50 protein-coding genes, 1 tRNA gene and 1 riboswitch (2 of these 52 only partly in view) are annotated in these 57,671 nt (G+C 64.1%); of the genes, 22 read left to right on the forward strand and 29 right to left on the reverse strand.

Features of this window, described 5'->3' with window-relative positions:
- The 8 genes from leuA to rsmI all read right to left on the reverse strand — a co-directional run.
- A protein-coding gene (leuA, locus tag VSX77_RS13645) for a 2-isopropylmalate synthase (protein ID WP_338425153.1) crosses the window boundary here: on the reverse strand, window positions 1-1,269 show its 5' portion. The gene continues 396 nt to the left of window position 1, outside the view; 1,269 of the gene's 1,665 nt are visible here — the first part of the coding sequence; the start codon lies at window positions 1,267-1,269; the stop codon falls past the left edge of the window.
- 301 nt (window positions 1,270-1,570) lie between these two features.
- Window positions 1,571-2,059 (reverse strand): rhodanese-like domain-containing protein, encoded by a 489-nt coding sequence (locus tag VSX77_RS13650; RefSeq protein WP_338425154.1) that lies wholly within the window; start codon window positions 2,057-2,059, stop codon window positions 1,571-1,573.
- 124 nt (window positions 2,060-2,183) lie between these two features.
- Entirely contained in the window at window positions 2,184-2,825 is a 642-nt protein-coding gene (locus VSX77_RS13655; RefSeq protein WP_338425155.1) for a YceI family protein, read from the reverse strand.
- A gap of 102 nt (window positions 2,826-2,927) precedes the next feature.
- Window positions 2,928-3,338, reverse strand: coding sequence for a hypothetical protein (locus VSX77_RS13660; RefSeq protein WP_338425156.1), 411 nt, complete (start codon window positions 3,336-3,338; stop codon window positions 2,928-2,930).
- Window positions 3,339-3,619: 281 nt separating this feature from the next.
- Window positions 3,620-4,228, reverse strand: coding sequence for a DedA family protein (locus VSX77_RS13665; RefSeq protein WP_338425157.1), 609 nt, complete (start codon window positions 4,226-4,228; stop codon window positions 3,620-3,622).
- Between the two features lie 146 nt (window positions 4,229-4,374).
- Window positions 4,375-5,328, reverse strand: a complete 954-nt coding sequence (gene gshB / locus VSX77_RS13670; protein ID WP_338425158.1) for a glutathione synthase — start codon at window positions 5,326-5,328, stop codon at window positions 4,375-4,377.
- Between the two features lie 174 nt (window positions 5,329-5,502).
- Window positions 5,503-5,853, reverse strand: a complete 351-nt coding sequence (locus VSX77_RS13675; RefSeq protein ID WP_338425159.1) for a YraN family protein — start codon at window positions 5,851-5,853, stop codon at window positions 5,503-5,505.
- Window positions 5,850-6,710 (reverse strand): 16S rRNA (cytidine(1402)-2'-O)-methyltransferase, encoded by an 861-nt coding sequence (gene rsmI / locus VSX77_RS13680; RefSeq protein WP_338425160.1) that lies wholly within the window; start codon window positions 6,708-6,710, stop codon window positions 5,850-5,852. Before rsmI ends, VSX77_RS13675 begins: the two co-directional genes overlap by 4 nt.
- Before the next feature lie 10 nt (window positions 6,711-6,720).
- Between rsmI and VSX77_RS13685 the strand changes: the two genes are divergently transcribed.
- Window positions 6,721-7,908 carry a penicillin-binding protein activator gene (locus VSX77_RS13685; RefSeq protein ID WP_422397231.1) on the forward strand — a complete coding sequence of 396 codons (1,188 nt, stop codon included), beginning with the start codon at window positions 6,721-6,723 and terminating at the stop codon, window positions 7,906-7,908.
- A 171-nt stretch (window positions 7,909-8,079) separates the two neighbouring features.
- Complete coding sequence (infC, locus tag VSX77_RS13690; RefSeq protein ID WP_338425161.1) at window positions 8,080-8,616, forward strand: translation initiation factor IF-3; 537 nt, start codon at window positions 8,080-8,082, stop codon at window positions 8,614-8,616.
- Window positions 8,617-8,731: 115 nt separating this feature from the next.
- On the opposite strand, the gene VSX77_RS13695 is transcribed toward infC, so the two are convergent.
- A complete protein-coding gene (locus VSX77_RS13695; protein WP_338425162.1) occupies window positions 8,732-9,430 on the reverse strand; it encodes an NRDE family protein in 699 nt (232 codons plus the stop codon).
- Between the two features lie 129 nt (window positions 9,431-9,559).
- Here VSX77_RS13695 and VSX77_RS13700 point away from each other — a divergent pair, with 129 nt between their 5' ends.
- The gene (locus VSX77_RS13700; RefSeq protein WP_338425163.1) at window positions 9,560-10,000 is read left to right on the forward strand and encodes a hypothetical protein; all 441 of its coding nucleotides are present in this window, start codon (window positions 9,560-9,562) and stop codon (window positions 9,998-10,000) included.
- A 184-nt stretch (window positions 10,001-10,184) separates the two neighbouring features.
- On the opposite strand, the gene VSX77_RS13705 is transcribed toward VSX77_RS13700, so the two are convergent.
- The 5 genes from VSX77_RS13705 to uvrB all read right to left on the reverse strand — a co-directional run bounded on the left by VSX77_RS13705 (window position 10,185) and on the right by uvrB (window position 15,272).
- Window positions 10,185-11,690 (reverse strand): S10 family peptidase, encoded by a 1,506-nt coding sequence (locus VSX77_RS13705; protein ID WP_338425164.1) that lies wholly within the window; start codon window positions 11,688-11,690, stop codon window positions 10,185-10,187.
- 96 nt (window positions 11,691-11,786) lie between these two features.
- On the reverse strand, window positions 11,787-12,113 hold the full coding sequence (locus tag VSX77_RS13710) for a HigA family addiction module antitoxin (RefSeq protein WP_338425165.1): 327 nt from the start codon (window positions 12,111-12,113) through the stop codon (window positions 11,787-11,789).
- A complete protein-coding gene (locus tag VSX77_RS13715; RefSeq protein WP_338425166.1) occupies window positions 12,079-12,360 on the reverse strand; it encodes a type II toxin-antitoxin system RelE/ParE family toxin in 282 nt (93 codons plus the stop codon). Before VSX77_RS13715 ends, VSX77_RS13710 begins: the two co-directional genes overlap by 35 nt.
- Window positions 12,357-12,809, reverse strand: a complete 453-nt coding sequence (locus tag VSX77_RS13720; RefSeq protein WP_338425167.1) for a hypothetical protein — start codon at window positions 12,807-12,809, stop codon at window positions 12,357-12,359. The genes VSX77_RS13715 and VSX77_RS13720 overlap by 4 nt, the downstream gene beginning before the upstream one ends.
- A gap of 276 nt (window positions 12,810-13,085) precedes the next feature.
- Window positions 13,086-15,272 (reverse strand): excinuclease ABC subunit UvrB, encoded by a 2,187-nt coding sequence (gene uvrB / locus VSX77_RS13725; protein ID WP_338425168.1) that lies wholly within the window; start codon window positions 15,270-15,272, stop codon window positions 13,086-13,088.
- A gap of 83 nt (window positions 15,273-15,355) precedes the next feature.
- Between uvrB and VSX77_RS13730 the strand changes: the two genes are divergently transcribed.
- From VSX77_RS13730 to VSX77_RS13775, 10 genes are all read left to right on the forward strand, one after another.
- On the forward strand, window positions 15,356-15,868 hold the full coding sequence (locus tag VSX77_RS13730; RefSeq protein ID WP_338425169.1) for a DUF3617 domain-containing protein: 513 nt from the start codon (window positions 15,356-15,358) through the stop codon (window positions 15,866-15,868).
- Window positions 15,869-16,390: 522 nt separating this feature from the next.
- On the forward strand, window positions 16,391-18,172 hold the full coding sequence (locus VSX77_RS13735) for a tetratricopeptide repeat protein (protein ID WP_338425170.1): 1,782 nt from the start codon (window positions 16,391-16,393) through the stop codon (window positions 18,170-18,172).
- Between the two features lie 195 nt (window positions 18,173-18,367).
- Window positions 18,368-18,604: an acyl carrier protein gene (locus VSX77_RS13740; RefSeq protein ID WP_003039428.1), complete on the forward strand. Its 237-nt coding sequence runs from the start codon at window positions 18,368-18,370 to the stop codon at window positions 18,602-18,604.
- A gap of 262 nt (window positions 18,605-18,866) precedes the next feature.
- Complete coding sequence (gene fabF, locus VSX77_RS13745; protein ID WP_338425171.1) at window positions 18,867-20,126, forward strand: beta-ketoacyl-ACP synthase II; 1,260 nt, start codon at window positions 18,867-18,869, stop codon at window positions 20,124-20,126.
- Window positions 20,127-20,576: 450 nt separating this feature from the next.
- On the forward strand, window positions 20,577-21,488 hold the full coding sequence (gene mltG, locus VSX77_RS13750) for an endolytic transglycosylase MltG (protein WP_338427276.1): 912 nt from the start codon (window positions 20,577-20,579) through the stop codon (window positions 21,486-21,488).
- A gap of 108 nt (window positions 21,489-21,596) precedes the next feature.
- Window positions 21,597-22,352, forward strand: a complete 756-nt coding sequence (locus VSX77_RS13755; protein WP_338425172.1) for an alpha/beta fold hydrolase — start codon at window positions 21,597-21,599, stop codon at window positions 22,350-22,352.
- A gap of 212 nt (window positions 22,353-22,564) precedes the next feature.
- Window positions 22,565-23,050, forward strand: a complete 486-nt coding sequence (locus VSX77_RS13760; protein ID WP_338427277.1) for a 2'-5' RNA ligase family protein — start codon at window positions 22,565-22,567, stop codon at window positions 23,048-23,050.
- Between the two features lie 61 nt (window positions 23,051-23,111).
- Window positions 23,112-23,188: transfer RNA gene (locus tag VSX77_RS13765), tRNA-Met, on the forward strand.
- 191 nt (window positions 23,189-23,379) lie between these two features.
- Complete coding sequence (locus VSX77_RS13770) at window positions 23,380-24,624, forward strand: tyrosine-type recombinase/integrase (protein ID WP_338425173.1); 1,245 nt, start codon at window positions 23,380-23,382, stop codon at window positions 24,622-24,624.
- A gap of 680 nt (window positions 24,625-25,304) precedes the next feature.
- A complete protein-coding gene (locus tag VSX77_RS13775; RefSeq protein ID WP_338425174.1) occupies window positions 25,305-25,922 on the forward strand; it encodes a response regulator transcription factor in 618 nt (205 codons plus the stop codon).
- Here VSX77_RS13775 and VSX77_RS13780 read toward each other — a convergent pair.
- Window positions 25,908-28,157: an ATP-binding protein gene (locus tag VSX77_RS13780; protein WP_338425175.1), complete on the reverse strand. Its 2,250-nt coding sequence runs from the start codon at window positions 28,155-28,157 to the stop codon at window positions 25,908-25,910. The two genes, VSX77_RS13775 and VSX77_RS13780, sit on opposite strands and share 15 nt — an antisense overlap.
- 353 nt (window positions 28,158-28,510) lie before the next feature.
- On the opposite strand from VSX77_RS13780, the gene VSX77_RS13785 reads away from it, so the two are divergent.
- Window positions 28,511-33,718, forward strand: a complete 5,208-nt coding sequence (locus VSX77_RS13785; RefSeq protein ID WP_338425176.1) for an autotransporter domain-containing protein — start codon at window positions 28,511-28,513, stop codon at window positions 33,716-33,718.
- Between the two features lie 452 nt (window positions 33,719-34,170).
- Here VSX77_RS13785 and VSX77_RS13790 read toward each other — a convergent pair whose 3' ends face one another.
- From VSX77_RS13790 to VSX77_RS13800, 3 genes are all read right to left on the reverse strand, one after another.
- A complete protein-coding gene (locus tag VSX77_RS13790; RefSeq protein ID WP_338424738.1) occupies window positions 34,171-35,361 on the reverse strand; it encodes an IS91 family transposase in 1,191 nt (396 codons plus the stop codon).
- A gap of 5 nt (window positions 35,362-35,366) precedes the next feature.
- A complete protein-coding gene (locus tag VSX77_RS13795; RefSeq protein WP_338424739.1) occupies window positions 35,367-36,275 on the reverse strand; it encodes a tyrosine-type recombinase/integrase in 909 nt (302 codons plus the stop codon).
- A 190-nt stretch (window positions 36,276-36,465) separates the two neighbouring features.
- Window positions 36,466-37,062 carry a type 1 glutamine amidotransferase domain-containing protein gene (locus VSX77_RS13800; protein WP_338425177.1) on the reverse strand — a complete coding sequence of 199 codons (597 nt, stop codon included), beginning with the start codon at window positions 37,060-37,062 and terminating at the stop codon, window positions 36,466-36,468.
- Between the two features lie 367 nt (window positions 37,063-37,429).
- On the opposite strand from VSX77_RS13800, the gene VSX77_RS13805 reads away from it, so the two are divergent.
- Window positions 37,430-38,332: a LysR family transcriptional regulator gene (locus tag VSX77_RS13805; protein ID WP_338425178.1), complete on the forward strand. Its 903-nt coding sequence runs from the start codon at window positions 37,430-37,432 to the stop codon at window positions 38,330-38,332.
- Window positions 38,333-38,523: 191 nt separating this feature from the next.
- Here the strand turns inward: VSX77_RS13805 and VSX77_RS13810 are convergent, their stop codons facing one another.
- The 4 genes from VSX77_RS13810 to VSX77_RS13825 all read right to left on the reverse strand — a co-directional run bounded on the left by VSX77_RS13810 (window position 38,524) and on the right by VSX77_RS13825 (window position 43,107).
- Window positions 38,524-38,718, reverse strand: coding sequence for a helix-turn-helix domain-containing protein (locus VSX77_RS13810; RefSeq protein WP_338425179.1), 195 nt, complete (start codon window positions 38,716-38,718; stop codon window positions 38,524-38,526).
- Between the two features lie 114 nt (window positions 38,719-38,832).
- On the reverse strand, window positions 38,833-40,053 hold the full coding sequence (locus VSX77_RS13815) for a GGDEF domain-containing protein (protein ID WP_338425180.1): 1,221 nt from the start codon (window positions 40,051-40,053) through the stop codon (window positions 38,833-38,835).
- Between the two features lie 339 nt (window positions 40,054-40,392).
- Window positions 40,393-40,863, reverse strand: a complete 471-nt coding sequence (locus VSX77_RS13820; protein ID WP_338425181.1) for a DUF3237 domain-containing protein — start codon at window positions 40,861-40,863, stop codon at window positions 40,393-40,395.
- 63 nt (window positions 40,864-40,926) lie between these two features.
- Window positions 40,927-43,107, reverse strand: a complete 2,181-nt coding sequence (locus VSX77_RS13825) for a TonB-dependent receptor (RefSeq protein WP_338425182.1) — start codon at window positions 43,105-43,107, stop codon at window positions 40,927-40,929.
- Window positions 43,108-43,251: 144 nt separating this feature from the next.
- Between VSX77_RS13825 and VSX77_RS13830 the strand changes: the two genes are divergently transcribed.
- The gene (locus VSX77_RS13830; protein WP_338425183.1) at window positions 43,252-44,625 is read left to right on the forward strand and encodes a spinster family MFS transporter; all 1,374 of its coding nucleotides are present in this window, start codon (window positions 43,252-43,254) and stop codon (window positions 44,623-44,625) included.
- 118 nt (window positions 44,626-44,743) lie between these two features.
- On the opposite strand, the gene VSX77_RS13835 is transcribed toward VSX77_RS13830, so the two are convergent.
- Window positions 44,744-44,875 carry a hypothetical protein gene (locus VSX77_RS13835; RefSeq protein ID WP_338425184.1) on the reverse strand — a complete coding sequence of 44 codons (132 nt, stop codon included), beginning with the start codon at window positions 44,873-44,875 and terminating at the stop codon, window positions 44,744-44,746.
- Window positions 44,872-45,675, reverse strand: coding sequence for an exodeoxyribonuclease III (gene xth, locus VSX77_RS13840; RefSeq protein WP_338425185.1), 804 nt, complete (start codon window positions 45,673-45,675; stop codon window positions 44,872-44,874). Before xth ends, VSX77_RS13835 begins: the two co-directional genes overlap by 4 nt.
- Window positions 45,676-45,890: 215 nt before the next feature.
- Here xth and VSX77_RS13845 point away from each other — a divergent pair, with 215 nt between their 5' ends.
- From VSX77_RS13845 to VSX77_RS13865, 5 genes are all read left to right on the forward strand, one after another.
- Window positions 45,891-46,154 (forward strand): DksA/TraR family C4-type zinc finger protein, encoded by a 264-nt coding sequence (locus tag VSX77_RS13845; protein ID WP_338425186.1) that lies wholly within the window; start codon window positions 45,891-45,893, stop codon window positions 46,152-46,154.
- Between the two features lie 128 nt (window positions 46,155-46,282).
- Window positions 46,283-46,738 carry a PA2169 family four-helix-bundle protein gene (locus tag VSX77_RS13850; protein WP_338425187.1) on the forward strand — a complete coding sequence of 152 codons (456 nt, stop codon included), beginning with the start codon at window positions 46,283-46,285 and terminating at the stop codon, window positions 46,736-46,738.
- A gap of 692 nt (window positions 46,739-47,430) precedes the next feature.
- The gene (locus tag VSX77_RS13855) at window positions 47,431-48,354 is read left to right on the forward strand and encodes an endo alpha-1,4 polygalactosaminidase (RefSeq protein ID WP_338425188.1); all 924 of its coding nucleotides are present in this window, start codon (window positions 47,431-47,433) and stop codon (window positions 48,352-48,354) included.
- Window positions 48,355-48,892: 538 nt separating this feature from the next.
- Complete coding sequence (locus VSX77_RS13860; RefSeq protein ID WP_338425189.1) at window positions 48,893-50,041, forward strand: acyl-CoA dehydrogenase family protein; 1,149 nt, start codon at window positions 48,893-48,895, stop codon at window positions 50,039-50,041.
- Window positions 50,041-51,030 carry an acyl-CoA dehydrogenase family protein gene (locus VSX77_RS13865; protein WP_338425190.1) on the forward strand — a complete coding sequence of 330 codons (990 nt, stop codon included), beginning with the start codon at window positions 50,041-50,043 and terminating at the stop codon, window positions 51,028-51,030. Before VSX77_RS13860 ends, VSX77_RS13865 begins: the two co-directional genes overlap by 1 nt.
- Here VSX77_RS13865 and VSX77_RS13870 read toward each other — a convergent pair.
- The 5 genes from VSX77_RS13870 to VSX77_RS13890 form a co-directional block, all read right to left on the reverse strand.
- Entirely contained in the window at window positions 51,019-51,801 is a 783-nt protein-coding gene (locus tag VSX77_RS13870) for an ABC transporter ATP-binding protein (RefSeq protein ID WP_338425191.1), read from the reverse strand. The two genes, VSX77_RS13865 and VSX77_RS13870, sit on opposite strands and share 12 nt — an antisense overlap.
- Complete coding sequence (locus VSX77_RS13875; RefSeq protein ID WP_338425192.1) at window positions 51,795-52,796, reverse strand: FecCD family ABC transporter permease; 1,002 nt, start codon at window positions 52,794-52,796, stop codon at window positions 51,795-51,797. The genes VSX77_RS13870 and VSX77_RS13875 overlap by 7 nt, the downstream gene beginning before the upstream one ends.
- A complete protein-coding gene (locus VSX77_RS13880; RefSeq protein WP_338425193.1) occupies window positions 52,793-53,653 on the reverse strand; it encodes an ABC transporter substrate-binding protein in 861 nt (286 codons plus the stop codon). Before VSX77_RS13880 ends, VSX77_RS13875 begins: the two co-directional genes overlap by 4 nt.
- Before the next feature lie 71 nt (window positions 53,654-53,724).
- On the reverse strand, window positions 53,725-55,578 hold the full coding sequence (locus VSX77_RS13885) for a TonB-dependent receptor plug domain-containing protein (protein WP_338425194.1): 1,854 nt from the start codon (window positions 55,576-55,578) through the stop codon (window positions 53,725-53,727).
- A gap of 175 nt (window positions 55,579-55,753) precedes the next feature.
- Window positions 55,754-55,973, reverse strand: a riboswitch (cobalamin riboswitch).
- Window positions 55,974-56,093: 120 nt separating this feature from the next.
- A complete protein-coding gene (locus tag VSX77_RS13890; protein WP_338425195.1) occupies window positions 56,094-57,323 on the reverse strand; it encodes an MFS transporter in 1,230 nt (409 codons plus the stop codon).
- A 197-nt stretch (window positions 57,324-57,520) separates the two neighbouring features.
- On the opposite strand from VSX77_RS13890, the gene guaB reads away from it, so the two are divergent.
- Window positions 57,521-57,671, forward strand: partial view of an IMP dehydrogenase gene (guaB, locus tag VSX77_RS13895; RefSeq protein WP_338425196.1) — the start only. It continues 1,307 nt past the right edge of the window; 151 of the gene's 1,458 nt are visible here — the first part of the coding sequence; it begins with the start codon at window positions 57,521-57,523; its stop codon lies beyond the right edge, outside the window.

Here is a 57,671-nt window from a genome sequence, read left to right on the forward strand (position 1 = left end):
GCGGCTTGTCTGGTCGGCGAGCGCCTGGACGATGTGGCTGAAGCTTGCCTGCATCTTCTTGGGGAGTTTCAGCCCCTTGTCCTGTTCGAGTACCCAGGCGACGCCGCCCTTGCCCGACTGGCTGTTGACGCGGATCACCGCTTCGTAGCTGCGCCCCAAGTCGGCGGGGTCGATGGGGAGGTAGGGGACTTCCCAGCGCTCGTCATTCTGGCGTTCGCGCGCGGCGAAGCCCTTCTTGATCGCGTCCTGATGGCTGCCCGAAAAGGCGGTGTAGACGAGTTCTCCGCCATAGGGGTGGCGCGGGTGGACGGGGAGCTGGTTGCAATATTCGACCGTCGCGATGACCTCGTCGATGTTCGAGAAGTCGAGGCCGGGGTCGACGCCCTGCGTGTACATGTTGAGCGCGATGGTGACGAGGCAGGTGTTGCCCGTGCGCTCGCCATTGCCGAACAGGCAGCCCTCGACGCGGTCGGCGCCCGCGAGCAGGCCCAATTCGGCCGCCGCGACGCCGGTGCCGCGGTCGTTGTGGGTGTGCAAGGATATGATCGCGGCGTCGCGGTTCGGCAGGTTCTTGGCGAAATATTCGATCTGGTCGGCGTAGATGTTCGGCGTTGCCGCCTCGACCGTTGCGGGGAGGTTGAGGATGATCGGGTTTTCGGGGGTGGGGGCGAGGACGCCCATCACCGCTTCGCAGACCTCGATGCTGAAATCGAGCTCGGTGGTGGAGAAGCATTCGGGGCTGTACTGGAACCGCCAGTTTGTTTGCGACAGGCGCGCGGCATTGTCGCGCAGCTGCTTTGCGCCGTCGATCGCGATTTGCTTGATGTCGGCCTTGTCCATGCCGAAGACGATCTTGCGCCAGGCGGGGGCGACGGCGTTGTAGACGTGGACGATCGCGGTTTTGGCGCCCGCGAGGCTGTCGAAGCTGGTGCGGATCAGGTCGGCGCGGCTTTGCGTCAGGACCTGGGGCGTTACATCGTCGGGGATGCGGCCGCCCTGCACGAGGCCCGAGATGAAGTCATATTCGGTCGCGCCGGCGCTGGGGAAACCGACCTCGATCTCTTTCAGGCCGATGCGGCAGAGCAGGTCGAAAAAGCGCGCCTTTTTCTCGGCATCCATCGGGTCGATCAGCGCCTGATTGCCGTCGCGCATGTCGGTGGAGAGCCAGATCGGCGCCTTGGTGGTGACGCGGCCGGGCCAGTCGCGGGTGGCGAGCGGAACCTGCGGAAAGGCGCTGTATTTGACCGAGGGGTCGCGGAGCATGGTCATGGGTTTGGTTTCTTCTTCGGGTGGTTGCGTCGGTGTCGATCGGACCCTTGAGCGGGTGGCCGCGACAGCTGCGCAGCCAGTGTCACGCCCAAGGGCGTGTAAGTCGCAGAAGAAGAAGGGCGGCGGTGCGCATGGGCGCCCTAGTGATGCAAAATGTCGTGCTTGGCAAGGGGGGAGTGCGAAAATTGCGTGGGTGGCCCACAGTTCGTCATCGCGGGCTTGACCCGCTTCTTGCGGCTCGCGCTGCCTTCGACATCAAGCGGGACCCCGGATCAAGTCCGGGGTGACGAGCAGAGGGATCTTACCCCTTCACCCACTCGACCTTCGGGTCATTGAAGTCGACGACGTCGGCGAGCTCGGCGACGTTGGGATAGCCATAGCCGACGAGGTTGATGAAGGTCTGGATATTGAGCGCGAGCGCCGCGGCCTTGACGGGCACGGGGCTCCGGTTGTTCGAGAAATTATTGTTGCAATAGATGAGGATCGGGCGGTTCGCGTCGGGGCCGATCACCGCGGCAAGGCTGTCGGCGGTGAAGTCGGTGAGCGGCAGGTTGACCGCGCCCTTGATATGCCCGCGCTGAAAGGCGTCCTTCGACCGCGCATCGAAGAGCAGCGTGCCGGGCTGTGCGGCTGCGGCCTTGAAGGCGTCGAAGGCGAGCAGGCGCTGCGCGCGCTGCGGCGCGACGCGGGCGGTCAGCGCCTCGAACGCAGGATAGTCGATCTGGGGGTTTGCCTGCGCGAAGGCGGGCGCGGCGAGGCAGACGGCGAGAGCGAGAAGCAGCGGACGCATGTGAATCCTCCCTTGAGTGGGGAGATGCTAGGTCGCGCGTGCTGGCTCTGCGATGAACCACGGGAAGGTCGCCGGGCCGTCCGGGAGGTGGACGGCCCGGCCGCGTTCTCCTGAAAGTCGCGCCTTATTGTTTTTCGAAGGCGGCGTGGATTTCGAGTTCGACCGCGTCGCTGACCATGGGGAGGGCATAGGCGATCCCGAAATCGCTGCGCTTGATCGTCGCTTCGGCCTGGAAGCCGACCGTTTCCTTCTTGTTGAACGGATTGGTGCCGGCGCCGTGGAAATCGACGTCGAGCGTCACGGGCCTGGTGATGCCGTTCAGCGTCAGATTTCCGGTGACCTTGGCTTCGTCGCCTTCGTCATCAAGGACGACGCTGCTCGACACGAATTTGGCGTCGGCAGGCGCGGCGCCGAAGAAGTCGGGCTTGCCGCCATCCTTGCCCGCGCGCAGCAGGTGGCCGGTCAGCCCGGCGCTGGCGGTCGTCACCTTGGCAACGGGGATCGTCACATCGACCTTCGCCGCGGCAGGATTGGCGGGATCGATCACCAGCGTTCCGGTGACGTCACCGAAAATGCCGGTATATTTGCTGAAGCCGAAATGATCGACTTCCCAGACGACCATCGTGTGGCCGGGATCGGCGGCATAGGTGCCCGCGGCGACGCGCGATTTGTCGGGGGCGCCGGGAACGCCGGCGTTCTGTGCGACGACGATCGTTGCGGTGGCGGCGGTGAGGGCGAGGGCGGCGAGGGGGACGATGCGGCGCATAATAACCTCCTGTTGTGGGGGAGCGCAAAGCTAGGCGAGCGCGCCGCCCGCCGTCAACAAGCGCTGGGGAAACGCTGGGTTTCGCAAAGCCGCCGCCGCGCGTCAGGGCGTGGCGGCGCGGCGTTCCTCGAACCATTGGCGCAGCGCGAGCGCGGCGCAGCCGGTGTAACCATAGCTGCCGACGGGCGAGCAGCTGTCGGGGCGCGTCTGGCGCGCGATATTTTCATAGCCTGCGACGGCCGAAGCCCAGCTGCCGCCGCCAGCCGGAGCGTCGTCCTTCAGTTCCTCGCGCAATTCCTTGGGCACCCGATAGCGATCACCCTCGGGGCGCTGCGCGCAGACGATGATCTCGTCTCCCTTGGGTTCGGGGCAGGGTTCGTCGCCGAACGTATAGAGGACCGAGGTGCGCTGCGGCGGCTCCGCCGATTGCGCCAGGCTTTCGTCGCCCTGCGCCGCGGCGGGCGCCGTAAGAAGTATGACCGGAAGGAGGAGGGCGGCGGTTTTTGTCATCATTTTGCGATCCCGTGCCCGACTATTCCACAGACATATGGGCGGTGGAGATGAACCTAAGCCGAACTGGGGGTGAGGGGTAGGGGTTTTGCAGCGCGAAGGGGGCGGCTTTGGGGTGGGGAGCGGACGTTTCGATTTACCGTCGCCCCCGCGAAGGCGGGGGCCGCCATCGGCCTTTTCCTGCGTCGCTGTGTAAACCGACAGCGGCCCCCGCCTTCGCGGGGGCGACGGCTAGGTTCGGTCGCTTGCTGTCATTCATGGTTCCGCCGCTGTGACGGCAGTGTTCAATCCTCGCGCGCCTTCGGCTTCCATGTCACCACGCGGTAGATGTAGAGCAGGACGATCGAGCCGATTGCGATCAGCGCGACGGGGCCGATGAAGCGTTCGACTTCGGAAAATTGCTTGCCGAACCAGCTGCCCGCACCGGCGAGCGCGGCGATCCAGATTGTCGAGCCGGCGGCGGTCCAGATGAGGAATTTTGCCTGGTTCATTGCGACCATCCCCGCGGGCAGCGACACCATCGTCCGCGCGATCGGCATGAAGCGCATGACGAAAACGATGCCCGAGCCATAGCGGATGAACCAGTCGTGCAGCTTTTCGACCTCATCCCAGTCGAGCGTCAGCCAGCGGCCATGCCGGTCGACGAGCGGTTTCAGCCGTTCATAGCCGTACCAGCGGCCGATCCAGTACCACACCCAGTTGCCGAAGGTCGTGCCCGCGACCGCCACCGCGACCAATGTCCAGTAGTCGAAGCGCCCCTGTCCGACCATCACGCCGCCGAGGCTCATGATGACCTCCGACGGGATCGGCGGGAACACATTTTCGAGGAACATCAGGATCGCGATGCCGAGATAGCCCCACGAATGGATGAGATCGAGGATGAATTCGGTCATGGGAAATAGGGTTTCCTTATCGGGTTTGGCCGACCTCTAGCCGTCATTGCGAGCGAAGCGAAGCAATCTCCAGCTTGCGTAGCACAGAATCGATAGCTGGAGATTGCTTCGTCCCCCGGATCAAGTCCGGGGTCCTCGCAATGACGCTATCCGCCGATCCGCCGCGTGATCGCGTCCCAGATCATGCCCGCGGTGTCGCTGTTGTTGAAGCGGTCGATCGCGACGATTCCGGTGGGCGAGGTGACATTGATTTCGGTCAGCCATTCGCCGCCGATGACGTCGATGCCGACGAAGATCAGCCCGCGTTCCTTAAGCGCGGGGCCGAGCGCGGCGCAGATTTCCTGTTCGCGCGGAGTCAGCTCGGCCGCCTCGGCATAACCGCCGACCGCGAGGTTCGACCGGAACTCGCCCTCACCGGGCTTGCGGTTGATCGCGCCCGCGACCTCGCCATCGACGAGGACGATGCGCTTGTCGCCCTCACGCACGCTGGGCAGGAATTGCTGGACCATGAAGGGTTCCGGCCACACCTGACCGAACAGTTCGACGAGCGCGCCCAAGTTGCTGCCGTCGGCATCGATCCTGAACACCGCCTTGCCGCCGTTGCCGTGGAGCGGCTTGATGACGACGGCGCCGTGGCGCACCTGAAAATCCTTTACCGCGTCGAGATCGCGCGTGACCATCGTCGGCGGCATAAATTCGGCATAGTCGAGCACGAAGACCTTTTCGGGGGCGTTGCGCACCGATACGGGGTCGTTGACCACGAGCGTTTCATCGCGGATGCGTTCGAGCAGCCAGGTGCCGGTGAGGTAGCCGAGGTCGAAGGGCGGGTCCTGCCGCATCAGCACGACATCGACGTCGCGGCCGAGGTCGAGCATGACTTCGTCGCCGAAGCGGTAGTGATCGCCCGCCTCGCGCTTCACGTCGAGCACGCGGTGCGCCTTCGTCGTCAGCCGTCCGGCCTCCCACGTCAGCCCGCGCACGTCGTAGTGATACAGCTCGTAGCCGCGTTCGAGCGCCTTCAGCATCAGGTGAAAGCTGCTGTCGCCCCCGATGTTGATATTGTCCATCGGGTCCATTTGCACCGCGGCGCGCAGGGTCATTTTATTCTATCCTTCTCAAGCCCCTCCCCTTCAGGGGAGGGGTTGGGGTGGGGGTTGTCGAGGTTGTGCAAGGCCGATGGCCCCCACCCCGCTCGACTAAAGTCCCGGCTGACGCCGGGCCAAGTCTCGCTGCCCCTCCCCTGAAGGGGAGGGGCTTGAATATTTTCGACATCCTCACGGCTGCCAGACGTGGACCAGATGGCGTGGCAGGCGCCGCGGCGCAAGGAGCATCACGTCGATGCGTATGTCGTCGTGCGGCCGGGCGAAGCGGGGGCTGAGCATTTCCGCCGCCGCAGCGACGCGGCGCAGGCGATACGGGTCGATCGCGAGGTCGAGGTCGGCGGCGCGGTCGCGCCATTTGACCTCGATAAAGGCGACGATGCGCCCGCGGCGCGCGACCAGATCGACTTCGCCGACGGGGACGCGCAGCCGTTGCCCCAAAATGCGCCAGCCGTGGAAGCGCAGCCACCAGGCGGCGCGGCGCTCGGCGCGGCGGCCGCGTGCTTCGGCGGCGGCGCGGGTCAATCCTGATCCTTTAGCGCGAGCGCACGGGCGTAGATTTCGTGGCGGTCGCGGCCGAAGCGTTTGGCGACGGCCTTCGCCGCCTGAGCGACGGGCTTGTCGGCCATCGCGGTGTGCAGCGCGGCGTCGAGCGTCGCATCGTCGGCGTCTTCGGCGGCCGCTTCGCCGGGCGGGCCGACGATGATGACGATCTCGCCCTTGGGCGGCGCGTCTTCATAGCGCGCGGCGAGTTCGGCGAGCGGGCCCGTCACGCATTCTTCGTAAAGCTTGGTGATTTCACGCGCGACCGCCGCTTCGCGATTGCCGAGCCCGGCGGCGAGCGCCGTCAGCGCCGCGGCGAGACGCGGGCCGCTTTCGTAAAAGACCAGCGTGGCGCGCAGGCTCGCGAACTCGGCGATCGTGTCGGCGCGTGCCTTGGCCTTGTTCGGCAGGAAGCCCGCGAAGAGGAAACGATCGCTGGGCAGGCCCGACAGGGTGATCGCGGCAATGGCGGCGCACGGGCCGGGCAGGGTGGTGATATGACGCCCGGCGGCGCGCGCGTCGCGCACCAGCTTGTAACCGGGGTCCGAAATCAGCGGGGTTCCCGCGTCCGACACCAGCACGACGACTTCGCTTGCCATCCGCGCAACCAGCGCGGCGCGGGTGCGTTCGTCGCTGTGGTCGTGATAGGGGGTCATCGGCACGCGCAGACCAAGGTGCGCGAGCAGCTTGGCGGTGACGCGCGTATCCTCCGCCGCGATCAGGTCAGCCGACGCCAGCGTCGCCGCGGCGCGCGCGCCGATGTCGCCGAGGTTGCCGATGGGGGTCGCGACGATATAGAGACCGGGCAAGGGAGAATCTGAGATGGTCGAATCTGGCATGACGCCGAAAATGGCAGAAACTGCTGCCCAGCGCCAAAATAATGCGTCGCCGCGGCGGCAATTGCTGCGCGGACTGGGTGCGGTGGCGCTGGCGGGGGTGCTCGCCGCATGCCAGGTCGTGCCGAAGACCGGCGGCCCTGCAACCACACCGCCGCCGAGCGATCCCGGCGAAACCGTCGGCCCCGGCCTGCCCACCGACACCGACCGCCACCGCGTCGCGCTGCTCGTGCCGCAGACGGGCCCCAATGCCGACGTCGGCACCGCGATCGCCAATGCGACGACGCTGGCGCTGCTCGATTCGCGAACCGAGCGCGTGCGCATCACCACCTATGACACCGCGCTGGGCGCCGCCGCGGCGGCGCGGCAGGCGGTCGCGGACGGCAACAAGCTGATCCTGGGGCCGCTGCTGAGCGAAGATGTCGCCGCGGTCGCGCCGATCGCCCGCGGCGCCAAAATTCCGGTGCTGAGCTTTTCCAACGATACGAGCGTCGCGGGCAACGGCGTGTTCATCATGGGCTTCGTCCCCGGCCAGTCGGTCGAGCGCATCGTCGCCTTTTCGCGCGCCAAGGGGCATCAGCGGTTCGGCGCTTTGGTGCCGAAAAATGTCTATGGCGATCGGTCGGCGGCATCGTTCCGCGCCGCAGTGACCGAGGCGGGCGGGACGCTCGTCGCGCTCGAAAGCTATGACCGCAGCGCCACCGCGCTGACCGGCGCAGCGCGGCGGCTGGCCAATGCGGGCGCGATGGACGCGGTGCTGATCGCCGACAGCGGCGGCAACGCCATTCGCGCGGTCCCGGTGATCAAGGGCGCGGGCGCGCGCCAGATCCTGGGCACCGAGCTGTGGAATACCGACGCGTCGCTGGGCGGCAATGCGGCGATGCGCGGCGCGTGGTTCGCGAGCGTGTCCGACGGGCTCTATGGCCAGCTGGCGACCAAATATCGCACGCGTTTCGGCCGTGCGCCGTACCGGCTTGCGAGCCTTGGCTATGACTCGGTGCTGCTCACCGTGCGGATCGCGCGCGACTGGAAGCCGGGGACCAGTTTCCCGGCAAACCGGCTGCTCGCCGCCGACGGTTTCGGCGGCATCGACGGCATTTTCCGCTTCAACAACCGCGGCATCGCGCAGCGGGCGCTCGAGGTGAGCGAGATTGGTGCCGGGGGCTTTCGCGTCGTCGATCCCGCGCCGACGAAATGGTGAGCGCGCCTATGTAGTGGCGGCGCGGCCACAGTGCGCCGAAAAGCGGCATCAAATGGCCGCCGCCACCTTTACGGCGGCGCCGCGATCACTATATGAGCAGCGGGTGCGCCGCGCTTCGACGCCGCGCGCCCATATCGAAACGACCAAGGAGACACAGCTATACGCCCGCCCATGACTCGCCGCCCGCTGGCGCCAATGCCGCCGAAGAACGGCCCGCGATATAATGAATTCATCGCCTCGCCCAAAGTCCGCGTGATCGACGAGGAAGGCGAAAATCTGGGCGTAATGCTGACGGCCGAAGCAATCGAACAGGCGGCCGAGGTCGGGCTCGACCTGGTCGAAGTGTCCCCGAACGCCGACCCGCCGGTGTGCAAGTTCCTCGATGTGGGCAAATTCAAATATGAGGCGCAGAAAAAAGCGAACCTCGCCCGCAAGAGCCAGAAGACGCAGGAGATCAAGGAGATCAAGATGCGTCCGAACATCGACGACCATGATTTCGATGTGAAGATGCGCAAGGTCTTCGACTTCCTTGAGGAAGGCGACAAGGTCAAGATGACCATGCGTTTCCGCGGCCGCGAGATGAGCCACACCCAGCTGGGCCTGAACGTGCTCCAGCGCGTCGCCGAACTGACCGCCGAGGTCGCGAAGGTCGAAGCGCACCCGCGCACCGAAGGCCGCCAGATGCTGATGGTGCTGGCGCCGAAGTAGCGACCACGCGACAATGATCGTCGCCCCCGCGAAGGCGGGGGCCGCCATCGGTTTATGCAGCGCCGCAGGAAAAGGCCGCCAGCGGCCCCCGCCTTCGCGGGGGCGACGAGGCTATTCAACCAATCCGAAAATCGAGGGCGGTCGTTCCACCGGGGCGGCCGCCTGCTTCGTATCGGCGCTCGACCATCCGCACCGTGCCGTCCGCCGCCATCGCGACCAGCGTCGAGGCGCGCGTCCCGTAAACTTCGCCCATCAGGAACAGCGCCGGGTCGGCTTCGGCGGTCAGCGTGTCGAGCAGCCCTTCGGGATCGCTGCCTGCCGCGACCACTGCCGCGAGCGCGGCGCGCAGCCGTTCGGCGCGCGGGCAGGGGCGGTCAACGGGCTCGTTCGCGAGCGCGTGGACGCCGGGCGCAAGGATCGAGATGCGCGGCGCTGGCCGGTTGGTGAGAAGGCGCGGGCCGCCTACGCCCACGGCAAACAGATTGAAGGCGCTGAAGCAGTCGAGGTCGGGTGCGGCCGGATCGGCGAAGCGGCCCTGTCCATGCAGCAGGTCGGCGACGAGTGCGCCGCGCGATTCCTTCGTGGGATCGGGCATCGCGCCGCGCACGTTGGTCACGACGACGGCGCGGCCGCTCGGCTGATGGACGCCAAGCCATGTCCCGCCCGCCTGAAGGTCGCGCCCGGCAACGATGCCGCTGCCATCCTCCCACATGTGCAGCGACGCGGCGGCGCGCGCGTGAAACTCGTCGCGATTGCCGATAAGGATGAGCGGCCAGTCGGGGTGGACGCGGTGGGCAAGGGCGACGACGCACATGCGCGCCCATATCGGTCGTCGCGCGCGATTTGCCAAGCCAGTGCCGTGGTGTATTGCCCAAATATATCACTAATTGCCGACGCAGCGGAATGATGATAGCCTCCGCCCATCTTTCTGAAGGGGGAGACGATGATGACGGACGCCGGTAAAACGCCCTGGCACCTGTGGGTGGTGGGGATCGTGTCGCTGCTCTGGAACGCCTTTGGCGCGTTCGACTATGTGATGACCAAGCTCAAGAATCCCGACTATATGGCGGCGTTCACGCCCGAGCAGCAGGCTTATTTCCACAGCTTTCCCCTGTGGGCCAATGCGGGCTGGGCGCTGGGGGTGTGGGGATCGGTGCTGGGATCGGTGCTACTGCTCGCGCGCAGCCGTCACGCGGTGACCGCATTTCTGCTTTCGCTCGTCGGGCTGGCGATCAGCAGTCTCTATCAGTTCGGGATGCATTATGGCGATCTGGAGCGGATGTTCGGGACGTTTCCGATGATCTTTACCGCGGTGATCTGGGTGATTGTGATTGCGCTGTTTCTGTATGCGCGGGCGCAGGCGGCGAAGGGTGTGCTGCGGTAGGGCAGGTCAGCTTTAGGATTGAAATCCTCCCTGTCGCGCAGCGATGGGGAGGGGGACCGCCGCCGCAGGCGGTGGTGGAGGGGCCGCGACGTCGGCGCCAATGCCCCTCCGTCAGCGCTTCGCGCTGCCACCTCCCCATCGCTACGCGACAGGGAGGATCTTAGGGCCGCGACCCGCCGCCGTTCTACCGCGACCGGATGAACGCGCGCACGTCCTCCGACAGTTTCCGACGGTCCTCGTCGCGGATGTACATCATGTGGCCCGCGCCATAATAGGTGTACTGAATGCGATCCTGCGGGATGCCGGTGCGTGACAGCGCATATTCGGCGGCGAAGAAGGGCGTTGCGAAATCATACCAGCCCTGCGCGACGAGCACGCGCAGCCCGCTGTTTTCGCGCATCGCCTGTCCGATCCAGGGCGCGACGTTCAGATAGGCGTTGCTGTCGCGGCCACCGATGCGCCAGTCCCATTGGCCGCCGATCCGCCCGATCGACTGATATTCGCGGTCGGTCTTGAACCCCAGCCCGTCGCGGCTCCAGCTGTTGATCGCCGCAGTATAGCTCGCATCGATACCATAGAAGCTGGGGTCGTTGTCCGGGGTTTCGCCGGCGCTGTCATAATCCTTGCCCGTATAGCGGCTGTCGAGACGCCCGACGGTCAGGCCGCGGTCGCGCAGCAGTTCCTTGTAGAAGCGCGCGGGCGTGACGCGCAGGTCCGCCTGTTCGAGATAGGTTTCGGACAGGCCGGTGAAGCGCGCGAGCTCACGGCGGATTGCGGCGCGCTCCTCGCCCTGCAACTTCTGCCCTTTGAGCAGCGCGGTCGCATAGGGGCCGATCGCCCATTGCCGCGCCTCTTCGGCGAAAGCCTCGACCGACGCGGCGCTCGCCTTGCCGTGATAGAGCGCGGTGACCGCCATCGACGGCAGGTTGGTGACGGGCGAAAGCTCGTTGCCCGGCGTGTCGGCGCCCGCCGCGAAATCGAGCACGGTCGAAATCAGGATCAGCCCGTTGAAGGCAACGTCATTGAACGTCGCGTTCATCAGCTGGTGCGCGACCGCGGCGGTGCGGGTGGTGCCATAGCTTTCGCCGCCGAGATATTTGGGGCTGTTCCAGCGGCCATTGTCGGCGAGCCAGCGGCGGATGACTTCCGCAACGAGTTTCGCGTCCTGCGTGACCCCATAATAATCCTCGGGGTCGGCCTTGCCGATCAGATGCGAGAAGCCCGTGCCCGGCGGGTCGATGAACACGACGTCGGTAACGTCCATCAAGGCGTCGGGATTGTCGACGATGGGGTAGGGCGGCGCGCCGTCGTCGACGCCGGTGCCGGGGATCGCGACGCGCTTGGGCCCGAACGCGCCCATCATCAACCAGACGGTGCCCGATCCGGGGCCGCCGTTGAACAGGAAGGTCACGGGGCGGCTGGGGTCGCGCGGTTCCTTGACATAGGATGTGGTGACGACCGCGACTTCGGGTACACCGTCCTCGTTCTTGATGACCGTCTCGCCGATCGTCGCGGCATAGTTTATCCGCTGGCCGCCGAAGGTGCCGCTGAGTTTGGTGGTGCGGATTTGCGGTTCGTAATCGGCGGCGGGCTTTTCGGCCTTTGCCTTGTCATTCTTGTCCTCGGCATGGACGATGGCAGGAACCGCAGCGGCAAGCGCCAGCGCGATCAGCGACAGACCCGATTTCATAAACTTGTCTCCCCGTTTTGAAGCGCGGACGCTAATCCGCGCGCGGGGAGGGGGCAAGGGTGCTGGTCGGGTGTAGCGGGGTTTTGGTCGAAGGGGTCAGGCGGCGCGCGGGACGATGCGGTCCAGTTCGCCGTTCAATGCGCGCTTGGCTTCGAGCAACTCGTGGTCGAGTTGCAAGCCAAGGAAAAAGCCTTCCGACATACGGAAATATCGGGCGAGGCGCAGGTCAAGGTCCGCATCCATATCGGCTTCGCCGTCGATCACGGCCTGTATCTGCCGTGCCGAGACCCCTAGCGCCTTGGCAAGCGCCGCCGCGTCCATGCCCAGCGGTTCCATGAATTCGGACAGCAGCAATTCGCCGGCGTGGCTGTTGTGCAGCCAGTCGGGATTAGTGGTAGTCCGTGATTTCGACTTGCTCTGCATGTTCGTCTTTCCAGACGAAACATATACGCCATTTCATATTAATGGAAATCGAATGTTGCCCGGCCCGATCGCGCTCCAACGCGTGAAGGCGGTTCGATGGCGGATTGCGCAGATCGTCAAGCGTCCGGGCGCGATTGAGCAGTTTAAGCTTGTCCAGCGCGCGATTCTGGATGTCCGAAGGCAGCTTCCGGCTCCGTTCGCCGTTCCAGATTTTTTCGGTTTCGGGATCGGCGAACGAGCGGATCATCTGCGAAGCTCGTCCAGGCGATGCCAGTCGTTGTCCGCAGGCCGCCTCGCATACCAGAAGCGCCAACCATTCACTTTCGTGCCGGAAATTGCACCCGCGGCATCGGAAGGGCTTCGACGAACCTTGCCATTCTCATCGATCCAAAGTTCATCGCGGATCTCGGCGCGATAAGTCTTGCCCTTGTAAGTGGCTCGGAACCTCGTGCCGTCCGGAAAAAATACGTTGCCGATCCAGGCTCCCGGCCCCGAACCGATCTGGTTGGCGAGGATTGCGCCGAGGGCATTGACCGGCGAATTGCGCAATTCATCCCTCTCTTTTTTGGATGCCGTCACTTCCTCGCCGATCGTGAGCAGTCTGCGCAGAACGTCGTTATAGGTGTCGTCCTCCGTCCGACGGAGAAGCGTGAGCGCCTTGTAAACATCAAAATCGACATCGATCTGCATGGCCATTCTTTCTCCCGTAGAATCTACCGGAGAGAAAATAGATTGTCAATGTGCCGTTGCATTGGGATGGCGTGGTGTGAAGCGACGCATCAGATCTGGCGGCTCCCCGACTTCTTCCGTCATGCTGAATTTGTTTCAGCATCCATGACCTGAACTTTCGTCAAACGCAGAGTAAATCGGAAGGGCGGACCATGGATGCTGAAATAAGTTCAGCATGACGATGGCAGGTGGCGAGGGGTTATTCACCTTCCTTTGACGCGGCTTGGCCAATCTGCATCGATCTCAACGCCCCCACTTCGTCTTGCTCTGCTTCCCGAACCGTCCCTTGCGCGTACCCGGTTTGCCCTCGTTGCTCCGCCCCACGCGCGGCGCGACCTGTTGATCGGGCGGAAGGCCCAGCTCGTCGGCCTCCAGCTTGCGGATTTCGTCGCGGAGGCGGCCGGCTTCTTCGAATTCCAGGTCGGCGGCGGCGTCGCGCATCTTTTTTTCGAGGTCCTGGATATAGGCGCGGAGGTTGTGGCCGACCATGTGCGCAGGCTTGTCGTCGCCGATGTCGATGACGACGCCGTCCTTCGACGCGACATGCGCGATGATGTCGCCGATATTGCGCTTGATCGTCGTCGGGGTGATGCCGTGCGCTTCGTTATACGCCTTCTGCTTTTCGCGGCGGCGGTCGGTTTCGCGCATCGCGCGTTCCATGCTGCCGGTGATGCGGTCGGCATAGAGGATGACGCGGCCGTCGACGTTGCGCGCGGCGCGGCCAATCGTTTGGACCAGCGATGTCTCGCTGCGCAGGAAGCCTTCCTTGTCGGCGTCGAGGATGGCGACGAGCCCGCACTCGGGAATGTCGAGCCCTTCGCGGAGCAGGTTAATGCCGACGAGCACGTCGAACACCCCGAGCCGCAGGTCGCGGATGATCTCGATGCGTTCGAGCGTTTCGACGTCCGAGTGCATGTAGCGGACCTTCAGCCCTGCTTCGTGGAGGAACTCGGTCAGATCCTCGGCCATGCGCTTGGTCAGCGTGGTGACGAGCGTGCGGTATCCCGCCGCCGCGGTCTTTTTCGCTTCGGCGATCAGGTCGTCGACCTGTTCCTCGACGGGCTTGATTTCGACCGGCGGGTCGATGAGGCCGGTGGGGCGGATCACCTGTTCGGCGAACACGCCCTGCGTGCGCTCCATCTCCCACGTCCCCGGCGTCGCCGACACGCTGACCGTCTGCGGGCGCATCATGTCCCATTCGGCGAAGCGCAGCGGCCGGTTGTCGATGCAGCTCGGCAGGCGGAAGCCATATTCGGCGAGGGTGATCTTGCGGCGATGGTCGCCCTTCGACATCGCGCCGATCTGCGGGATCGTCTGGTGGCTTTCGTCGACGAAGAGGAGGGCGTTGTCGGGGAGATATTCGAACAGGGTCGGCGGCGGCTCGCCGGGGAGGCGGCCGGTCAGGAAGCGGCTGTAATTCTCGATCCCGGCGCAGCTGCCGGTGGCGGCGATCATTTCGAGGTCGAAATTGGTGCGCTGTTCGAGCCGCTGGGCTTCGAGCAGCCGGCCTTCAGCCTCGAGCTCCTTCAGCCGCTCGGCGAGTTCGTGGCGGATCGCCTCGCTCGCCTGCTTCAGCGTCGGGCCGGGGGTGACATAGTGGCTGTTCGCAAAGACGCGGACGTAATTGAGGCTCGCGATCTTCTTGCCGGTGAGCGGGTCGAATTCGGTGATCTCTTCGATCTCGTCGCCGAAGAAGCTGACGCGCCACGCCATATCCTCATAGTGCGAGGGGAAGATTTCCAGAGAGTCCCCACGCACGCGGAAATTGCCGCGCGCGAAGGCCTGATCGTTGCGCTTGTATTGGAGCGCGACGAGTTTGCGGATGATCTCGCGATTGTCGGCGACCTGGCCTTTTTTGAGATCGAAGATCATCGCCGAATAAGTCTCGACCGACCCGATGCCGTAGAGGCAGCTTACCGAGGCGACGATGATGACGTCGTCGCGTTCGAGCAAAGCGCGCGTCGCCGAATGGCGCATCCGGTCGATCGCCTCGTTTACGCTCGACTCTTTTTCGATGTAGGTGTCCGACCGCGGCACATAGGCTTCGGGCTGGTAATAGTCGTAATAGCTGACGAAATATTCGACCGCATTGTTCGGGAAAAAGCTCTTGAACTCGCCATAGAGCTGCGCGGCGAGGATCTTGTTCGGGGCGAGGATCAGCGCCGGGCGCTGCAGCTCGTCGATGACCTTGGCCATGGTGAAGGTCTTGCCCGATCCGGTGACGCCGAGCAGCACCTGATCGCGCTCGCCCGCGCGCGCGGTTTCGACCAGCTCCCTGATCGCGGTGGGCTGATCGCCCGCGGGTTCATAGTCGCTGACCAGCTCAAAGCGCTTGCCGCCCTCGACCTTTTCGGGGCGGGCGGGGCGATGCGGGACATAGCCTTCGGCGGTGTCGATTTCGTCGAGCGAGGTGCGAATCTGGATTGCCATTGCCAGTAATATGGTATCGATGGGGCGGGTCCACAATCGCAATGACAAGAAACGCTGAGCGGCGAGTCTTCAGGAGACAGGCAATGAAAAAAATGATGATGGTTGCGGCGCTCGGCACGCTGATGGCGGTGTCGGGCTGCAGCAAGGAAGAGAATGCCGGCGGTACGGTGAAGCGCGAGGCGGGCAACTGGAAAACCGAAGTCAAGCTGGTGAAGTTCGAAGTTCCCGGGATGCCGCCCGAAATGAAGGACGGCATGACGAAAATGGTCGAGGGCGCGAGCGGCATGGACCAATGCTTCACGCAGGAACAGGTCGACAAGGAAGATATTGCCGCCGAACTCGCCAAGGGGCCGGGCAATGGCGGCCAGTGCAACTGGTCGAAAAAGGATGTCTCGGGCGGGAATATCGATGTCGCCGGCACCTGTACCGCCAATGGCCAGACGGTCGAAATGGCGATGAACGGCACCGTCGATGCGAAAAAGTCCGACGTCACGATCACGACCAAGGGCAAAGCGCCGGCCGGCGGGGAGATGGAAATGGTGATGCAGATGGTGAGCACGCACACCGGCCCGTGCAAAGCACCGGCAACGACCTGAACAAGCGTAGGCCTGAGCACCGAATTACGGGGGCGTCGCTGGCAAGCGGCGCCCCTTTTGTCATGGCGCCGACGGTCCGGCCTTCGCCGCGCGGCGATCCGCGTTGAGCCTATCAATCAGTGGTGACGGAAATCGACTTGCCGGGCGGCGAACAGGTGGGGCTGTGTGGCCGCCCGGCGAAGTCTTGAAATGAGGCTCGAGGGGATTCGAACGATGCCAGGGACCAGCTCGCACCATTCGCCTTGGGCCTCAACCGCATTGATCGAGATCGCCGCGGATACGAAAATAATGACAGAATTCCCGAAACGGGGCAGTTACAAGGGGTCACATGCCACCATGTCGCCATCTGATAACCCTTTGTTAACCCGTTCTCGCGCTTTTCGGTCGCGGATTGGCGCGGGCGCCGGTTTCTGATACAAGGTCTGGGCGGCTTGTTACCGTTACGAGGGCGTAACAAAGGGTGGCCGTGCCGAATGATTAGCGTATCCACCGTACCGCCCGATCGGGGCATCAGGGGGTAGCATGGATCAGGCGAACGCGAACGAAACAGACCCCGGCGAGACCGACAGGATCATCGCCGAGGAACTCGAACTGCTGCTCGCTTCGCCGATGTTCTCGCGGTCGCCGGTGCTATCGCGGCTGCTCCAGTTTCTCGTCGAACACCGCCTGCGCGGCGGACGCAGCGCGCCAAAGGCCTATGCGATTGCGACCGAAGCGCTGGGACGGAGCGCGGATTTCGATCCTGCGGTCGACAGCTACCCGCGCGTGATGGTCGGACGGCTGCGCACGCTGCTCGACCGTTATTATTCGGAAACGCCGTGGGTTCACCGGATACGCGTACCCCAGGGCAGCTATGAGGTGGTCGTGCAATACCGGTCGGCGCCGCCCGCGGCGCGAGCGGCCGACGCTCCCGAAGGCATCGATGACGTCAAGGCTGCAACCGATGCTCCGGACGGCATCGCGCCGCCGACGGACCGCCGCCCCCGTGGAGGGCGGTTCGGGCGATGGGCCGTCGTATTGCTGCTCGTTGCCCTCGCGCTGCTGGCGCTGTGGGCATTGCGTGACGATACGCGGCAGCTGTTTGCGAACGATCCGGTGCCCACCCCCTTGCTGGACATCCGTCCGCCGGAATCGGGCAATCTGCCCGAATCGCGTGCGCTGGCGCGCGCACTCGACGGCAAGCTGCGCGACGGGCTGCGCCGTTTCGATATGGTCAACCTGCTCAGCGCCGCACCCGCCGAAGGCGCCGCCCCGCGACAGAGCGACTATCGTCTCGATACCTCGCTCGTCCGCACGACCGAAGGGCAGGTCGATGTCACGCTGGTGCTCAACCGCGTCGCCGATCAGCGCGCGATCTGGTCGGAGCAGCTCCGGCTCGACCATCTGGATACGCCCGAATTTTCGGCGATCGACCCGCTTATCGCCCAGATCGGGGGCGATTTTGGTGTGATCGTGCGCGACCAGATACGGCGCCAGCCTGACAATTATTCGCCCGGCTACCCCTGCTTGGCGCAGTTCAACCGGATGCGGCAGATGCGCAATGCGGTGGTGGCGAAGCAGGTCGATGGTTGCCTGCGCGCGACGATCGAGGCCGATCCGCACGATCCGGTCACGCTCGCCGCGCTGTCGCTGGTGCGCTTTAGCGACTGGCAGTCGCAGCGCGCGACGCCCGTTGGCCGGGAAGCCTTTACCGAGGCGCAATCGCTGGCGCTGCGCGCGTATCACGAGGCCCCCAATTCGGCGGCGGGGCTGTTCGCGATGGCGCGCGCCAATGTTTATTCGGGCAATTGCGGGGCGGGAATCGCATTGGGCGACACGGCGCGGACAGGCAATCCGTTCGATCCCGACATCGCGGGCTTTCTTGGCCTGTTCAAACTGGCGTGCGGCCAGCCCGACGAGGGCGAGGCGTTGCTGCAACGGTCGCTCGCGCTCGATTCCTCATACCCGGGCGTGCCGGCGGTGACGCTGGCGTTCATGCTGTCGCAGCGCGGCGAGCAGACCGAGGCGCGGGCGATTCTCGACCGGATGCCGTCGCCCAGCAACCTCGAGCCGCAATATATGATGGTTCGCGCGATTGTGCTGGCGCGGCAGGGCGAGGTCGAGGCGGCCCGGATGCTGTGGCGGCGGCTGCTCGACTATACGCGCCAGCCGGCCGGCGCGCCGCCCGAACAGGTACTGGGGCGCTTCATGATCACGCCCTCGGTCATCATGCGCGCGTCGGCGGCGCTGCGCGAATCGGGCGTCGTCGCCGCGTCGCCTCCCGACCGCTCAGGCGCGCTGCGAGGAACCGCGGCCGCCCCTTGAACGACACCGTAGCGACGCCTATTTTTGCGGCGGGCGCCAAAGGGCGGAAAGGGGGGCGCCCATATATGATATGGCAGGAAACCGGGACGAAGCGGGGCGCAAAACCCCGGTCGGCGCCAGCCCTCTTGCCAGCCCCGCCCATGGACACTAGGGCAATCCCAACATTCACGACCAGGTCAGAAAAAGGAACTGTGCATGAGCGATTCGGCCGAAAAGGTTAAAAAGATCGTCGTCGAACATCTGGGCGTCGAAGCCGACAAGGTCACCGAAGAAGCGAGCTTCATCGACGATCTGGGCGCCGACAGCCTCGACATCGTCGAACTGGTGATGGCGTTCGAAGAAGAATTCGGCGTCGAAATCCCCGACGACGCGGCGGAGAAGATCGCCACCGTCAAGGATGCGATCGACTATATCGAAGCGAACAAGGGCTAAGGCTCTGCGGTCCGGCCGTGCCGGAGCCGTCTACGCGTTTCCGGCTTCCCGGTACCGAGCGCTCGTGCGCAGGGCCGGGAAGCTTTTTTTATGGATGTAGCCTGACACAGGGCTACATCGGTCATCCCGGCGAAAACCGGGAGCTCGCCGGTTCGGTCGTTGCAGGCCGCGAGGGCGGGACCCCGGCCTCCGCCGGGGTGACGAGACAGTATCGGAATTGAAGCGGCACCCCGCGGGGACAGGGCCGACGAAAGGAATGACTATGCGCCGGGTTGTGGTGACGGGTTTGGGTTTGGTGACGCCGCTGGGCGGCGACGTCGAAACCAGCTGGAAAAATCTGATCGCGGGCAAATCGGGCGCGGGTCCGATCACCCATTTCGATGCGTCGGACCAAAAGTGCACGATCGCATGCGAGGTGAAGGGGCCGGATCATGAATATGGCTTCGACCCCGGAAAGCGCGTGGACCACAAGGTGCAGCGCCAGGTCGATCCCTTCATCATCTTTGGCATCGACGCCGCGGGGCAGGCGCTCGAAGATGCGGGCCTGACCGAGCTTACCGAGGAACAGAAGGTGCGCGCGGGCTGCTCGATCGGTTCGGGCATCGGCGGCCTGCCAGGGATCGAGAGCGAAAGCCTGCTGCTCGCCGAAAAGGGGCCGGGCCGCGTTTCGCCGCACTTCGTCCACGGCCGCCTGATCAACCTGATCTCGGGGCAGGTCAGCATCAAATATGGGCTGAAGGGCCCGAACCACGCGGTCGTGACCGCCTGTTCAACCGGCGCGCATTCGATCGGCGATGCCGCGCGGATGATTCGCGACGACGACGCCGACATCATGCTCGCGGGCGGCGCCGAGGCGACGATCTGCCCGATCGGCATCGCGGGCTTCGCGCAGGCACGCGCGCTCAACATGAGCTACAACGACCGCCCCGAACAGGCGAGCCGCCCCTATGACAAGGATCGCGACGGCTTTGTGATGGGCGAGGGCGCGGGCGTCGTCGTGCTCGAGGAATATGAACATGCCAAGGCGCGCGGCGCCAAGATTTACGCCGAAGTCGTCGGCTACGGCCTGTCGGGTGACGCCCATCACGTCACCGCGCCCGATCCCGAGATGGACGGCGCTTTCCGTTCGATGAGCGCGGCGCTCAAGAAAGCAGGGATGACCCCCGCCGACATCGATTATATCAACGCGCACGGCACCTCGACGATGGCCGACACGATCGAACTGGGCGCGGTGAAGCGGCTGTTCGGCGATGCGATGGCGAATGTGTCGATGAGCTCGACCAAGTCGGCGATCGGCCATTTGCTCGGCGGCGCGGGCGCGGTCGAGACGATCTTCTGCATCCTTGCAATCCGCGACCAGATCGTTCCCCCGACGCTCAACCTCGACAACCCCGACGAGGGGACCGAAGGCGCCGACCTGGTCCCCAAGGTCGCGAAAAAGCGAAAGGTGCGCGCGGCGCTCAACAACAGCTTCGGGTTCGGCGGCACCAACGCGAGTTTGATCGTCAAGGCCGTCGACTAGATAGCTTCGTCATTGCGAAGAGCATAGCGACGAAGCAATCTCAAGCCAGCAGCCGCTTTCGCATGGCCGAGGGCTGGAGATTGCTTCGCTTCGCTCGCAATGACGATGCGGGTCTGACCGTCACGGCGGTGGATTGACCTTCAGTTCCTCCCTGTGCCCGAAGGGCATGGGGAGGGGGACCGCCGCCGCAGGCGGTGGTGGAGGGGCCGCAATGGCAGTGCCATAGCCCCTCCGTCAGCGCTTCGCGCCGCCACCTCCCCATCGCTGCGCGACAGGGAGGATGAAAAGCCTCTTTCCTACATTGGCTTGCCATGCTCTATCACCCTGTCGCTCGGCTCCGGCTTAAGCGACAAAGGAGACAGTTCGGGCGTGCGCATCCGTATCTTTTGTCTCCTTAAGGCATGCATATGGGAGTTTGGGGTGCATCGGTTCCGCTGGCTGACGATTGCGATGCTGACGCTGTTCCTCGCCGCCTGCTCGCCGGGCGCGCCCAAGGATGCCGAAGTCGTCATCCCGCAAGGCGCGAGCATCGCGCGGGCGGGCGAGATCCTTGAGGACGCCGGTCTCGTCTCGGCATCGAGCTTTCGCAATCAGGCGCGCTTTTTCGGGTCGGACGAACCGATCAAACCCGGCGAGTACAAGATCGAAAAGGGGATGGATGCGGGCGACATCCTGAAACTGTTCCAGTCGGGCAAGACGATCCAGCGGCTCGTGATGATCCCCGAAGGAATGCCGTCGATCATGGTATGGGAACGGCTGATGGCCGAAAAACGGCTCAAAGGCGAAATCCCGGTGCCCGAAGAGGGCAGCATCCTCCCCAACTCCTATGCCTTTACGACCGGAGAGACCCGCGCCGCGGTGGTAAAACGGATGCAGGCGGCAATGGACAAGGTCTTTGCCGAGCTGTGGGCGAAACGCACGCCGCGCACCGCGGTCAAGAACCGCAATGAGGCGATCACGCTCGCTTCGATCGTCGAAAAGGAAACCGCGGTCGCCGCCGAACGGCGCACCGTCGCGGGTGTCTATACCAACCGGCTTGGCGTCGGCATGCGGCTGCAGGCCGATCCGACGATCATCTATCCGATCACCCGGGGCAAGCCGCTGGGGCGGCGCATCCTGCGTTCGGAAATCCAGGCGGTGAACGATTATAACACCTATGCGATGGCCGGCCTGCCGAAGGCGCCGATCGCCAACCCCGGCAAGGCATCGATCGCCGCGGTGCTCGACCCGGAAGCGAACGACTATCTGTTCTTCGTTGCGAAGGGCGACGGCAGCCATATCTTTTCGCGCACCTTGTCCGAACACAACGCCAATGTGCAGAAATGGTATGCGCTCCGCCGCGAGCGGGGGGAGATGGAGTAAAACACCAGACCGTCGTCATCCCGGCGCAGGCCGGGATCTCGCCGGTGCGTGAGTCTGTGAGGGCGAGATCCCGGCCTGCGCCGGGATGACGAAGTGGAGCGATACAGGATGACCGCCAAACTCTTTCTCCACGGCGTTCCCGACAGCCCCGCGATCTGGCGGCCTTTGCTCGCCGCGCTCGATCTGGGCGACACGCCCGTAGCGGTGCCCGCGCTGCCTGGCTTTACCGGCCCGCTCCCCGCCGGCTTTCCCGCCACAAAAGAAGCCTATGCCGATTGGGCGGTGGGACAGGCCGAAACGCTGTTCGCCGCGCACGGTCCGATCGACATCATCGGGCACGACTGGGGCGCGCTGATTGCGCAGCGCGTCGCGATGCTGCGCCCCGACCTCATTCGCAGCTGGGCGATTTCGAACGCGGTGATCGAGCCCGGCTATCGGGGCCACCGTATCGCGCGGATCTGGAACACGCCGGTACTCGGCGAAATCTTCATGGCACTGAGCAAGGCCGACAAGCTCGCCGCAGGGCTCGCAGCGCAGGGAATGCCCGCCGACATCGCGGCGGAAGAGGCCGAACAGTGGAAGAACAAGGACAAGCGCCGCGCAATTTTGAAACTCTATCGCTCGGCCAAGGGGCTGAGCTTCGCGCATGACTGGGCGCTCGATATTCCGAAACTGCCCGCGAACGGCGCGTTGATCTGGGGCGCGGGCGATCCTTATGTCGATCTGGCGGTGGCGCAGCGATACGCGGCGGCGACCGGCACGCCGCTGACGGTGATCGAGGGGGCGGGGCACTGGGCGATCGCCGAACGGCCGGCCGCTGTTGCGTCCGCGCTGCGTGGGCTTTGGGACGGGGCCAGCGGCTGATCGAGTTCGGCAATCAATCTGACGCATTTAATCGATTGGATCGCGCCGAAGCGATCGGGCATTGACGAGGGCATCGGGAAAGGACGTTCCCCATGGGCGATGGCAAGAGCGGTACGACGCGGCCTCCCCCAGCCGATCCCGACGACAGCGACCCGGATCACCTCCCTCCCGTCCGGTTCCCTGGCGCCGCGCCCATCATCGTCACCGCCACGATGGGCGCGGCCGATCAGCGCCATTTCGACGCGCTGCGCACTGCGCATTTTCCCCCCGACCGCAATCATCTTGCCGCACATATCACGCTGTTCCATCAGCTGCCGCCGTCGTGCCTCGACGAGCTGGGCCGCTTGCTGCGCCGGATCGCCGCCGACACGCCGCCGCCCGCCGCGATGCTGCGCGAGGTCTATTCGCTGGGGCAGGGGACGGCGTTTCGCATCGACAGCCCCGGGCTGCTCGCGATCCGTGAACGGATCGCCGATCACTTCGCCGGAATGCTCACCGCGCAGGACCGGGGGACGCCGCGACTCCACATCACCGTTCAGAACAAGGTCACCGCCGCCGAAGCGCGCAGCTTGCTCGCGGCGCTCGCCGATGATTTCCGCCCGCGCCCGCTGACGATCACGGGACTCGCCGCCCATCATTATCGCGGCGGGCCATGGGAAGCGGCTTTTGCGCACTCTTTCCGCGGCGCACGCAGATGATATTGACCGGCGCGACGAGCCTGCCTATAGGCGCGGCTCGCCGGAAACGGCGGCCCCATGGGGCGGAGTAGCTCAGCAGGTTAGAGCAGCGGAATCATAATCCGCGTGTCGGGGGTTCGAGTCCCTCCTCCGCTACCACTCGCGAATCACCTTCAAACCTCGCATTTCCGGCAGTTTACTGCCGCTCATCGAGGCCCAAGGCATGCGAATTTTAGCGAGAATTATTGTGATCTATCTGGACAGAACACGTCAGTTTTGGACCAGCCTAGACACAACTTTTGCGAGAATTATAGCGAGAGTTTCATGGCCTCGATCAGTCCGAGGTTACCATGACCAAGAGTGTGATTCTCACCCCCTCCCACATCGATCGGCTCAAAGGCGGCGCGCTGCCCGACCGTGAGGTGCCGGGACTTTCCATTGTAGTATCGGCGCCCGATCGGAAGCGGTGGCGCTTCAAGCGTGTCATCGCGGGTACCAGGACAATCGTCGAACTGATTCTGGGATGTTTTCCCGACTATTTGATCGACGAAGCTCGCGAATGGGCAGCGCCGCTGAGCAAGGCAGTGGCGCGCGGCGAGGACCCGCGCCAGATCCAACGAATGGAGCAGGCGCTGGCGATGTCGCTCGCGGCAGCGCATGCGATTTATTTGGACGCGATGCACCGCGGTGACCGCAAGACGCTGAAGCCGCGAACAATCGCCGACAAGGATGCGATCTATGCCCGCGATATCGCGCCGCGGCTCGGGAGCAGGGTTCTGGCCGAGCTTACGGAAGACGACTGCTGGGACGCGGTCTACGACAAGGCGAAGGCATCGAAGCATCGCGCCAACAAGATGGCGGGCGAGCTCAGCCGCTTCCTGAAATGGTGCGCGGGGCGTGAAGGCCGGATGGCGGGCATCATGCTGAAGGAGCATCCGGCGATTACGCTCAATTCGAACTGGTTCGATACCGGACCGAAGGCGAACACGCGCTTCATTTCCGACGACGAGATTGAGTGGCTTTTCCGCGCGCTCGTGCATGAAGACCTGACCTACCGGCGCGGCTTTATTCTCCTCTCGCTTACTGCCGCTCGGCGCAGCGAGCTTTTCGAGGCTCCTGCGACGGAGGTCGTTGCCGGCATCTGGACGCTGCCCCCCGCGCGGTCGAAGAACAATGAGGAAAATGTCGTGGCGCTCGGCCGGTGGGGGCGTCGCCTCGCGCAGACCAATCATCAATGGCTATTTCCGTCGCCGCGGATCGAAGGACCGCAGCGTGCGGGATGGTTCAAAGTGCGCGATCGAGTCCACACACGCATGGAAGAGTTTGCCGGCGGCGCCATCTCGTCGTGGCACTTTCACGACCTCAGGCGAACCTTCCGATCGAATGCACGGCGGGTCGGCATCGACAACGACATCGCCGAGCTGATGCTCAACCACAAGCGCAAAGGAATCGAGGGAATTTACAATAAGAATCAAGAGCTTGAATTGCGCGCCGAGGGATTCGACTTGTGGGAGCGCCACCTTCTGGCACGCGCGCGTGTCGCGGGCGTGGCTGAAGCTTTGCTTGCACCTCCGGACGCAGCTGCTGCCGAGTAGGACGCGTCAGTGCTCGAATCACGGACCACTGAGCGGCGCGCTGAGATTTCGGCGCGCCGCTTGAGCGAGCCGCTGAATCCGCAGCCGATACGATGGCAACGCCAAGCCACCCCACCTAATATTTTGTAATTCACCGCCTGTGTGGCAGCGCTTGCTCGCGCGTTCCTGTTTGAAGCCTACCACAACAGCTGGCTTGGCCTCAATGGAGGCCGGACGTTGGGGCGCGGTCAAATCGGTAACTACGCCTAACTCCTGCTATCTCGCATTCCATCTAAAAGCTGCCTGTCCGCAATCGTCAGCTTCGACTTCGGCGGGCGCTTGGAAAGCTTCGAGGACTACTCATCGGACGAACAGTTCACGGTGGCGGTCGCTCGCCTCGCCTGAAGGGGTGCCGACGAAGCACAGCGACTTGCGGCAATGTTTAATCCTCCAGCCGACACGGCCGAGATGCTCCTGGGACAGGCACGACGAACCGAAGCACGGCAGAGACCGGGACATCCCGGTTGGCCTACAACGCAGGGATCGCCGCAGCGCTGGCCAGGCGTGACGATGAAGCAGCCGAAATGTTCGGGCGTGTGTAGAATAGCTGCCGAGGTCACCTTTGAGCGGACCCCACATTAATTCGGGTTGCGGTGACGGCCCGAACTGCCGAAAAGCTTCTCGGGGAGCGGCGTTCGGGCATGATGATGAAACACAATATTCTGATCGTGGATGACCACCGCATTACGCAGAGCGGTCTCCAGTTCCTCTTCGCGTCGCTCGATCGCTACGCCGTAGTCGGCGCGCTCGACCGCGGAGCGATGGTAAATGCCTTTGTTCAGTCCCAAGCCGTCGATCTTGTCATCCTTGACCTCAACCTGCCCGACGTTCGCGGGATTAACGTCCTCGCCGAAATTGTCGGATCGCGCGACATGACGGTGATCATCCTGACGGGCGAGACGCATCTCGGCGAGATCCATTCGGCACTTAAGCTGGGCGCGCGGGCAGTGGTCAGTAAGTCCGACCCGCTCGATCACATTGTCGCGGCGTGCGATGCGGCGCTGGCCGGAGAGGTATATATTTCACCGCACATCGGCGAGGCGCTCGGCAAGTTTCAGCAGCCGCCTGTCGCGCTCTCGTCCCGGCAGATGGCGATCCTCCATTATCTTGCGCAGGGGGAGACGAACAAGGAGATAGCCTACCGCCTCGCGATTGCGCCGCCGACCGTCTCCTTTCACATTGCGGAGCTGCGACGCAAACTCGACGCGCCGCATAACCGTAAAATCGTCGAACGGGCGAACGAACTAAACCTGCTTTAACGGCTCCGCCAGAAGAGGATGTCCGATTAATTCGCGGCACGCCGGTTTGATCAGGACCATCGCGACCAGATCGCTGAGGCGACCGCGCGTGACGGTCGTGTCGTCATAGGTCAGCGCAATGCTTCGTTCCTTGACGCTTCCCGATGCAGCCATTTTTTGCTCGAAGTCGCCTCGTTGATCGAAATCGAAAAGCGTCCACCCGCGCAGCCGCGCTTGCAACTCATCGATGGCGATCGGCGAAGTCGTGGCATAGGCAGAGGGCAGGGTGATACGAATTTCCGTGCCTTCAGCCGTTGAGGCGATGATTTTGATCTTCCCTCGCAGCCTTTCGATTATCCGCTTCGCGGAGCGATAGCCCGACCCGGTACCGGGCGCCGCCTCGTTGGCGCGAATTCGCGTGACGGCACCACCGTTCAAAGCCGCCGCGACTTCTGCAGGCATTCCGCCGCCGCTGTCGCTGATCGTGATCACGGCCTGCCCGTTTTCCAGGGCGAGTTCGATACAGGCTCCGCCCTCCTGGGTATATTGGTAGCTATTGCTGAGCAGATTGGCGAGTGCGCGCATCAGTAGCGGCCGGTCCGAAATGATCGTCACATCATCCGTAATACGGACGTCAAGCTTCAGCTTCTTGTTTGCGAAAGGCGTCTTAAACATCATTGATAACGGCTCAACGAGCGCCTGACCGCGAAAAGCGCTAAGTGCGATGAAGTCGGCATCGTTCGCGGCGATGTTGGCGCCCGAGATTGTCGTTGAGACAATCTCGTTCAGATAATCGGCCGAGCTTTCAAGCATCTCGATCAGAGCAATATCCGCACCGGCTCTGTCCTGCCGCTTGAGGACGTCTACAGCGCTGTTGAGCGCGAGGATGACCTGTCGGCTGTCATGTCCCGACGAATGGAGTAGCGAATTCTGATTGTTCACGGTCTCGAGCGCGAATGCCTTTTCTTCCGCCAGGCGCTTTGCCCGCTCGCTGATGATGAGACGCTCGGTGAGCGAATGCGCGTAATTTGCGTCGGCGACGAGCTTGTCTTGCTGGATTTTTTTGAGATTGAGCCCGAGTGCCAGCGTGACCATGACCGATTCAAAAAGCCCCACCGGGCCGGCGAGGTGCCAGTTGATCGGCAGCCATGTGAAGACGCCCATTGAAGCAACTGCGGCATAGACAATGAACAGGGCAAGGCTGGCCCATCCCACGAATAACGGCCAGAGCTGGAATCCCAACTGCCTCATGGCGGCGTAGCCGACGAAGGGAAGAAAGAGGGCCACGGCGACCGCGACGATCCACGCCGCCAGATGCAGGCAGAACCGCAACTCGGGTGGATATAGCGGCAGTCCGGGCTGAAGAAGCATAACGGCGATGGTGAACAGTACGAGCGCCTTCAATACGAAGTCGCTTTTCGGAAAATTGTTCGCCGTCTTGACGAAGCTCCGGCAAAATTGGGCCATCGCAGCGGCAAATCCGCATTTGAAGAAATCCTCGACGGCAACGCCCGTGAGCGGCTTATCGTAGAGGAAAAAGATGGTGATATAGCCTTCGGAATGAACCGTGTTCAGTGCGAAAAATGCTTCGGCGACGGCCAGCCACAGAAACTCCCTGAATCCTGTGATCGAGAAGAACAGGAAGTTGAGGAGCAGCAGTGTCAGTGCGCCGATGACGACCCCTGACACCATCGAGATGTTGGCGCGACGCTCCTTGAAGAAAGTCCCGTAGGTTTCGATTTCGAGCGGCATGTAGGTCGAATTTTCGGAAATAAATTCGATTGCTATCAGTTTTTCCTGGAACGGGGCCAACACGAGTTCGGAGCTGAACGCCTGATAGGTGCCCAAATTATCCCGCGCGACCTGCGGATCGGTGCCGTCGACAATCAGCGCGAGCGGCCCTCCAGCCGTCTCATAGAGACGGAAATGCTTCAGGGAACCGCGACCGGTCGTCAGGATCCAGCTACCCTGTTGATCGCTGGCGTTGCGAACCTTGAGCAAGACGACGGTACGCGTTCCCGGCGGACCAAAGTGGATGGTCGAACCTTTGATGCGTTGGAGCGGACCGGCAAGAATGGCGCTTATTTGCGGTGTTCGCGTTGCCCCCGGGCGCTCGGCATAACGAACAAAAGCCGCGAGTCCCGGCGCGTCTTCGCCCGCTTGAAGATCGAGCCGGGGCAGCTTTTCGAGCTGTGCACGCGCGGGTTGCGCATTCAGAAGGATGAGGAGGCTGAGAACGGCATACAGGATTCGCATCGATACTCCCCGCGCCGGACGGGGACTGGATGCATAACCTCGCTATACGCAGGCGCACGGGCGTTCCCAGTGCGTGTAGCCTTGACCACCCCCCCGGTGATTCTGTCCCCGTAAATGCGCGGGTCGCTACGATGCAAGGGCTAGCGCCAACCGTTCATCGCAAAATTACCCTAAAAAACATTGGGTAGACGCTTTGCGGCGCCTGCTTCTAGTCATCGCGCACAAAGTCGCGGGTGACGTCGCCCGATCGGCCGGGGGACGCAATTTTCGCGGGGTGGACGGAGCCGGGGAGCCCAACAGCTCTCCGGCGAACCTCTTGCCTTGCCTGTACCGTCAATGGGGGACTCTCAAAAATGTCACGCATCTCGAAATCTCGCCTTCTCGCCACCAGCGCGATCGTCGGCTTCTCGATCCTCCATGTTATGCCGGCCGCCGCCCAAAATGCGTTCGGCGTCCATAATGATCAGCCCGAGCGGCTCGAGATCGAAGTCGACATCGGAGAGGTTGTTGAAGGTGATATCATCGGCATCTATGCCGACAATGGCCCGGTCACCGTCGGCAATGCCGGGACGATTCGTGGCAATGGTACCGACGTAGGCGGGATCGACAGCCGGCCGGGCGGTGGTATCGTTATCGCGCAGCCCGATTCCACCGTCACCAACGCCGGCCAGATCACCGGCGCTTCGAATGGCGTGGTCACTACCTATTTCTTCAGCGAAGACGCAAATGGCAACGATCTCCCGCCGGAGCCGCTGGCGGCCAATACGCAGGTGTTCAATAGTGGACTGATCCGCGGCGAGGCCGGATCGGGTGTCGCACTGGTGGGCGGTGGCAGCGTCACAAACGGCGGCACTATCTCCGGGCTCAGTGGCAGCCCGGGCGGCACAATTATGGGGACGGGGGTGTCGATTTCGGAATTCCCGGGCGCCGCCGCCAATGTCACCGGCGTCGGCACGATCACGAATAATGACGGCGGCGTCATCGAGGGGCAAGTCTTCGGCGCCGTGCTGCAAGTTGGCGGGACCGTTACCAACATGGGCACGATCCGCAGCACGGGTAATCCGAACCCCGCGACGCCGACCGTCAGCCCATTTGGACTCATCCTTGGTGCAAATACGGATCAAACGGGCCGTATCGGCACTCTCAATAACAGCGGCACGGTTCAGGGCTTTCTGGGCATCCTTGCGGGCGGTGCGCTCAGCAGTGCTCTAATCGAGAACGAGGGGCTCATCAGCGGTCAGGCGGCCGCCATCATTGGCCAGTCGACAGGCGTGCTCACCATCCACAATCATGATGACGGTGAGATTATCGCCAACGGGACGGCGATCCGTTCGAACGAAGGTTCGCTGATCGTTGACAATGGGGGGCTGATAAGCGCCGGCGCCCAGGACGCGATCGTTATTACCACGGCGGACGCGGCGATCGTCAACAGCGGTCGGATCATCGGCGGCCAATATGCGATCGTCACCACGCCGATGGCCGATGGGACAGGCCGCGCTGTCAATACTTCGATCACCAACAGCGGCGAAATCATCGGGCTCAATAATGATGCCATACGCCTCGCGGGTGGCGGAAGCGTTATCAACAGCGGCTTCATCGTCGGCGTCAACCCAGGCGCACAGGGCACTGATGGCATCTCGATGTTCGCGCATGTCGATCAATCCAACGAGGATTATTCGGCGCACGTAACCAACGATGAGAACGGCCGCATCGAAGGCCAGCGATTCGCAGTTATCCTGTCCGGCGGCGGCGAGGTCGTGAACGCCGGCGAAATCGAAGGCGTCAACGGCGGCGTCTACATCCAGGGAACCGCGCTCAATACCGACCCCAGTGAGGATCGCAGCGGTCTCACCGCCAGCGTCGTCAACACGGGCGACATTCGCGGCACCAGCGACCTCGGTGGAAGCGGCGGCGATGGTTTCGGCGTTGGTTTCGGCAGCGATATGGCGAGCGCCATCCTCGATAACAGCGGTACAATCAGCAGCGATTTCGGCGCTGGCATTTCGCAGGGTTCGCTCGCCGATGTGACGATCACCAATGCTGCGGGCGGAACGATCACTGGCGGCACGTCAGGCATTTATTCTTTCGCGACGGGCACGCTCGTCGTGAACAATGCCGGTGTGATCCGCGGCCGAGGGACCTATGACGGCTTTGACGCCGCTCCCGACGCGGGCGTGACGATCACTACCGCCGTGTCGAGCGTCACCAACAGCGGCACGATTTCAGGCGCCGGCGCGGGCATTACGACGGCCTATCAGTTCGACGAGAACATCGGTGCAATTGTCGGGATCGCCATCGGTACGCAAGTTACGAACAGCGGCACCATTCTTGGCGAAACGAACGATGGCGTTCGCCTGATCGGCGGTGGCACGGTCAGCAACAGCGGGACGATCCGCGGCGAGGGCAGCGCGCTTGCCGACGGCATCTCGATCTATCCCTACGACGGCCAGACGCTTGCTGGCTACGTCGGTGCCGTCACGAACAGCGCGAGCGGAGAGATCAGCGGAACGCGTTTCGGTATCATCATGTCGGCTGGCGGGAGCGTCGACAACGCGGGTGCCATTACCGGTGAAGGTCCGGGCGGGGTGCTTATCCAGCGTGGCATCGCGCTCGCGCAAGAGACAGGCTATGATGGCACGCTGACCAACGCGGGAACGATCACAGGCACGAACGGCTATGGTGCGGTGCTTCTCGTCACCGACGCCGCGGCAATCAACAACAGCGGCACGATTTCTGGCGCCACGTCAGGTGCAGTGATCGAAGGGCTGCAGGTCACGGCCGATATTGTGCAGACTGGCACGATCACGAATGCCGCAGGCGGAACGATCGCGGGAAAGGGTACCTTTGGCGCGGCGGTCGCAGGATTTCTGGATACCGCGGAAATCGTAAACGGCGGGACGATCACCGGTGCCACTGACGGGGTTATCCTGGGTAATTTCGGAACCGCGACTCTCGTCAACACCGGTACCATCACGGGCAGCGGTCGCGGCGTCTGGGGCGACGACAGCGGTGCTGTCGTGCTCGACAACGCCGGTGCGATCACCGGCGAAGGCGGGATAGCGGTCCAGCTTGGCAGTTTCGACGACCGCGTGACACTCCGGACCGGCAGCGCGATTTCAGGGCGCGTCGATGCAGGCGCGGGCACCGACAGCCTGTCGCTCGACGGTGACATGCTCGAACTCACGGATGCGCAACGAATAACCGAAGTGAGCGGCTTTGAGACTCTGAGTGTCGCCGCGGGCTATTGGTCCACCTCGGGCGTCGTCGGCGCGTTCGACAGCGTCACAATCGATGAAGGCGCCGCACTCCGCGTCAACGAAGTCGAGATTGGCGGAGAAGCAAGCTCGCCGATCCTGACGCCAGCGGTCCGCACTAACGGGCTACTCGTCCTCAATTTCGGCGCCGATGAAACGGTATCGGCGCTCGACGATCTGACGATCGACGGAACCGGACAACTGCAGCTCGTGGGCGACGCTGTATTCACGGTCGACACCGCAAATATCGCGCACACCGGCGGCACGATCGTCTCCAACGGCGGCCTCGTGCTGACCGGACTGCTCCAAGGCGATGTGAAGACCGAGGGCAACGGCTTCTTCGAACTCGGCGTCGGCGGAACCGAAGGAAGCTTCTCCGGCGATATCGTCAACGACGGTCGCTTCGTCTTCAACCGTTCGGACGACTATGACTTCCTCGGTGCCTTCTCGGGCAGCGGCGTCCTCGACAAGATGGGCGATGGCGCGCTGACCTTCATGGGCGATTATGCTTTCCAGGGCGTGACGAACATCCTCGGCGGTTCGGTGCGCATAGGCGGCACCATCGATCCCGGCACCGAATTTGACCTCGGCGCGGGCGGCACGCTCGACATCACGGGTAAGGACCAGACGATCGGGGGTCTCGAGGGTGATGCGGGGTCGAACGTCGTGATCGGCGATAGCCAGCTGACAGTCGCCCAGAACGGCGACACATCCTTCGGCGGCGATATCTCGGGTAATGGCAGCCTCGTGAAGGAAGGCGATGGCACGCTAAACCTGACGGGCAACAGCAGCTACACGGGGCCGACCTCGGTCAACAGCGGCACGCTCGCGGTCAATGGTTCAATCATTTCGCCGGTCACGATCAATAGCGGCGGCACCCTTGGCGGCAACGGTTCTGTCGGCACGACGTCGGTCGGAAACGGCGGAACGATCGCACCGGGTAATTCCATCGGCCAGTTGACTGTCAACGGCGACCTCGCGTTTGCCGCGGGCTCAATCTATGAGGTCGAAGTCAATGCTGCGGGAGCGGCCGACCGTCTCGATGCGACTGGCGCCGTGACGATCGCCGACACGGCAAGCGTTTCGGTTCTGGCCGAGGATGGCAATTATAGCCCGCGAACCGATTATGTCATCCTGACCGGGGCGGGCGGGATCACCGGGACATTTGGTTCGGTGACGACCGATCTGGCCTTTCTCGACCCGTTGCTGCGCTACAGCGCCAATATGGTGACGCTGTCGCTCTACCGGAACGACATCGATTTCGCCGATATCGCAGTGGGCTTCAACCAGGCCAGCGTTGCGGCAGCCGTTCAGGCGCTTGGCGTAGACAACCCACTGTACGAAACGGTTCTTATCCAGAATGCGGCGGGCGCGCAGGCGAGCTTCGGCGACCTGTCGGGCGAAATTCTAGCTAGCACGATCAGCGGCCTGACCGACGATAGCCGTCATCTCCGCAACGCGCTGATGGAGATGAAGGCGCCCGAAGAGGGCGGAGCCTTCGTATGGGGCTCGGCTTTCGGCGGCTGGGGTGAATTTGATGCTAATCGCGGCAATTTCGCCATGGATACCGATCATAACGGGCTGATCGCAGGCTTCGGCTTTGGCGGCAACGGTTTCGCCGCCGCGCTTTCGGCCGGTATAGGAAACTCGGACTTCCGCTTCGGCGGGCGCGGCGACCATGCCGATGCCGAAAGCAAATATATCGCGGCGCACGCCACCTATGGCGCCGACGGCGGTTTGCGCGGCACGATCGGGATCAGCTATGCTTGGCACAAGATCGATACGACGCGAGCCATCAGCGTTGCGCCGCTCGCGCAAACGCTGACTTCGAAGCGCGATGCCGACACGCTGCAGGTCTTCGGCGAGATCGGTTATGACATCGTCACCGGCAATATGGCTATCACGCCGTTTGCCCGGCTGGCGCACGTCGATACCGGTAGCGATGCTTTCGCGGAGGCGGGCGGCAACGCGGCGCTGACGGTGGCCAAGGCGGATCAGAAAACGACCTTTCTCAGCCTCGGCGGACGGGCGCAGTTCAACGCCGGTCAGCCCGGCTTCCAACCCTATGTATCGGCTGCTTGGAACCTTGCGCTGAACGATCGGAGCGCGCCGATCGTGTCGCGGTTCACGACTGCGGGACCGGCGTTCGACATCCTCGGCACAGCAATTCCGAAACACTCGGCCGAGGTCGAGGCCGGATTTGAATATGCCGCGGGTTCGTTCCGGCTTGGCGCTGCTTACACGGGCACGCTGGCGCCGGATCGCAGCACCCACGGTGCAAGGATAACTGCGCGTTTCGCCTTCTGATTTACGACCCGTCAGAAAAGCGAGCTTGCAGTAAGGCCGGGGTGACAAACGTCACCTCGGCCTCTTCTTGTCCGGGGAAATTATTCGAAACACCACCTCATCGGTTGTCTCCTTTCGGCAAGATCTGGCTCCAAAGCTGTCAGTCCGCTTTCGTTGAGAGTTTCGGACGCCGATAGGCGTCGGAAAGTCTTCGATGCCCGAACCGCGGGGGTCATAGGCTGAGAGCTATGGGGAAAGCGGTTTTGAGCGTGGCCTGGGGCTGACGGATGCTGCCCAAAATCGGACGCATCTGAGATCGGACCGTCTGGATTTAGATTGCAAAAGCGGACGCCGAAAAGCGGACGGACCGGTTTTGATAGAGCGACGTCTGCTTTTGGGCAGCATCGGCGCGAGCGCGTCCGCTTCCAGGTGCGGGTCCGCCCTGGATCGTGTCTGCGCCAGGCCGTGCCGGGTCACGGCGCCTGTATCCCGGATGAGAGTACGGACGGTGGCGGCGCGCGAGGCTGATAGCGGCGCTCGAAGACCTCGATGATGATCATCGTACCGCCGCAGCACGGACAGGTCGGTCGGGGCTCTGCATCGTCGGTCGGTTCCTCGGTCGGTGGAGGTGCGACATCGAGCAGGCGGCGGGCCCGTTCGAGATGATCCTTGCGCCTGGCGCTGGCGAGGAGGCCATAGTGGCGGATGCGGTGGAACCCGCGCGGCAGGGCGTGGAGAAGAAAGCGGCGGATGAACTCGTCGGCGGCGAGGGTCATGACCTGCTGCCGTCCGGCGCCGGCCTTGCGGTAGTCCTTGTAGCGGAAGGTGACCCCGGCTTCGTCGAACCGGAGGAGGCGGCTGTTCGATATCGCAACGCGGTGGGTGTAGCGCGCGAGGTAAGCGAGCACGGCCTCGGGCCCGGCGAACGGGGCCTTGGCATAAACGACCCAGCGCTTTTTGCGGACCGGCGAGAGGTGCCGCAGGAATGCGCGTCGTTCGGCGAGATGCGTGAGGCTGCCAAAGAAGGCGAGCTTGCCGGCATCGTGCAGCGCGCGAAGGCGGGTCAGGAACAGCCGGCGGAACAGGGCGCCGAGCACGCGGACCGGCAGCAGGAAGGCCGGGCGTGCCGATATCCAGCGTGTCCCATCGCGCGAGATGCCGCCGCCGGGCACGATCATGTGGATGTGCGGATGATGGGTCAGCGCCGAGCCCCAGGTGTGGAGGACGGCGGTGATGCCGATCCGGGCGCCGAGGTGCCTGGGGTCGGCGGCGATGGTCAGCATCGTGTCGGCCGCGGCCTTGAACAGCAGGTCATAGACGAGCGCCTTGTTGTGGAAGGCGATCGCGGCGACCTCGGCAGGGAGGGTGAACACGACGTGGAAATAGCCGACCGGGAGCAGGTCGGCCTCGCGGGCCTCGAGCCAGGTGCGTGCAGCAGCGCCCTGGCACCTCGGGCAATGCCGGTTGCGGCAGCTGTTGTACGCGATCCGCCAGTTCCCGCAGTCGGTGCAGGCCTCGACGTGGCCACCTAGGGCGGCGGTGCGGCAATGCTCGATCGCCGACATGATCTTGAGCTGGTGCAGGCTCAGATGCCCGGCATGGGCGGCGCGATACGCGGGCCCTGCGGCCCGGAAGATGTCGGCGACCTCGAGTGAGGCGCGCATCGGCCTCAGCCGTCAGCCGCCTCCTCGCTCGGCGATGCGAGCGCGAGCCTGTCGAGCGGGCTGATGATCGACCGCACCGTCTTGGTCGCAACCTGGGTATAGAAGGCGGTGGTGTTTAGCTTGGCATGACCGAGCAATGCCTGGATGACGCGGATATCGACACCGTCCTCGAGCAGGTGGGTGGCGAAGCTGTGGCGGAGCGTATGCGGTCCGACGCGCTTGTCGATGTCGGCCGCCTCCGCGGCCTCGACAACGACACGGTAGAGCTGGCGGGTGCTGATCGGCGCCGCGGCGCTCTGTCCGGGAAAGAGCCAGCCGTCGGGAACGAGGATGCCCTGCTGCCGCCCCGCGCGCCACCAGTCGCGCAGCAGCAGGAGCAGCCCTTCGGGCAGCATGGCGTTGCGGTAGCGGCCGCCTTTGCCGCGCTCGATCCGCAGCAGCATCCGCTTGCTGTCGATATCGCTGACCTTCAGCGCCGACACCTCGGCGACGCGCAGCCCCGCGCCGTACGCCACCGACAGCGCCGCCTGGTGCTTGAGCGAGCGGGTCGCATCGAGCAGCCGCTTCACCTCGGCCATGGTCAGAACGACGGGGATCTTGCGAACCTGCCTGGTGCGGATCAGCTTACGCGCGAGATCGGGGCGGTCGAGGGTATGCGTGAAGAAGAACCTCAGCGCACCCACGATGCTGTTCATCGTCGGTGCGGGGACGCCCGCCTGTTGCTGCTCGATCTGGAACTGCCGGACATCCTCGGCGCTCGCGGTGTGGGGCGAGCGTCCGAGCCAGGTCGCGAACCGTCCGACATCGCGAAGATAGTTACGCTGCGTCTCCTTCGAGAAGCGGCGCATGGTCATGTCGTCGATCAGGCGCTGGCGCAGCGGGCTGATCGGGCCAATCTGGATAAGCTCGTCCATCGTTCGACTCCTCAGGTAAAGGAGCCGAAAGGGTCTGCCTGCGGCAGCCCGCGTTCAATCAGGTGCGGCGCTCGCTGGGCCGCTTTACATCGAGGCTAGCACCAATCCGCGGAGCGGTTCGTGCAGCGGCCATCCTGCGACGGCACAAAATGGGACCGGCCGCGTGGCCGGCCCTACTTTGAAACAGGGGTTAGCGCAGAGCTGCGAGAACGGCCTCGGCTAGTGGCAAGCTGGAGGCCGGGTTCTGGCCGGTCAGCAGATTACCGTCGCGCACGACATGGGCGCCCCAGTTAGGGCCCTTTTCATACCGCGCGCCGGATTTGCGAAGTGTGTCGGCAAGCAGCCAGGGTGCGTTGTCGGCAGTCCCGAGTTCGACCTCCTCTTCGTCGCTGAACGAGGTCATCGCGCGTCCGGCGAACGGCCAACTCCCGTCAGGTTCGCGAGTGGCCAGCAGGGCAGCTTGGCCATGGCAGACGGGGGCGATGAGGATGCCGGCACGATCGGCCTCGACGAGTATGCGGCCCATGTCGGCGTCCTTGTAAAGATCCTCAACCGGACCATGACCGCCGGGAATGACGATCGCGTCGTATCGGCGGCCATCGATATCGGCGAGGACGACCGGGCTGGCGAGCCGATCGGCAATGCTGTCGAGATAGGCACGGAAATGATCGACATTGTCCTGGCCGACGACGTCGGGGTTCATGCTGTGCGGGTCGATCTTCGGCGCGACGCCGCCCGGGGTGGCGATATCGACCGTGCAGCCTTCGGCGATGAACTTCTCGTCCATCACGACGAATTATTCGGCCCACACGCCGCTTTCATATTTGGAACCGTCGGCGCGGGTCCAGGTGTCGGCGGCGGACAGGACGATCAGGATCTTGGTCATTGCTCTTCTCCTAACTGGGGTCTTCGGGCGCGATTAGCCCCCCCGGCCGCAAAGACGCATGGGACGAATCTTCCGAGAGGGATGACGATCAAGTGCACATGACTATCGGCGAACGAACGGCATTGCGTCCGCCAGCAACCCATAATGCTTTGGCTTATTCATTCCCCTGAGGCAGGTGCCTCATGCTCGGTGGCCCTGAGATACGCTCTGAAATAGCCGCTCACAAAGACTTTGCTTCTAGGCCAGCCATGCCTATGAAGCATAGCTGATGGAACTGCGCCATCTTCGCTATTTCGTGGCCGTGGCCGAAACTGGCAGCCTTACCGAAGCCGCCGAGAAGCGGCTGCATACCTCACAGCCGTCACTCAGCCGCCAACTTAAGGACCTTGAGGTCGAGGTCGGCGCCGATCTCTTTCTCCGCGGGCCGCGCGGGATCGCACTGACACCTGCGGGGATCGCTTTCCTCGACCACGCCCGGCTCGCCCTTGCTCAGGCAGGCGAAGCTATCGCCGCGGCGCGGCGGGCGGCACGACCTGCCAAGGCGAGTTTCGCCGTCGGCTTTCTCACGGGTCACGAAGTCGAGTGGTTGCGACATGTCACGAGCCTGCTCCGCGACGAACTCCAAGCGACGGACTTTCGCGTTACGAGCGACTTCTCGCCAGCGATCGGTGCGGCGGTCCAGCGCGGCGAGATCGATCTTGGCTTTTCGCGGATCGAGCCGCAGCCGAACGTGGTCTACAAGGTGATCGACTATGAGCCGATTCTCGTAATCCTGCCGCGCGAGCATCCGCTTGCCGCAAAATCGAAGATTGATCCGCGCGAGATCGATCCCGCGTCTTTCATCGGATATTCCGACACCCCGCACGTCCTGCGCGACATCGTGCGTCGCTATTTTCGCGAACGCGGGCTGGCGATGACACCGACGCACTTCCTCGACGGCTATGCCACGGGTATATCGCTCGTCGCATCAACCCGCGGAGTCACGCTCTTGCCCGCCTATGTCGAAGCGCTGCTCCCGGCCTCACTGGTCAGCCGACCGCTTATCGAGAACGGGCCGGTTATCGAGGTAGCTGCGGGGTACCGGGCCGACAATCCTTCACCGGTTCTCGCGGCGTTCCTACGCAATATTGACTGCCTGGTATCGGCGCGGCGGGCCGAGCGACAGATTTAGCTTCATCGCGCCTCGCGCGTTCCTGCAGGCAAGTGGCTTTATCCACCAATCCAATATCGTCGGATTGTTTCCCAGCGCCAAGGGATATGACGACTGCTTCTCCCCAACCAACCCTAAAGCTTATCGTCGGCAATCGGCCAAACTCGGGCAATAGAGACCGTCCCTTGGGATAAATCCGAGAAGATCGCGTATTATCGCTCCGCGCGGACTTCGTTTATGGTCTTTCCCGTCCATCGCCTAACAGCGCGGCGTAGGTTCGCGCTGTCGCTGAAACCGACTTTCCAGGCGACGTCGTCGACACTCATCCGGGTGGTCTGCAGATACTCGATCGTGAGCTTGCGGCGGACGTCATCGACGATCTCACCATAGCTGGCGAGATGGCGCACGAAGCTGCCATTCTACCGGGGCTGTCAAATCCGCCAAGAGAAGCAGGACTATCGACGCCTCGGCTGGCGTTGCGCCCCCTCGAAAAGATCCAACCGCACTTAGTGACCTGGGCGTTAGCCTGCGCCGGTCATGATCGCGGAGGCGCTCAATTTTCGGTCCATGACGAAGCAATTCCGGCCCCTGCGCTTGGCTTCGTACAGCGCTCGATCGGCCGCCTCGAAAGTGGCCGCTTGCGACGCGGCTCTTCCGGCCTGCTTGAAGGCCACGCCGACACTGACTGTCACGACGCCGATACCGTCCGATCGTCCGGGATGAACGATAGCCAGACCCTCGACGGCCTGGGTGATCCGGCGTGCGAGTCGGGCGGCTGTCAGCTCGTCGGCGCCCTTCACCGCGACCGTGAACTCTTCGCCGCCGAACCGTGCGCACACTATATCTCTTCCCTGCGATATCTCGATGAACAGGGCTGCGACGCTGCGCAGGCAGTCATCGCCCGCCGGGTGCCCGAGCACGTCGTTGAAAAGCTTGAAATGATCGATGTCGATCATCATCACCGCAATGGGTGTGTCCTCGCTGAACCACTCGTCCATGCGCTCCGTCAGAAGCCGCCGGTTCGGCAAGCCGGTAAGAGCATCCGTCCGCGACAGGTCCTGAAACTGCTTGCGGGCGGCCTCGGCGGCTTCGGCGTCCAGCCGCGCCCGCAGTGAGGTCAGATAATCCAGACATCTGCGGCGTTCGGTGCGGTAGTTCGCGTAGAGGCTGAAGAGGCATGCGGTCGCAATTTGAACGGTAAAGGCAAGCCTCAGCATCGGATCCAGCTCGGACTTGGCAAAGATCGCGACGAGGGTGACGACGAAGGCCGAGCAGGTGAAAACGACGGCATGGCGGAAGCGAAGCGGGAGAAGCATGTTCCCGAAAATGAGTGTGAGCGAAAACTCCCCGAAGGTGAAGGCCCCCAATGGTTCGCTGGTCAGCCAGAACAGGAAAACCGGGACGAAATATGCGCCCATGAGCGCGGCGAGAACAAGCGGCTCACGCCGATGCGAGGGGAGGCGGCGGATCGACCAGGCCAGCGCGAGGGCAATCGGCGTGACCAGAAGGACCCGAAGTACCACCGATAGCCCGAGGATATCGTGAAGCAAGACGATGCTGGTGAGATTATACGCATTGTAAAGAACAAGTCCGGTGTAGATCGCCGCGCGGAGAGCTGCGATGCGCTCGGCGCCGTGCTCGATCTCGTACCGATGGCGCGTTTTCGGATCAAAGCGTAGCCAGCCGTTCAATGACGGATTGGATTCCTCACCCGACGCGTGGCTCGATTCGGTCTTCGGCACGAGATCCTACCTTCGTCGGCATGCTTGCATGACGCGCATTAAAGTTTGGCAAAGATTTGCATCGCGGATGATCGGTGAACCCGACCCGCCGGGCGGCCAAGCGCCGGAGTCGCCGCGCGAAGTTAGCGGCGTTGCCAGCGGATCGCGCAGACGGCCGCTATCTCTGCTCCAAATCTAAAAAGGAGACGGCCTCAGATCGGTCATTGCGTGTGTGTTCAACTACTGTTCTCTCGCCCGAGAGACTGAAGCGGCCTCCCACGACAGTCGTCAGGCAACAGTCCAGGAAAATCGGTTCTGGGCAAGCTCGGCGGCTTTCGGGCGTTTGATGGATTCCTGTCCCTAAAGCACTTCAAAGACATCGTAGCGCACTGCTCCGCCAATGCTGGCGCCGAGTCCGATGGTGACGATATCGTTGAGCCACCGGTAACGCTCGTCGCCGGTTTCGAACATCGGAGTCGTACGAAAATAGACTTCCGCTCTGTCCTCGGGCGTTTGCGGGCCGCCGCTACGCGCATGTTTGTGTGCGGCCGACAAGGGGCGCAGCACGCCGCGATAGGAAACATAGATCAGCGCCCCGTCGTGCGTTTCCATCGTGATGCGCGCGTCGAGCCGCAGCGTGTCGTATTCGTCGATCGTCGCCCAGTCGCCGCCGCTCGGCATCACGCGGCCACGCAGCCGCTCGCCCTCGACTTCGCCGCCGGTCAGGGCAGCGATCATCCGCCTGCCGAAATGCGCTTTGCCGATCTGTTGCTGCGGTTCGGTGAAACTCGCCCGGTACGAGCAGAGATAGCGGAAACGGGGCTCTTCCATCGATCGATCCTTGACTTGGCAGCGAAATGGGAGCGGCGGCGCCAAGACGCCGCCGCGTCGTGGTCAAATCTTGAATGCAACCGTCACGCCATAGGTGCGCGGCGGCGCATAGGGCGTCAGGATCTGACGAAAGGGCCCAAAATAGGTGACATAAGTCGGCGTCAGCTCGTCGGTCAGATTCTTCCCCCACAGCGACAGTTCCCAGCGATCGCCGGGACCTGACAGCGACAGGCGCGCGTCGAGATTTTCGTGCGAAGGCCACAGCTGCTGCGGAATGTTCGACGCCTCGAAAAAGGCATCGTCGACCCAGCTGTAATCAACCCGGAGCTTTGCCGACATGTCGCCGACCGGGGTTTCGAACTGACCGCCGACGTTGAACTTGTTCTTCGGCGAGCGCGGCAACTGGTTGCCCGTGTAATTCTGCCCAGGGATCGTATATTCGGTGAACTTCGCGTCGAGCCAGGCATAGCTGCCGTCGAGCTGGAAGCCCTCGAATGGCCGCACCACCGCTTCAACCTCGACCCCCTTAATTCGCGCCTTTGCGGCGTTGCTGACGACGACGCAGCACAGCGGCACGAGTTGCGAAATCTGGAGGTCTGAATAGTCGGTCCGGAATGCCGCGATATTCAGCCGCAGGCGCCGGTCAAACCAGTCGGTTTTGGCGCCAAGTTCATAGCTCCAGGCGAATTCGGGATCATAAGGGGTCGAAGCGCCCGCCGCAGTACCCGAAAGCCCTTGGAAGCCGCCGCTCTTGTAACCGCGCGCAACCGAGCCGTAGAGCAGCACGTCGTCGGTCGCTTTCCAGTTGAGCGCGAAACGCGGCGTAAAGGCTTTCCAGCTTTTCTTGCCGGTAACATCATAGCCGGCGAGCGATCCGAGCGGCGGCGGCAGGCCCGGGCCATCATCGGCCTTGAAGCCGGCGAAGCGGCCACTCTTGCGCTCCCACGTCATGCGCGCGCCGACGGTGGCGATCAGCGCGGGAACGATTTCATAATCGAGCTGGCCGAAGACCGCGATGCTGCGCGCGTTGACCGACTGCGGATAGATGCCCGTTCCCGAACCCGCAGGGGTGGGGAAGTCCTGGATTTGCCCCTCGATACGGTCGTTGTTCTCCTTGAGGTAATAGACGCCCGTCTGCCCTTTTAGCTTACCGTCGAAGGCGTCGAAGCTCAGCCGGAGTTCCTGGCTGAACTGGCTGTTATCCTCTTCGCCGAAGCTCGTCGATTCGATCTGCGCGGGCGGATTGATCGGATTGCTGAAGAAGGGGGTGACGAAATTGAACTTCACCTTGCGCAGCGCGGTGAGCGAGGTCAGCGTGCCGAACGGCAGGTCGAGGTTGACCTCTGCCGAGTAGGTCTGGATCGTCCGTTTGACCTCACCGTCGATATAGGCGTTTACGACGCGCGGATCGGGGTTGATGCCAACGCAGTGAATGCCGCCCTGAAAGCTGGTATCGCAATTGTTGTCGCGCGGATTGCCCTTCTGGTCCTGATGCGACACATCGGCGCGCAGGATGATGTCGAGCGCGTCGGTCGGCACCAAACGCAGCGCGATACGCCCGGTCGTCAGGTTGAGGTCGTTGACGTCGTTCCCCGTCGTCTCGTTATATTCGAACCCGTCGCGCTGCTTGTGTGAAAGCCCGGCCGACAGATAGATATTGTCAGTCAACGCCAGATTGCCGCGCGCGATCACCCCGACGCGGTCGTAATTGCCGTAGGTGCCCTCGAAATAGAAGCTTTCCTCGTCGGTCGGCTTGCGGCTGATGAACTGAACGAGACCGCCGATCGCGTTCTTGCCGAACAAAGTGCCTTGCGGCCCGCGCAGCACTTCGACGCGTTCGAGGTCGAGCGCGTCGAGATCGGGCGTGCCCCCGCGACCGGCATAGACGCCGTCGACGAAGACGACCACGGACGGATCGCCGCCGGCGTTCTGGCTGATTCCCGGCGCGCTGCCGATGCCGCGCATCGCGAAATTGGTATTAACCGGATCTACCGCGCTGACCGCGAGGCCGGGGGTGCGGATGGCGATGTCCTGCACCGTTTCGATGCTGTTGTCGCGAAGCTGTTCGGCTCCGAAGGCGGTGACCGAGACGGGAACGTCCTGCAGCCTTTGCTCCTGCCGCTGTGCGGTTACGATGATGTCGCCGCTCGTGTCGTCGTCTTGTGCCGCGGCGGCGACAGGCAGAGCGGCGACGGCCACCCCGGTAAGGAAAAGGACGGACAGCTTCCTTTGGAAATAGGTCATCTCGCGTCTCCCAACACGTTGTTTTCGTTCGCCGCCGATCATGCTTGACTCGGATGCGAAAATACTTAGTTTTCTAAGTAACTGCTTCTATATAACAGGCTGACCTGCAGCGCAAGAGCGGGCGGCATTCGGGAGGACGGATCGATGGCGACCAAGATCGTAAGGAAGGCGCCCCAAGATGAGCCGATCGGTCACGAGGACACGGGACCGCATTGGCCGCGTCCCGCCTATAGCTGGTACGTCGTCGGCGTCCTGTTGCTTGCCTATACGCTGTCCTTCATCGATCGCATGATCCTCACTCTGCTCGTTGCGCCAATCCGCGCCGCGCTCGAGATTTCGGATACGGAGGTCAGCCTGCTCATCGGGCTGGCCTTCGCGCTTTTCTATACCTTGCTCGGACTACCGATCGCGTGGATCGCCGACCGCTGGAGTCGCCGCAACCTGATCATGTCGGGGGTGGCATTGTGGAGCGTCATGACCGCGGCTTGCGGTTTTGCCGGAAGCTATGGGGCACTGTTTCTCGCACGCATGGGGGTCGGGGTGGGCGAGGCGGCGCTCTCGCCCGCCGCTTATTCGATGCTCAGCGATATGTTCCCGCGCGACAAGCTCGCGCGTGCGATGGCGGTCTATTCGATCGGCGTGCCGCTTGGATCGGGGGTCGCGATGATTCTCGGGTCCTTCGTCGTGCAAGCGGTGCTCGCGGCGCCAATGGTCAATCTGCCGCTGATCGGCCCCGTCGACGCGTGGCGCACGATCTTCCTGTGGGTCGCGGCGCCTGGGCTGCTGATTTGCTTGCTGCTGCTGACGATCCGCGAGCCGCTGCGGCGCGGAGTTGAGCAGGCCAGTTCACAGGGCACCGCGGCGCCCGGCTTCATCGCGCATCTGAGAGCGCAGCGCGCCGCATTAGGGGCGCTGTTTGCAGGCATGTCGTTGATCGGGCTCGTCATGTATGGCGTGATCGCATGGGTGCCGACCTTCTTCGCCCGCACTTATGGCATGGACGTATCACAGGCAGGACTGTGGTTTGGCATCATAATGGCGACCGGCGGCGCGGCCGGGCTCGTGATGGGCGGGACGCTTGCCGACCGGATGTTCGCTCGCGGCGTTCTCGACGCGCATCTGCGCGTGATGCGACTGTCGATCCTGCTCGGCGGGCCGTCCCTGCTTGCCGCCGCGCTGATGCCCAGCGCGACGCTCGCATTCCTATTGCTCGCGCTCGCTTTCCCGATGTTGACAATGCACGGCGTCGGCACGGTGGCGCTTCAGTTCATCACGCCGAACCAATATCGTGCCCGCGTCACGGCGCTGTATTTCTTCGTCGTCAATCTGATCGGGCTTGGTTTCGGCCCGCTGCTGATGGCGCTGCTCACCGACCATCTTTTCGGCGATGACGGCGCGCTGCGCTATTCGATCGCGCTCGTAACGGCGGCCGCACTGCCGCTTGCTGCGCTCATCCTGACCATGGGCTTCTCGGCCTTCGCCCGCGATCTTGCCAGAATGGCGAAGGAAACCGGCTGATTCCTGCCCGACCGGCGAAAATCCCACTCGTCGGCGAGGGGCCGCCGGACTGGTTCCTCGCGAGGCCTTTATGCCAACATGGATCAATTTCGGCGGGCAATCAGGCGCTGCACGCGCCCTATGGCGCAACGATGGCGAGTCCGCCGGTTGATGGGTCGAGGCCGATTTCGGAATAGATCGGCTCGAACAATTTGAGCAACCGCTCGCGCTCGCTCTGCGGGAGCCGCCACCCGGTAATGGTGCGGCTCATGTGAGCTTTCGCTTTGGTTTGCCGGGGCGCCCGCCGAGTTCGATCCATGCCGGGGCATGGTCGCTCGTCTTTTCGAGCGCCCGCGGGCGCGTATCGACGCCCGCGGCGGTAAGACGCTTCGCCGCGGGCTTGTTGAGCAGCAGATGGTCGATCCGGATACCGGCATTGCGCTCGAACGAACGGCGCCAATAGGCCCAGAAGCTGTAGATGCGCTCGTCGGGATGAAGATGGCGGATTGCGTCGGTCCAGCCCTGGTCGAGGATGCGCTGGAAGGCGGCTTTCGCTTCCGGGGCGAAGAGCGCGTCCTTTTTCCAGTTCGCGGGCTTGTACACATCGAGGTCGGTCGGAATGACATTAAAGTCGCCGCACGCGACGACCGGCGCATCGAGGCGGAAGAGCGTTTCGAGATGCGCTTCAAGCCGCGCCATCCACTGGAGCTTATACTCGAACTTGGGTCCCGGCCAGGGATTGCCGTTCGGGAGATAGAGGCTGGCGATGAGGATGCCGCCGACGGCAGCCTCGATATACCGGCTCTGCTCGTCGGTCGGATCGCCGGGAAGGCCGCGGCGCGTCTGGTGGATCTCGCCAACGCGGCTCAGCATCGCGACACCGTTCCAGCGGCTCTGGCCGTGCCAGATCACGTCATAGCCGGCGTCGCGGATCGCCTTTTCCGGGAACTTCTCGTGCGGCGCCTTGAGTTCCTGCAAACAGACGATGTCGGGCTCGGCAAGCTTGAGCCAATCGAGCAGGATAGCGAGCCGCCCGCCGATGCCATTCACATTATAGGTGGCGATTTTCACAGGTCGAGCGGCATCTGGTCGGCGCGGCCCCACCCTTGCAACGATGAAGGGGTGTTTGCGGGGCAGGATCGGTCCGTCCTTGTTGCCATGGACTCTAGACCATCCCGCCGCCTAATCGTTCCCGACACTACGGCAACTTGCCTTGCCTGATGCGCGTTTCCACATGAGGAACGGGCAGCGAACACGCGGTGCTGCAAGAGATGTGGAGTTTTGACATGGCCAATGGCTGGGCACGTGACGGCGCCGTTCAGGACCAGATCGACGACACGGTGAGCGATGCCGTCAAGGAAGCGCGGCTGCGACTGCTGTCGGGGGCGGGAACCGATTATTGCGATGATTGCGGTGAGCGCATTCCGGAGGCGCGCCGGAAGGCGCTGCCGGCGAGCCGTACCTGCGTTGGCTGCCAGACGGTGCGCGATGCCGAGCGGCGGCCCGCCGGATTCAACCGCCGTGGAAGCAAGGACAGCCAGCTTCGTTAACATAGGTCAATCGGGACGGTTTCGGTTTCGTGCGGAACGCCACCGCGCCGCAACTTTCATTTCAAGGACGTGTTGGTGGGGCAGGGCGCGCCGATGCCCGGCGCGTTGTTCTCCCGAAAGGAATGCCCATGTTCGATAACAAGAATATCGCGACCTTGAACTCACTCATCGCCACTACGCTTGACAGCGTCGACGGCTATCGCGCCGCGGCCGACGAAGCGAATGCATCGCAGTTCAGGGAAATGTTCCTCAGCCGCGCGAGCGAGCGTCAGGCGGTCGTTGCTGACTTCCAGGCGAAGGTCCGCGAGCTTGGCGGTAACCCCGAGGATGATGGAACGGTCCTCGCATCGGCGCACCGTGCCTGGCTGGGTTTGCGCGACGCGCTCACCGGCGAGCGCGACGACAAGGCGGTGGTCGCCGAGGTCGAGCGCGGAGAGGATCACATCAAGTCGAAATTCGAAAGCGCGCTGTCGGAAACCGATCTCGATCCGTCGGTGCGCCAGCTGATCGAAGTCGGCTATGCCTCGGTACGCGCGGGCCATGACCAGATGTCGGCGCTCAAGCACGGGCTTGCGGCCGACTGAGGCTGAACGATAAGGAGGCGGCGGCTCCGAAAGAGCCGCCGCTTCTTTTGCACGGCGGCGCACGATGAACTTCGATTGAGCACGTCGTCCGCCGTGCAATACCAGTTCGATGTCGTGTTATTCAGACACTCGCCAGCGAGACACCACTGCCTTCGATGGGGCATTCGGGAGACTGAACTTTCCAGCTTCGTGCCCGCGCGGATCGGCGGCGATCGCTTTGGCCAGCGGCAGATGCTCGCGAAGCGGTCTGGCGAACTGATCCTACCCCCCCCTCCACCGCGCAAAATTGGCCCAATATTGAGCAACTTCGGCATCGGCCACCGACGACCCGTTCGCCGGACCGTCTGGTTCGACCATCCGCCGCGCGGCTGTCGCGCGCTCATGGCTATTCGGTAAGATGAGCTCACTCATCGCGAGGCGCGTCGCATGTGGTGGCGAGCGGTGCCTCTCGTTACGAACGACGTGAAAGGGGCGGGGGCCGTCAGCCTGTTTTGAGGAACGGCGGGGTTTGACCGCGCGGCGAACATTGGAAGCGCCCTGCGGCAGTGAGCATGGCGAGCGGTTGTATCGCGCCGACGCGGCGACGCCCGCGCCATTTTTACCGACCGGCTCGGAAAAGCCGTCGGCGCCGCGACGGCGGTCGGGGCCGTTGGGCGGATGGACTGGATATTTCACATAGGAGGTAAGTGACAATGCTCGACACATCGGCGCAATATTGTCTGGGCATCTTCCAGGCCTTTCTGTTTTTCATCGCCGCCTCGGGCGGAACGCCGGAACAAGCGGAACGGTGGCAGCCGACGGCCGACAAGCGTCTCTCGCTCCACTGGGTCTTGGGCGGCCCCCTCAACATCAACAATCCGAAGCAGATGGGACTGCGGGATTTTGCCGGCAACCCGCTTCCCGAGCCCGACATTTACGATATCGACGGCGAGGCCAACAGCGCCGAAACCGTTCGCTTCCTCCACAACCGCGGCAAAAAGGTCATCTGCTACTTCGACGCTGGCGTCTACGAAACCTATCGGGAGGACGCCTATAAATTCCAGGCTCTCACGCCGCAGATTTGGGGCAAGGACGACATTGGCTGGCCCGGCAGCTACTGGCTCGACATCCGCCGGATTTCGGAGCTCGAGCCGATCATGAAAGCGCGCATGCAGATGTGCAAGGACAAGGGGTTCGATGCCGTCGATCCCGACGAGATCAATGGCTGGGAGAACGACACCGGCTTCCCGCTCACTTTTGACGACCAGCTTGCCTACAATCGCGCCCTCGCCGGATGGGCGCATGACCTTGGCCTGTCGATCGGGCAGAAGGGCGATATCTCCCAGACGCGCCAGCTCGCCGACCATTTCGACTTCATGCTGAACGAGGAATGTTTCCAGTATGACGAATGCACCGACCCCTGGGACCCCGTCGCCGGCGAGTTCGTCGTCGGCCTCCAACGCTATGTGGAGCAGAACAAGGCCGTCTTCATCGCCGAATATCGCAACTACAACGCAACGAAATGGGCCAAGATCTGCGCTACGTCGACTGCCCAGCGGTTCAATACCACCCGCTGGAAACTGGGCATGCCGAATAATGGCGGACGGATGCCCTGTTCGACCGCTACGGAATGGTAGGCGATCGACGGGAAAGGGCTCGGTGTCCGAAAGCTGACGGCCTCCAGCCGGCCAACGTCGGGGATCTGGATGGTCTCGCCGAGGTCCGAACAGTCGGCGCCTGATCCCGTCACGGTCTGACGGCACGACGCAGGTTCTCGCTGTCGCTGTCCCCAACTTTCCGGGAGACGGCGGGATGCTCTCTCGTAGCCTTCTATCGCTTCCGACGCCAAAAAGGCCGCGCCAGCGGGGCACGGCCTTTCCGGCATTTATATGCTTCCCCCTCGGCGCATCGGGGTCGCGCGATTCGCCGAAGATCGTGACAAAGAGGAAATAGCCATTCGCACTCCAACGTCAATTGAATTGACGATGGAGTGCGATCCAATTTGGGACAGGCAAAAATGGGGCATCTCAGGTATATGGGGTGCGCGGCGAGCCTGTTGGTTTCCCATGAAACGACCCGCTGACCCTCGACGGCCGACGGATTATCTGGTCCAAAGGCGGAGCATGGTGTCGGCCGGCGCCCAGCGCGTACCGGACCGAAGTCGGGAGAGCAGCCTTGTTCGATACACTGATCCTTGCCGGGCTTCCGCAAGAGGATGAGGCGCTGCGCCTGGCGATCCGCGCGATTGCCGACACGGCAGCGACCGCCCCCGCCGACATCCGCGCGCGCTCCTGGTCGGGGTTCGACCGCGCCTTCTCGCGCCGTCTGGGAGACGCGGGTTTGCTCGGGCTGACTTTGCCCGAGCGGTACGGCGGCGGCGGGCGCGGGCCGTTTGCCCGGTTCGTCGTTGTCGAGGAGCTGTTGTCGGCGGGCGCTCCGGTCGCGGCACACTGGATCGCCGACCGGCAGAGCGCGCCGCTGCTCCTGAACTATGGGACCGAGGCGCAGCGTGAGGCCTTCATCCCCCGCATCTGCCGCGGCGAACTTGTCTTCTGCATCGGCATGAGCGAACCGGGGTCGGGATCGGACCTGGCCAGCGTACGGACGCGCGCCGAACGCACGCCGGCCGGCTGGCGCGTCAACGGCCAGAAAATCTGGACGACCAATGCGATGCACGGCGATTATATGATCGCACTCGTCCGCACATCGGGCAACAGCGACGACCGCCAGCGCGGGCTGTCGCAGCTCATCATCGACCTCAAAGCCCCCGGCGTCACGATCAGGCCAATCGTCGATCTGACCGGCGACGCGCATTTCGCCGAAGTGTTTTTCGAGGATGTCGATCTGCCCGCCGACGCGCTGGTCGGAAACGAAGGCGAGGGGTGGGCGCAGGTGACTGCCGAACTCGCCTTCGAACGCAGCGGCCCCGAGCGCATCTATTCGAGCGTGGTGCTGCTCGATGCCTGGATCGAACATTTGCAAGGCGTCGGCCGCGACGATCCCGCGACGCTCGCGCGCGTCGGCGACTTCACCGCGCGTCTCGCCACCCTTCGCGCAATGTCGATTGCCTGCACCGCGCGGCTGGCGCTCGGCGAAAGCCCGGTGGTCGAGGCATCGCTGGTGAAGGATCTGGGCACCAGCTTCGAACAGGAGCTGCCCGCCGCGATCGGCGACGATCTGGCCAGCCACCCCCACGAGCCGGTCGACGCCGAACTCTATCGAACGCTGCTTTATGTCACGCACATCGCCCCCAGCTTTTCGCTGCGCGGCGGGACGCGCGAAATCCTGCGCGGGATCATCGCGCGCGGAATGGGGCTGCGCTGATGGACTTTTCCGATCTCCTCGAACCCTTCGACCGGATGCTCGAAGCTGCCGCGTCGCCTGCGGCGGTGCGCGCGGTCGAGGGCGGCGGGTCAGCAGATGCGATGTGGGATGCCGCCCAGGCGTCGGGCTTTCTCGACGCGCTCGTCCCCGAAGCGGCCGGCGGCTTTGGGCTTCCCGCGGCGGCGGTGCAGCCCTTGTGGCAGGCGCTTGGCCGCCACGCCGTGCCGCTGCCGGTCGGCGAGACGATGATCGCGCGGGCACTGCTGGCCGACGCGGGCGCGCCGATCCCTGATGGCCCGATCGTGCTTGCGGTCGCCGCGGCGGGACAGGTGGCCGTGGTCCCGTGCGGGCTGGTCGCGCGCCACGCGCTTGTCGAGCAGGGCGGACAAGTCGGGCTGGTCGCACTGGCGCCGGGCATGGCGGCTGCGACCGGCGTTGTCGGCAGCCTGGCGGCGCGGATAAGCTTCCCGCCGCTGAGCCGGGGCTTTGCAGCGCCCCCGGGCGGGCTGCGCGCGCTCGGCGCGCTGCTCCGCGCTGCGCTGATCGCCGGAGCCGCCGACCGACTGGTGACGATGACCACCGTATATGCCAACGAGCGCGTCCAGTTCGGCAAGCCGATCGGGCGGCAGCAGGCGTTGCAGCAGCAGATGGCGGTGATGGCGGAGGAAGCGGTTGCGGCGCGGATCGCGTCGCAGATCGGCTGCGCGGCGGGCCTTCCGCCGTCGCTTGCCGCCGTCGCCACTGCCAAATCGGTTGCCAGCCGCGCTGCGGCGACCATCGCGGCGACGGCGCACGCAGTGCATGGCGCGATCGGGATCAGCGAAGAGCATGACCTTCAGCTTTTCACGCGGCGGCTTCACGAATGGCGACTGGCCGACGGCTCCGAAACATATTGGAACCGCCTGCTCGGCGCGGCGCGGTTGGCGAAGCCGGGGCGCTCGGTCGATTTTGTGCGCGCCGAGCTTCCTTCGGGCCCGTCAGCGGCTTGACGGCGCGCGTCCCAGCGTCGTGATTGCGGGCCACGCCCCGCCGCTGTCGACGCGGGCTTCGATGCCGTAAACCGCGCGCAGCCGCTCGGCCGTCAGCACCTCGGCGGGCGGGCCGTCGGCCACGGCTCGTCCGCCGTCGATCAGCAGCAACCGGTCGCAATAGCGCGCCGCCATGGTGAGGTCGTGCAGCACCGCGATCACTGTCGCGCCCGCCGCGGCTTCGCCGCGCAGCAATTCCATGACGTCGATCTGGTGGCCGGGATCGAGGCTGGCGAGCGGTTCGTCGGCGATCAGTGCCGCGGCCTCGACCGCGAGCGCGCGGGCGAATAGCGCGCGCGCGCGCTCGCCCCCCGACAATTCGGTGGCTACCCGGTCGCGCAGGTCAAGGACGTCGGCGCGCGCCATCGCGCGTTCTATCGCGGCGGCGTCGGCGGCGCTGATCCGCGACATCGGCGCAAGGTGCGGCAGACGGCCGAGCCCGACGAGGCGCTCGACGGTGAGCGGCCAGTGCAATAGCTGGCCCTGCGGCACATAAGCGATGCGACGCGCGAGTTCGGCGCGCAGCATTGTGGCAGCCTCGACGCCATCGACCCGCACCGAGCCGGTGGCCGGGATCAGCGCGAGCAGCGCGCGCACCAGCGTCGACTTGCCCGCGCCGTTCGGGCCGACGATGGCGGTCAGCGTGCCCGGCGCAAAAGTCGCGCTGACGTCGTGCAGCACGGCGCGGCGGCCGAGCGTGACGCCGACCCGATCGAGCGCGAGGGTCACCACAGGCGTCGCTCCCGCATCAGGTGGACCAGAAAGACCGGCACGCCAAGGAAGGCGGTGACGACGCCGAGTTTGAGCTCGTTCGTCGCCGGGATGACGCGCACGCCGATGTCGGCGAGCGTCAATAGCGCCGCGCCGCCGATTGCCGAGGGGAGCAGGATCGCCGACGGGCTGCGGTCGGTGAAGGGACGGATCAGGTGCGGGACGATCAGCCCGACAAAACCGATTGCGCCCGACACCGCGACCGCGCCGCCGACGCCGATTGCGGTGCCCAGCAGCAGCCGCGCGCGCGTGCGCCGCAAGTCGGTGCCCAGCGCCTGCGCGGCATCCTCGCCGAGCGATAGCGCGTCGAGCGCGCGGCCGTTCCACAGCAGCATCGCCATGCCCGCGGCGATGCAGGGGAGCGCGATCCACAGATGGCCGAAAGAGCGGTTCTCGAGACTGCCGAGCAGCCAGGTCATGATCTCCATCGCCGCGAAGGGATTGGGCGACAGGTTGAGCGCGAGGCTGGTCCCCGCGACCGCGAGCGCACTGACCGCGATGCCGGCGAGGATAAGGGTCAGCGGGCTTTCGGCCTTGCCTGCCAGCGAAACGAGAAGCGCGAGCGAGACGAGCGCGCTGCCGGTGGCGAGCAGCGGCAGCATCGCCGGATGCAGCTCGGCGAGCCCGAAATAGAGCGCCGCGACGCCGCCGAGCGCCGCGGCGTTCGATGTGCCGAGCACCGATGGTTCGGCGAGCGGGTTGCGCAAATAGCCCTGCAACGCTGCCCCCGCGAGCCCAAGCATCGCCCCGATGGCGAGTGCGAGCAGGGTGCGCGGCAGGCGCAGCTCAAAGAGGATGATCGAGGCGATCGGGTCACCGCCGCCCGTCGCGGCGGCAAGGAGGCGGCCGGGCGACAGCCCGACGGTGCCGAAGAGCAGCGATGCAACCGCTGCCGCTAGCGTGAGCGCAATGAGCGCGGTCATCAGCGACCAGCGGGGCATGGTGAATCGGCTCATGCGCCGCCGCCGTCGTGCTGCGCGATCTGTGCCGCGATACTGCGCGCCGCGCGCACATAGGCCGGGCCGCCGCACACCGTCCACGCCTGCTGAACGGAGATGCGCGGAATATGCTTGAGCGCCGGATGGTGCAGCATCTCGCTCCCCTGATCGGTGACCGTATCCGTGGCGCTTTCGACGATCAGGAAGTCAGGATCGGCGGCGACGATTTCTTCGAGGCTGACCTGCGCGAGCGGCGGCTTGCCGAGCGTCGCCGCCAGATTGACGAGGCCCACCCGCTTCATGAGATCGTCGACCAGCGTGCCGGTGCCCGTCATATAGCCGCGGCGCTGATAATAGGCCGCAACGCGGCCGCGGCCGGGGCTGGGCAGGGCGGCAAGGTCACGCTGCATGTCGGCAATTAGCGCCGCGCCGCGTTCCGCGTGGCCGACCGCGGCGGCGGTCTGGTGGATGGCGCGATAAATGTCGTCGGGATGGTTGGCGTGGGGTACGTCGAGCAAGGCGTAATGATTACGGGGAAGCGCGACGAGCGGCGCGCTGCCGCTGGCCGGCATTCCGACGACGAGGTCGGGGTTGATTACAAGCAGTTGTTCGGCCGAACCGCGATGCAGCGGGAGGCCGCGCGCGAGCGTCGGCACCGCCGACAGGTCGGGATCGGCGACATTGTGCGTCAAACCCGCGATCTGGCTGCGGTCCGCGAGCGCGAGAAGCAATTGATCGGTGCAGAGGTTCAGCGACATGATGCGCTGCGGCGCGTTGTTCTGGCGAGCGACGCCGCGATCCGCGGGCGCCGCCGACAGCGCGCCCGCGGCGCCGAGCAACGCCGCGCCGATCAGCATCGGCTTGACCACCGTCATGTCGCTATCCCGCTCATACTGTTATCCCGCAGTACGGGCGCTGCCGGCCGTAACCGGCAGCGCCGCGCCATTCAGAACCGCGCCCGCACGCCGCCATAGGCAGCGCGGCCATAGGTGCCATAATTGAACGCCGTCGCATAATCGGCGTCGAACAGATTATCGACGCGGCCATGGACTTCGATCCGCTCGGTTACGGCGAAGGATGCGCGCACCCCGGCGAGCGCATAGCCATCGAGCCGCACCGTGTTGGCGGCATTGTCGAAACTGTCGCCGACCATCGTGATCGTCGCGCCGGTCGACAGGCCGAACGACCAGTCATAATCGGCCGACAGGCTGATCGCATGGTCGGCGCGGCGCGGCAGGCGCTTGCCGTCGAACGCGGGGCGCCCCGACCGGTCGCGCGCGTCGATATAGCTGTAGGACGCGGTGACGTTCAGCGCATCGACGGGGCGCAGCGCCAGCGTCGCTTCGATCCCCTTGGCGCGGGTGCGGTCGATATTGCCATAGGTGAAGGTCGCATTGTCATAATTGATCTGATCGGTCGTGTTGCGCAGGAAGGCGGTGAGCGAGACCAGCGCGCGGCCGTCGGCGAGGCTCTGGTCGATGCCGACGTCATAGCTTTTCGACCGTTCGGGGCGCAGCGCGGCATTGCCGCTGAAGCTGTCGTAAAGTTGATAGAGCGACGGTGCCTTGAACCCTTCGCCATAGCTTATCCGGACATTTGTGGCGCCGCCGTTGGGCGAATAATTGGCGTTGGCGCCAAGCGTTGTGGCGCCGCCGAACTGGCTGTGGTCGTCGTGACGGACGCCGCCGGTCAGCGACAGACCGGTCACCGGCTGAACGATGCCCAGCGCGTAAACGCTGTCGATATTGGCTTTCTGGCTGTCGGTCGAACCGAAACCGAAAAAGTCGTAATCGGGGCGCTCATGCTCGTAACCGAACACCAGCTTCGCGGCGTCGGCGGGTGTGACGACGCCCTGATATTCGAAACGCAGGTTCGTGCCCTTGTAACCATAGTCGGGCGCAGTGCCGCGCACGAAGAAATAATCACGCTCGTTGCGCATCCACGTCACCGCCGCACGGCTGGTGAAGCGGCCGTCGAACAGGCCAAGGTTGAGCCCTGCATAGCCGACATATTGATCTAGCTTGGCGACGTCGGCGCTGTCGGCAGGGGCGCCGAAGAAGCTGTCATAATCGAGGTCGGCGTTGATGTAATAGCCGCGCAGATCAAGGCTCAGCGTATCGCTGAATGCGATTTTCAGCCGCGCGTTGCCCGCGAAATTCTTATAGCCGTCGCGCTCGTTGCCGGCCGCTGCGGACGAAATGCCGTCGGTGCGGAAATATGCGCCGCCGATGCCCCCCGACAACGCCCCGGTGCTGCCCGACAGGTCCGCTTTCGCGTTCACCGTATCGCTGTAGCCATATTCGGCCGACGCGCGCCCGGCGAGGCCTGCTTCGGGCGCCTCGGTCATCAGATTGACCACGCCGCCGATCGCCTGGCTGCCATGCACGACCGAGTTCGATCCGCGCAGCACCTCGATGCGGCGGATGTTGCCCGTCAGCAGGTGGCCAAAATCATAGCCGTCGCCGATACCGCTCGGATCGTTGACCTTGACCCCGTCGATCAACACCAAAGTCTGCGTCGTTTCCGCCCCGCGGATCGATATGCCCGCGGCCGAGCCGGTGCTGCCCGTGCGGTTGAAGCGAACGCCGGGCGTGGTCGCGAGCAGATCGACGACGTCGGTCGTCTGCCGCGTTTCTATCGTATCGGCGTCGATCACGGTGATCGCCTGACCGACCTCGTCCCTCGATTGTTCGATGCCCGATGCGGTGACGACAATGTCGTCCGAACCGGAAACGTCCTGCGCGGCGACGGGCGTCGCTGCTACAAGGGCAAGAAGAGAAATGCTCGAATATTTCAACATGGGAGACTCCCGCACGCCGGCAACGATGGCGGAGCCTGCCGAAACGCACGCGCGATCGACCGATGCCGTGTCGCAAGCGGCGTAAAGCCTGCGGCCCCGGCACCGAAGCGGCTCCAGCCGCTTGGTCGTCGCTCGACGGAATTCTCCGTGCCGCGGCCTTTCCCTGGACCATGGCATTGAGCGACCCACGCCGGCAGGTCTCCTGGCTCGCGGGTCACGGCTTGATGCACGCCTTCCCAGGTTGCCCCAGTGGCTGATCCGAAAGCTTCGGATCGGTGCATCTCGCTCGCCGCTTACAGTTGCAGGGACAGCCTCGGCTTCGGGGGTTCGGCAAGAACCCCGTTACCGCGTTCCCATTTTAAGCCCTTTCGGGCACCGGCGCGATCATGCGCGGGGCAAGCCCCGCACGCGCCGCCCATAGCGGAATGCAGGGCGGGTGCAACGGGGATTTGCGTCAATGATCCTCCCTGCCGCGAAGGCATGGGGGCGGCGGATCAAAGAAGTGCGCCGATCCGTCAGGGCAGCACGCGGCCTTCGTCGCGGCGCGGCATTGGTGCGATAAAGCGCAAAACCAGCGCCGAGAGCAGCAGCCAGCCTGCCGACGCGAGGATCGCGGCAGGGAGCGACGTGAGATCGGCCACCGATCCCATGGCATAGGCGCCAAGCGCCATCGCACCAAAGGTTACCGCCTGATAGATGGACAGGCAGCGGCCAAGGATCTCCTCGGGCGAGCGCAATTGCATCGCGACGTTCAGCGTGGTCAGCGTCGATACCCAGGCAGCGCCCGCGACGAAGGCGGCCGGCAACAGTGCTGCAAGGTTGGTCATCAGCGCAACGGGCAGCATCGCGGCGGCAAAAATCAGCGACGCAGCGGTGATCACGGCGTCGCTTCCCCAGCGGCGGCGCGCTCGCCCAATCCACAGCGCGGCAAAGATCGATCCGGCGCCGAAGGCGGCGAGGCAAAGACCATAGATGATTTCGGTCCCGGCAAGTCGATCGCGGACGAGCGAGGGGAGCAGCGCCTGAAACCCCGCCGCGCCGAAACCGAAGGCGAACCCGCGGACCAGCACGCGGCGCACCGGGTTCGAATGCATGCAGAAGCGCAGGCCTGCGGCGATCGCCGACAGCATGGGCGTGCGGCGCGGTGGCACGGTTTCGGGATGCCAGCGGAGCAGGACGACGATCAGCGCGACATAGCTCAGCGCATTGAGCCCAAAAGCGGCGGCAGTGCCGACGATCGAGATCAGGAGGCCGCCGAGCGCCGGCCCGACGCTGCGCGCGAGGTTGAAGGCAATCGTATTGAGCGCGATCGCCTGCGGCAGATCCTTTGGCCCGACCTGTAGTCGCACCGATGCCTGCCATGCCGGACCGTTGAGCGCGGTGCCGCACCCGACCGCGAGCGTAAAGAACAGGAGCGTGAGCGGTGTGATGGCGTTGAGATAAGTGGCCAGCGTCAAGGCGGCCGAGGCGATCAGCATCGCCGTTTGCGCCGCGAGCATCACCCGCCGCCGGTCGAAATTGTCGGCAATCGCGCCGGCAAAAATACCCAGCAGCATGACAGGGATCGTCGTTCCCGCCTGCACCAGCGCGATCAGAAGGTGCGAGCCGGTGAGATCGGTCATCAGCCACGCCGCGGCGACCGACTGAACCATCGAGCCCATGTTCGATGCGAGGTTGGCGATCCAGATCGCCCGAAAGGCAGGGTAGCGAAAGGGCGCGAACGCGGAGGGCGGTTCAGGGCTCACAGAACGCGCCTACTGGTCCCTCTTTAAGCCCGCAAGTCAGTCGTCGGATAACCGGAGCGGCGCCGCGAAATAATCGGTCGCCGCCCACTGGCGCGCGCGGGCGCGACTGGTTACATGGGCCGCCACCAATTGATTCGCGCGTGCCGCCCCCGATTGCGCGGGGTTTGAGCACCGCCCGCAGCAGAAAGTGGCGACCCATGGAAATCATCACCGGCCTGACCTTCGACGATGTGCTGCTGGTGCCCGGCGCGTCGGACATTCTGCCGTCGGATGCCAATCTGTCGACCCAGCTGACCAGCGAGATCAGCCTCAACATCCCGATCCTGTCGTCGGCGATGGACACGGTGA

The organism is Sphingopyxis sp. TUF1, from assembly GCF_036687315.1.
In the GTDB taxonomy this organism is placed as follows: Bacteria; Pseudomonadota; Alphaproteobacteria; order Sphingomonadales; family Sphingomonadaceae; genus Sphingopyxis; species Sphingopyxis kveilinensis.

Bases quoted from the DNA above. Each gene is read 5' to 3' on its own strand.
- VSX77_RS13855 (WP_338425188.1), top strand. From the start codon at position 47,431: ATGCTCGACACATCGGCGCAATATTGTCTGGGCATCTTCCAGGCCTTT.
- VSX77_RS13740 (WP_003039428.1), top strand. From the start codon at position 18,368: ATGAGCGATTCGGCCGAAAAGGTTAAAAAGATCGTCGTCGAACATCTG.
- VSX77_RS13660 (WP_338425156.1), bottom strand. From the start codon at position 3,338: ATGATGACAAAAACCGCCGCCCTCCTCCTTCCGGTCATACTTCTTACG.
- VSX77_RS13845 (WP_338425186.1), top strand. From the start codon at position 45,891: ATGGCCAATGGCTGGGCACGTGACGGCGCCGTTCAGGACCAGATCGAC.
- VSX77_RS13720 (WP_338425167.1), bottom strand. From the start codon at position 12,809: ATGGCCATGCAGATCGATGTCGATTTTGATGTTTACAAGGCGCTCACG.
- VSX77_RS13835 (WP_338425184.1), bottom strand. From the start codon at position 44,875: ATGAGCCGCACCATTACCGGGTGGCGGCTCCCGCAGAGCGAGCGCGAG.
- VSX77_RS13865 (WP_338425190.1), top strand. From the start codon at position 50,041: ATGGACTTTTCCGATCTCCTCGAACCCTTCGACCGGATGCTCGAAGCT.
- gshB (WP_338425158.1), bottom strand. From the start codon at position 5,328: ATGACCCTGCGCGCCGCGGTGCAAATGGACCCGATGGACAATATCAAC.
- VSX77_RS13875 (WP_338425192.1), bottom strand. From the start codon at position 52,796: ATGAGCCGATTCACCATGCCCCGCTGGTCGCTGATGACCGCGCTCATT.
- VSX77_RS13705 (WP_338425164.1), bottom strand. From the start codon at position 11,690: ATGAAATCGGGTCTGTCGCTGATCGCGCTGGCGCTTGCCGCTGCGGTT.
- VSX77_RS13700 (WP_338425163.1), top strand. From the start codon at position 9,560: ATGATGACGGACGCCGGTAAAACGCCCTGGCACCTGTGGGTGGTGGGG.
- VSX77_RS13880 (WP_338425193.1), bottom strand. From the start codon at position 53,653: ATGACGGTGGTCAAGCCGATGCTGATCGGCGCGGCGTTGCTCGGCGCC.
- VSX77_RS13650 (WP_338425154.1), bottom strand. From the start codon at position 2,059: ATGCGTCCGCTGCTTCTCGCTCTCGCCGTCTGCCTCGCCGCGCCCGCC.
- VSX77_RS13795 (WP_338424739.1), bottom strand. From the start codon at position 36,275: ATGGACGAGCTTATCCAGATTGGCCCGATCAGCCCGCTGCGCCAGCGC.
- VSX77_RS13755 (WP_338425172.1), top strand. From the start codon at position 21,597: ATGACCGCCAAACTCTTTCTCCACGGCGTTCCCGACAGCCCCGCGATC.
- VSX77_RS13735 (WP_338425170.1), top strand. From the start codon at position 16,391: ATGGATCAGGCGAACGCGAACGAAACAGACCCCGGCGAGACCGACAGG.
- VSX77_RS13710 (WP_338425165.1), bottom strand. From the start codon at position 12,113: ATGCAGAGCAAGTCGAAATCACGGACTACCACTAATCCCGACTGGCTG.
- VSX77_RS13850 (WP_338425187.1), top strand. From the start codon at position 46,283: ATGTTCGATAACAAGAATATCGCGACCTTGAACTCACTCATCGCCACT.
- rsmI (WP_338425160.1), bottom strand. From the start codon at position 6,710: ATGCCAGATTCGACCATCTCAGATTCTCCCTTGCCCGGTCTCTATATC.
- uvrB (WP_338425168.1), bottom strand. From the start codon at position 15,272: ATGGCAATCCAGATTCGCACCTCGCTCGACGAAATCGACACCGCCGAA.
- VSX77_RS13655 (WP_338425155.1), bottom strand. From the start codon at position 2,825: ATGCGCCGCATCGTCCCCCTCGCCGCCCTCGCCCTCACCGCCGCCACC.
- mltG (WP_338427276.1), top strand. From the start codon at position 20,577: ATGCTGACGCTGTTCCTCGCCGCCTGCTCGCCGGGCGCGCCCAAGGAT.
- VSX77_RS13820 (WP_338425181.1), bottom strand. From the start codon at position 40,863: ATGGAAGAGCCCCGTTTCCGCTATCTCTGCTCGTACCGGGCGAGTTTC.
- VSX77_RS13830 (WP_338425183.1), top strand. From the start codon at position 43,252: ATGGCGACCAAGATCGTAAGGAAGGCGCCCCAAGATGAGCCGATCGGT.
- VSX77_RS13805 (WP_338425178.1), top strand. From the start codon at position 37,430: ATGGAACTGCGCCATCTTCGCTATTTCGTGGCCGTGGCCGAAACTGGC.
- VSX77_RS13760 (WP_338427277.1), top strand. From the start codon at position 22,565: ATGGGCGCGGCCGATCAGCGCCATTTCGACGCGCTGCGCACTGCGCAT.
- VSX77_RS13780 (WP_338425175.1), bottom strand. From the start codon at position 28,157: ATGCGAATCCTGTATGCCGTTCTCAGCCTCCTCATCCTTCTGAATGCG.
- VSX77_RS13665 (WP_338425157.1), bottom strand. From the start codon at position 4,228: ATGACCGAATTCATCCTCGATCTCATCCATTCGTGGGGCTATCTCGGC.
- VSX77_RS13785 (WP_338425176.1), top strand. From the start codon at position 28,511: ATGTCACGCATCTCGAAATCTCGCCTTCTCGCCACCAGCGCGATCGTC.
- VSX77_RS13825 (WP_338425182.1), bottom strand. From the start codon at position 43,107: ATGACCTATTTCCAAAGGAAGCTGTCCGTCCTTTTCCTTACCGGGGTG.
- VSX77_RS13800 (WP_338425177.1), bottom strand. From the start codon at position 37,062: ATGGACGAGAAGTTCATCGCCGAAGGCTGCACGGTCGATATCGCCACC.
- VSX77_RS13770 (WP_338425173.1), top strand. From the start codon at position 23,380: ATGACCAAGAGTGTGATTCTCACCCCCTCCCACATCGATCGGCTCAAA.
- VSX77_RS13790 (WP_338424738.1), bottom strand. From the start codon at position 35,361: ATGCGCGCCTCACTCGAGGTCGCCGACATCTTCCGGGCCGCAGGGCCC.
- infC (WP_338425161.1), top strand. From the start codon at position 8,080: ATGACTCGCCGCCCGCTGGCGCCAATGCCGCCGAAGAACGGCCCGCGA.
- VSX77_RS13775 (WP_338425174.1), top strand. From the start codon at position 25,305: ATGATGATGAAACACAATATTCTGATCGTGGATGACCACCGCATTACG.
- VSX77_RS13730 (WP_338425169.1), top strand. From the start codon at position 15,356: ATGAAAAAAATGATGATGGTTGCGGCGCTCGGCACGCTGATGGCGGTG.
- fabF (WP_338425171.1), top strand. From the start codon at position 18,867: ATGCGCCGGGTTGTGGTGACGGGTTTGGGTTTGGTGACGCCGCTGGGC.
- VSX77_RS13715 (WP_338425166.1), bottom strand. From the start codon at position 12,360: ATGATCCGCTCGTTCGCCGATCCCGAAACCGAAAAAATCTGGAACGGC.
- VSX77_RS13885 (WP_338425194.1), bottom strand. From the start codon at position 55,578: ATGTTGAAATATTCGAGCATTTCTCTTCTTGCCCTTGTAGCAGCGACG.
- VSX77_RS13695 (WP_338425162.1), bottom strand. From the start codon at position 9,430: ATGTGCGTCGTCGCCCTTGCCCACCGCGTCCACCCCGACTGGCCGCTC.
- VSX77_RS13685 (WP_422397231.1), top strand. From the start codon at position 6,721: ATGGCAGAAACTGCTGCCCAGCGCCAAAATAATGCGTCGCCGCGGCGG.